This window comes from Stenotrophomonas sp. YJH_SMC_120, assembly GCF_059368675.1.
The window spans coordinates 1-51,845 of the sequence record NZ_JCAFRY010000025.1; the positions used below are offsets into that span (position 1 = coordinate 1).

The window sequence follows — 51,845 nt, forward strand, 5'->3', positions numbered from 1 at the left end:
GCTGGCCTGAAGGCCAAGGGCAAAGCGAGCAAGGTGGCGCTCGTGGCGGTCATGCGCAAAATGCTGGTGATCCTCAACGCCCGTAAGCGAGACGCCGAGGTGGCCCTCGGCTGCCCCTGACAAGACAGTTGCTACTGCAGATCGCAGAATTCTGTCGAAGGCGGGGTGGGTCCGGTTGCGGGAGTGTCCGCGGCATGGATGCCGCGGCCAAGCCCCCAGGGATGGGTTTACGGCGTCTCCCGCAACCGGATCCACCCCGCCATCCCTCAGGACGCCAGCTTTTGCTTCGGCTGTTGCCTTGGCTTGAAGCCTCTGCAGGTGCAGGGCCGCAGGCCCTGCCGAAGCACCCTCACTCCGCAACGTGTTCGACCTGCCGTGGCTCCGGCTTGGTATCGGGCAGCTGCCAGAAGATCATCGTCGAGGTCAGGGTGATCGCGCCCACGCACAGGAACGTGGCATGCAGCGCGGCGGTGGCGCTGTTGCTGTCCAGGTGGTTGCCGAACGCGGCCAGCAGGCTGCCGGCCGCAGCAGCACCAAAGCCGGCGGCGAGCATCATCACCATCGACAGCAGGCTGTTGCCGGAACTGGCGAACTCACGGTCCAGATCGCGCAGGGTCACGGTGTTCATCACGGTGAACTGCAGCGAATTGACCGCGCCGAAGAACGCAAGCTGCAACAGGCGCCAGGCCAGGTGCTGGCCGGGTGTCATCAGGATGAAGCTGGCCATCGCCAGGCCCACCAGCACGGTGTTGACCATCAGCACGCGGCGGTAGCCGTAGCGCTCCACCAGCTTCACCGCCAGTTTCTTTGAGACCATGCCGGCGGCTGCCACCGGCACCATCATCAGGCCGGCGTTCATCGGGCCCAGGCCCAGGCCGACCTGCAGCAGCAACGGGATCAGCATCGGCATGGCGCTGCTGCCGATGCGCGAGAAAAGATTGCCGAGAATGCCGATGCGGTAGCTGGGTACGCGGAACAGCGCCAGCGAGAACAACGGCGCCGTCGAATTGGCAGCGTGCAGCCAGTAACCCACCAGCGCCGCCAGCCCTGCAACGGTCATCAGCATCACCAACGCGTGTGGCGTGCCCAGTCCGGAGATGCCGTCCAGTGCCAGTGACAGCACCACCATCGCGAAGGCCAGCATGATGTAGCCACGCAGGTCGAAACGGGTGCGATGGCTGGCGTAGTGGTCGGGCATGATCTTCATCGCGGCGATGAATCCGATCACGCCGATCGGCAGGTTGATCAGGAACACCCAGTGCCACGAGGCGATCTCCACCAGCCAGCCGCCCAGCGTGGGGCCGATCAGCGGGCCGACCAGGGCCGGGATGGCGATGAAGCTCATCGCGCGCAGGAAATCCTCGCGCGGCACTGATCGCATCACTGCCAGCCGGCCGACCGGCAGCAGCATTGCGCCGCCGATGCCCTGCAGCACGCGCGCACCGACCAGCTGGTGCAGGTGCTGGGCCAGCGCGCAGGCCAGCGAGCCGAGGGTGAACAGAATGATCGCCACCAGGAAGGTGCGACGGGTGCCGTAGCGGTCAGCGATCCAGCCCGAGGCGGGAATGAAGGTGGCCACCGCCAGCGCGTAGCTGAACACCACCGACTGCATCTGCAGCGGGCTTTCGCCCAGGCTGGCCGCCATCGCCGGCAATGCCGTGTTGACGATGGTCGAGTCCAGCATCTGCATGAAGATCGCCAAGGACACCAGCCACAGCAGGGGGCGCTGGCGGTTGTAGGTCGATGGCGATGTGGACATGGGGTGCGGCCGGTGCAGCGTGGGGGATGCCATGATCGCGCACTGTGGGTCACGGCGCGATCAACATCGCGCCGCAACCGTATGCCGAATGCTCAGCGCTGGCTGTGCGCGTGCACCGCGTCGACCAGCACCTGCACGTGGGCCGGGTCCATGTCCGGCGACATGCCGTGGCCGAGGTTGAACACATGGCCCTCGCGCGAACCGCCGTTGCCGGCGGCGTAGGTGCCGAGCACCCGCGCTGCGGCTGCGGCGATCGCATCCGGCGAGGCGTACAGCGTGGTCGGGTCGAGGTTGCCCTGCAGCGCGACGCGGCCACCGGTGCGGCGCATCGCCTCGTCCAGGTCCAGCGTCCAGTCCAGGCCCAGTGCATCGGCGCCGGTCTGCGACAGCGCTTCCAGGTGCAGGCCGGTACCCTTGCCGAACAGGATCAGCGGCGTGCGCTCGCTGCCTTCGCCGCGCTCCAGGCCCTCGGCGATGCGCTGCAGGTAGCGCAGCGAGAACTCGCGGTACATGGCCGGCGACAGCACGCCGCCCCAGGTGTCGAACACCTGCAGCGCCTGCGCACCGGCCGCGCGCTGCGCGCCCAGGTACGCAATCACCGCGTCGGTGGTGACCTCCAGCAGGCGGTGCAGGGCCTGCGGATGGTTCAGCGCCATTGCCTTGATGCGCGCGAAATCCTTGCTGCCGCCGCCTTCCACCATGTAGCAGGCCAGTGTCCAGGGGCTGCCGGAGAAGCCGATCAACGGTACCTGGCCGTCCAGCTCCCGACGGATCAGGCGCACTGCGTCCATCACATAGCCCAGGTCCTGCTCCATGTCCGGTACCGCCAGCCGGGCGATGGCCGCTTCGTCACGCACCGGATGGCGGAACTTCGGGCCTTCGCCTTCAACGAAGTACAGCTCCAGGCCCATCGCATCGGGAATGGTGAGGATGTCCGAGAACAGGATGGCTGCGTCCAACGGGAATCGGCGCAGCGGCTGCAGCGTGACTTCGCAGGCGATCTCCGGGTTCTTGGCCATGGCCAGGAAGCTGCCGGCCTTGGCCCGGGTTGCGCGGTACTCCGGCAGGTAGCGGCCGGCCTGGCGCATCAGCCAGACGGGGGTGCAGTCCACCGGTTCGCGGCGCAGGGCGCGCAGCAGGCGATCGTTGCGGAGAGGGCTGGTCACGATGGGCATTCCTTGGACGAAAGTTGGCAGCGGCGTCAGTCGCCGTGCGAGAGGATCTGGAAGCCGCGATGCAGTTCGGCATCGCGGGCCTTCTCGAAGGCATGACGGGCTTCGTCAGCCTGCAGGAACAGCTCGCGCCGCAGCTGCGAGCGGTTGCCGACGCGGCCGCTCTCGCGCAGCAGCTCCCAGCCGCCGAACAGGTCCGGCTGCAGGCTCAGGCGCAGGAAGCGCGGTGCCTGCGCACCGGCATCGGGATGTTGCAGGTAGACGTGCATGGGCCGATTGTAGCGGGGCCAGGGTGACCCCGGCCGCAACGCGGTCGTGCCGGCGGCTGGCGGGCTTCCTCGTTGCTGACGTTGCCGGCCAGCGGCCGGCACTACCGGGCCGACAGGACCTTCAGCACCGCCGCCTCATCTACGTCCGGCACCACTTCGGCGCGGCCCATGCCGCGCCACAGCACCAGGCGCAGACGGCCGGCCACATTCTTCTTGTCCAGCCGCATGCGGCCGAGCAGGGCCTGCGGGTCCAGCCCGGCCGGGATCGACACCGGCAGGCCGAGCCGTTCCAGCAGCGCCTGCAGGCGTGCGCGATCGGCATCGTCGGCCAGGCCCAGATCGGTGGACAGCTTCGCGGCCAGCACCATGCCCACCGCCACCGCCTCGCCGTGGTTCAGTGCATCGCGGCCCGGGGCCGAGTAGCCCTGCTCGGTCTCGATGGCATGGCCGAAGGTATGGCCGAGGTTGAGCAGGGCGCGCTCGCCCTTCTCGAACGGATCACGCTCGACGATGGCGGCCTTGTGCCGGCAGCTTCGCGCGATGGCTTCGGCCAGTACCGCATCGTCGCCGGCCAGCAGCGCATCGGCATGCTGCTGCAGCCATTCGAAGAACACGGCATCACCCAGCGCGCCGTACTTCACCACTTCGGCCAGGCCGGCACGCAGCTCGCGCGGCGGCAGGGTGGCCAGCACACGGGTATCGGCGATCACCGCGCGCGGCGGATGGAACGCGCCGACCAGGTTCTTGCCGGCCGGGATGTCGACCGCAGTCTTGCCGCCCACCGACGAATCGACCATCGCCAACAGGGTGGTCGGCAGCTGCACGCAGTCCACGCCGCGCATCCAGCAGGCCGCGGCGAAGCCGGCGAGATCACCGACCACGCCGCCGCCGAGGGCGAACACGCAGGCGTCGCGGGTGGCGCCAAGCGCGGCCAGCGCTTCGATCGCACTGCCGAATTCAGCCAGCGTCTTGGAGGCTTCGCCCGCGGCCAGCACATGCTCGCCGACGATCAGGTCGGGGCGTGCGGTCAGAAGGGTCTGCTTCACGGCATCCAGATAGCGCGGGGCCACTTCGCTGTCGCTGAGCAAAAGCACGTGGCGGCCACGCACATGCGAGGCCAGCGCGGTGCCGTCGGCCTGCGCACCGGCGCCGATGGTGATGGAGTAAGGGCGGTCGCCGCCGACGGCGACCTGCAGCAGGGCGGGGGAAGTCATGGGGTCAGGTCCTGGCGCTGCCATTGCGTGGCCAGCTTGACCACCAGGTGGGCGGTCGCGTCGGCAGCGGTGTACGGGTCGGTATCAAGGGTGATGTCGGCCAGTTCGCGGTACAGCGGGTCGCGGTGCGCGGCCAGATCGTGCAGCACCTGCTCACGATCCGGGCGCTGCAGCAGCGGCCTGCCTTTGTCGCGGGCCAGGCGTTCCAGCTGCGCGGTCACGCTGACCCGCAGGTAGACCACGAAGCCGCGCTGGGCGATCAACGCGCGGTTGCCAGGTTCCAGCACCGCGCCGCCACCGGTGGAGACCAGCTGGCCGCGACCTTCCAGCACGCGGGCAAGCGCCTCGCGTTCATGGCTGCGGAAGCCGGCTTCGCCGGAGTGCTCGAAAATGGTCGGGATGCTGGCGCCGGCGGCATCGACGATGGCCTGGTCGACATCGACGAAGTCCAGCGTGAAGCGCTCGGCCAGGCGGCGGCCGATGCAGGTTTTGCCGGCGCCCATCGGGCCGATCAGGATCAGGTTCGGAGCAGGATTCATGCCCTGTGATGCTAACACCTCCGTGCCCTGGCCTTTACGTTCTTCACGTCAGGGTAGGCGTTCCTGCGGGGTCTCCCGCGCCAGCCGGAGTACAGGCCATGACGGTCGCCAAGGTCATCGAAATCACCGCCTCCTCGCCGAAAAGCGTGGAGGACGCCGTGCGCAGCGGTCTGAAGAAGGTCTCCGAGACGGTCAAGGGCATCCAGGGCGCCTGGGTGAACGAGACCAAGGTGGTGACCAATGGCAGCGGCGAAATAACCGAATGGCGGGTCAACCTGCGGGTGACCTTCCTGGTGGAATAGGCGCGCTCAGCGCACGTCCTGCACCTGTCGCTGGCCGTCCAGCACCACTACGTGGTCGGCCATGGCGGGCAGGGCATGCAGCGCCTGGCGGCTGACCCGCTCGTAGTACTGCACGAAGCGCTCCAGCTGTGGCCGGCTCATGCCGTGCCGGCCCGGCTGCGCGGCCTGCAGGTTCTGCTCCTGCTGCCAGCGCCAGCGCGGTACCACCGAGAAATCCGGCGGCTGCAGGAACCACAGGCGGTCGCAGCGCTGCCACAGCGCCGGGTAGTCGCGGGCCAGCGCCTGGTTGCACCAGCGCCGCCAGCGACCATCGGCGTCGGCTTCGCGCTCCAGTGCGTTCAACGGGCTGTCCAGCGCGTCGTCATCCTTCGCGGGGGTGCCCAGGAACCAGCCTTCGAAGACCAGCAGGTCCAGCGGTCGTTGCAGCTGCGGCCAGTGCGCTTCGGGCAGGCGTTCATCGGCCAGCTTGTCGAAGCGAGGCATCGCGAAGGGCTGGCGTGTGGCCACGGCGTCCAGCACTGCATGGGCCAACGGCAGGTCATGGGTGCCCGGCGGGCCTCGGGTGATCAGCAGCGGGTGCACCTGGCGGGCCAGACGCTGCCGCTGTGCGCGGGTCAGGTAGACATCATCGATGGACAGCGTGGCGGCGTTCAGGCCGCGCGACTGGGCGCGCGCCACCACCTGCGCGGCCAGCGTCGATTTGCCGCTCCCCTGCAGGCCGCTGATCGCCAATACTGGAACCGCTGCAGCGTTGCCCAGTGCATCGTCCAGCACCTGTTCGGCCAATGTTTCGGGGAATCCTTTCACCTGGGGCATATACGCAGCAGCGGCCATGCAGCCACAATAGCCCAATCCGTGTGAGAAGAACGCAATCATGAGCGACCTGTACGCCGAAGCCCTGTCCACGTTTGCCGGCCTGTTCGAAGAAGCCAAACAGAGCCGCGAGGTCGAGCCGAACGCGATGACCGTGGCCACTGCCGATACGCACGGCCGTCCCTCGGCACGTACCGTGCTGCTGAAGGCGTTCGACGAGCGTGGTTTCGTGTTCTACACCCACATGGACAGCCACAAGGGCCAGGAACTGCAGGCCAATCCGCAGGCCGCGCTGTTGTTCCTGTGGCGCAGCCTGCGCGAGGCCGGTATCCAGGTGCGCATTGAAGGCCGTGTCGAGCAGGTTGCCGATGCCGAAGCCGATGCCTATTTCGCCAGCCGCCCGCGCATGAGCCAGATCGGCGCGTGGGCCTCGCAGCAGTCGAAGACGCTGGCAACGCGCGAGGAATTCGATGCGCGCGTGGCCGAGGTCGAAGCCCGCTTCGAGGGCAAGGATGTGCCGCGCCCGGAGGGCTGGAGTGGCCTGCGCGTGGTGCCTGACCGCATCGAGTTCTGGTACGGCGCGCAGTTCCGCCTGCACGAACGCTGGTGCTATGAAGCCGGCGCCGAAGGGCGCTGGAGCAAGCGCCTGCTGTACCCGTAAGGCTGCCCGATGCAACGCCTGCCGCTGTACCGCGTGGTGGTGTTCGTGCCGTCGGCAGCACTGGGTGCTGTGAAGCAGGGCATCCTGGCGGTGGATGCGCTGGCGGCCGGCGACTACGAGCACGGCATGTGGTGGTCGGCGCCGGGCTTTGAACAGTTCCGCCCGCGCGTGGGTGCGTCGCCCGTACAGGGTGAGGCGGGGCGCACCGAAGTGGTCGACAGCGTACGCCTGGAATTCTGCTTGCCGCGCGATCCGCAGCGGCTGCAGCGCATCTTCGAACAGGGCATCGTGCCGCATCATCCGTGGCAGGTGCCGGTGGTGCAGGTGGAGGAAATCGAGCTTCTGCTGGCCGACGCACGGCGGTTGTAGAGCCGTGCCATGCTCGGCTGCTGCTCCGACGCATGAGGCAGTCGAGCAGGGCTCGACTCCACAAGAGCAGACTGTCGCAAATGGACCGGCTTGCTTCATCTGCGAGCAGGCCCATAACCGGCACACTCCGATGGATGATCTCGACTTCCGGAGTTGCCATGCCCTCCTGGCGTTGCCTGTTTGCGGTGCCGCCGCCGCGTCACGGCGTGGAAGCGTTCCTGCTGTTGATCGCCCGCATCGTCGCCGGGGTGATGTTCTGCGTGTCCGGCTGGAACAAGGTGTTCACCGATGCGGGCCGCGAACGCATGGTGCATACGCTGGTCGATGCGGGGATCCCGTTCCCGGTGTTCAGTGCGCCGGTGCTCGGCGGCATTGAATGGATTGCGGGCGGCCTGCTGGTGCTGGGCCTGCTCAGCCGGCCTTCGGCCCTGCTGCTGGCGGGGATCTGTGCGGTGGCGGCGCTTACCGATGGCATCGCGCGCATTCCTGCGGGACTGAGCGTGCCGGATTGGTTGAGCTGGTTCTTCTACCTGAGCGAAGTGCCGCTGGGTGTGTTGCTGTTGTGGATTGCCGCAGTGGGGAGTGGACGGTTCGCGATCGAAGCGCGTTGGGCACGCTGAGCGCTCCTCGTCCGCGCGCAGCCAGAACGCATCTGTAGCATTTGGTGTTTGCCGGTAGATCCACGCCATGCGTGGATGAGATGCTTGACGGAAGAGCGGTGCGAACCAAGGTTCGCACCCACCAGGCAACGAGTGGTTACAATCCCGCCGCGCGCAGCCAGCGCCAGAGTGTGGTGCGTGAGACGCCCAGCGCCTGCGCCATCCCCTCGCGGTCATTGCGGTGTTCCTGCAACAGCGTTTCCAACTGCGCACGCGGCGGCCGCTTGCCGTTGCTTTCCACCGGTAGCGCAGCGGCGCCCTCATTCACCAGCTCGGGTGCCAGCTGCAGCAGTCGCGCGGCATCAATCAGCCCTTCACCGGGTTGCCAATGGATGCGCAGCCGATCCACCAGATTGCGCAATTCGCGCACGTTTCCTGGCCACTCGGCGGTGGTCAGCACCGCCAGTGCCTCCGCATCCAGTGGCGCGTCGATACCACGCAGCTGGCGGAAGAAATGCTGCGCCAGCAGCGGGATGTCACCGCGCCGGGCACGCAGTGCGGGCAGGGCGATGCGCAGCGCGGCCAGGCGGTAATACAGGTCGCGGCGGAAGCTGCCGGCCGCCACGCGCTGCTCGAGCGACTGCAGGGTCGCGGCCACCACGCGAAGGTCCACCGGGGTCGGCTCGGTGGCACCGACACGCAGTACCTCGCGTTCTTCCAGCACCCGCAGCAGGCGGGTCTGCAGTGGCAGCGGCAGTTCGCCGATTTCATCCAGGAACAGGGTGCCGCCGTCAGCGGCCTCGACCAGGCCGACGCGGCCGCCACGGCGTGCGCCGGTGAAGGCGCCATCGCTGTAGCCGAACAGCTCCGCTTCCAGCAGCGATTCGCTGATCGCGCCACAGTTCAGTGCGACGAAGCGGCCACGGCGTCCGCTGGCGGCGTGCAGCTGGCGCGCCACCAGTTCCTTGCCGGTGCCGGTTTCGCCGGTGACCAGTACGGTGCTGTCATGCGGGGCGTACAGCGCGATCTGTGCGCGCACCTGTGCCATGGCCTCGCTGTCGCCGAGCAGGTCGTGGGCATCGCTGCGCGGTGCGGCACGGCGGCGCGGCGCGGGCCGGCTGCCGCCGGAGCGGGCCAGGGTCTGGGTCAGTTCCAACGCGTGCTCGAACGCTTGCCGTACCGAATCTGCCGAGTACAGCAGCACGCCGGGCAGTCCGGCCTGTTCGGCGTGGTCGATGGCCATGCCGGTGCCGACGATCACCTCGATGCCGTTGGCGCGCAGGTCGGCGATGCAGTCGCGGGCGTCCTCGCGGGTGACGAAGCGGCGATGCTCGATGTCCAGGCCGAAGCTCTGCTGGAAGTTGCTGAACACCGGCACGTCGCTGGCGTGGGTGACCAGGCCGATACGGCCGGCGATCCGCCGTGCGCGCGCCAAGGCTTCCATCAGGTCGAAGCCGTTGGCCTGGATCGGCACCAGCGGCAGCTCCAGCCGGCTGCGCAGCCAGGCCGCGTTGGAGCCGCCGGCGATGACCACGTCGCAGTGCTCGCGGCGCAGGCGCTGGCCGATCACGTCCACCGCTTCCTCGAAGCCGAGGTTGATCTGCTCGATACGCGCGCGGCGATCGAACTCGGGAATGACGTCGCCGAGAAGACCGGTCAGCCGCGAGACGCTGACGGTCCAGATCACCGGCCGACTGGGGTCGGCATCGGCGTGGCGCAGGGGCGAGCGGGGCAGGTACATGGCGGCGCGCGTTGGACGGGATGTTTCATGATACATCTGTTTCAATGTTTCATATGTTTCGCTGTTGCATGGGCGTCATTCCCGTGAAATCAACGGCTTGCAGCTTGGCATGGTGCTTGCGCTCTCTTTCCCGTACTTCAACCTGGATTGCCGCATGACCGCTTCCACTCCTTTCTCCGCCGGTGCCCGCTTCCGTGAGGCGCTGGCTGCCGAATCGCCGCTGCAGGTGATCGGCGCGATCAACGCCAACCACGCCCTGCTGGCCAAGCGCGCCGGCTTCCGCGCCATCTACCTGTCCGGCGGCGGTGTTGCCGCGGGCTCGCTGGGCCTGCCGGACCTGGGCATCAACACCCTGGAAGACGTGCTGGTGGACGTGCGCCGCATCACCGATGTCTGCGACCTGCCGTTGATGGTCGACATCGACACCGGCTTCGGCCCGAGCGCGTTCAACATCGCGCGCACCGTGAAGTCGCTGATCAAGGCCGGCGCGGCCGCCTGCCACATCGAAGACCAGGTCGGCGCCAAGCGCTGCGGTCACCGCCCGGGCAAGGAAATCGTCTCGCAGGGTGAAATGGTCGACCGCGTGAAGGCGGCTGCCGATGCCAAGACCGATCCGGACTTCTTCCTGATCGCGCGTACCGACGCCATCCAGGTGGACGGCGTGGACAAGGCCATCGAGCGCGCCATCGCCTGTGTCGAGGCCGGTGCCGACGGCATCTTCGCCGAGGCGGCCTACGACCTGGACACCTATCGCCGCTTCGTCGACGCGGTGAAGGTGCCGGTGCTGGCCAACATCACCGAGTTCGGCGCCACCCCGCTGTTCAGCCGCGATGAACTGGCTTCTGCCGGCGTTGCGATCCAGCTGTTCCCGCTGTCGGCCTTCCGCGCCGCCAACAAGGCCGCCGAGAACGTCTACCAGGCGGTGCGCCGCGATGGCCACCAGCGCAATGTGGTGGAGACCATGCAGACCCGCGAAGAACTCTACGACCGCATCGGCTACCACGCCTTCGAGCAGCAGCTCGATGCACTGTTCGCCGCCAAGAAATAAGCAGTACCCTGCACCATCAAGTTTTCGGAGGGAAACATGAACGATACGACCGCAACCCCGACCTTCAAGCCGAAGAAGTCCGTCGCCCTGTCCGGCACCGCCGCCGGCAACACCGCGCTGTGCAGCGTGGGCCGCAGCGGCAACGACCTGCACTACCGCGGCTACGACATCCTGGACCTGGCCAACACCAGCGAGTTCGAGGAAATCGCCTACCTGCTGGTGCACGGCAAGCTGCCGACCCGCGCCGAGCTGGTTTCGTACAAGGCCAAACTGAAGTCGCTGCGTGGCATTCCTGCTGCGGTGAAGGCGGCGCTGGAAGAGCTTCCGCCGTCGGCACACCCGATGGACGTGATGCGTACCGGCGTGTCCGTGCTCGGCTGCGTGGCGCCGGAGAAGGACGACCACAACCATCCGGGCGCGCGTGACATCGCCGACAAGCTGATGGCCTGCCTCGGTTCGATGCTGCTGTACTGGTACCACTGGAGCCACAACGGCCGTGCCATCGACGTGGAAACCGACGATGACTCGATCGGCGGCCACTTCCTGCACCTGCTGCACGGCGAGAAGCCGCAGGAATCGTGGGTGAAGGCGATGCACACCTCGCTGATCCTGTACGCGGAGCACGAGTTCAACGCCTCGACGTTCACCTGCCGCGTCATCGCCGGCACCGGCAGCGACATGTACAGCGCGATCTGCGGTGGCATCGGCGCGCTGCGCGGTCCGAAGCACGGCGGCGCCAACGAAGTGGCGTTCGAAGTGCAGAAGCGCTACGACAGTCCCGATGAGGCCGAGGAAGACATCAAGGCCCGCGTCGAGCGCAAGGAAGTGGTGATCGGTTTCGGCCACCCGGTCTACACCGTCTCTGATCCGCGCAACAAGGTGATCAAGGACGTGGCCCGCGAGCTGTCCGAAGAGCAGTCGAGCATGAAGATGTACAACATCGCCGAGCGCCTGGAATCGGTGATGTGGGACATCAAGAAGATGTTCCCGAACCTGGACTGGTTCAGCGCTGTCAGCTACCACATGATGGGCGTGCCGACCGCGATGTTCACTCCCCTGTTCGTGATCGCCCGCACCGCCGGCTGGAGCGCGCACATCGTCGAGCAGCGTATCGACGGCAAGATCATCCGCCCGAGCGCCAACTACATCGGTCCGGAAGACCGCGACTTCGTCGCCATCGACAAGCGCGTCTGATCCACCTGCCGTACCCATCCGGCCGGCCGCGTGCCGGCCGGGTGCTTTCGCCGCCGCACCGCCGGCACCCGGCCCGCCCCAAGTACTCCGCCAGCCCATGAATACCGATTACCGCAAGAACCTCCCCGGCAGCGCGCTGGATTATTTCGACGCGCGTGCCGCTGTCGATGCGATCCAGCCCGGCGCCTACGCCACCCTGCCGTACACCTCGCGCGTGCTGGCCGAGAACCTGGTGCGTCGCTGCGATCCGGCCACGCTCGGCGATTCGCTGAAGCAGCTGATCGAGCGCCGTCGCGACCTCGATTTCCCGTGGTTCCCGGCGCGCGTGGTCTGCCACGACATCCTCGGCCAGACCGCGCTGGTCGACCTGGCCGGCCTGCGTGATGCGATCGCCGACAAGGGTGGCGACCCGGCCAAGGTCAACCCGGTTGTGCCGGTGCAGCTGATCGTCGATCACTCGCTGGCGGTGGAGTGCGGTGGTTTCGATCCGCAGGCGTTCGAGAAGAACCGCGCGATCGAAGATCGTCGCAATGAAGACCGTTTCCACTTCATCGACTGGACCAAGCAGGCATTCCAGAACGTGGATGTGATTCCGCCGGGCAACGGCATCATGCACCAGATCAACCTGGAGAAGATGTCTCCGGTGATCTACGTGCAGGACGGCGTGGCCTTCCCGGATACCTGCGTGGGCACCGACAGCCACACCCCGCACGTGGATGCGCTGGGTGTGATCGCCATTGGTGTGGGTGGTCTGGAAGCGGAGAACGTGATGCTGGGCCGCGCGTCGTGGATGCGCCTGCCCGACACCGTCGGTGTCGAACTGACTGGCCGCCCGCAGCCGGGCATCACCGCCACCGACGTGGTGCTGGCGCTGACCGAGTTCCTGCGCAAGGAACGCGTGGTCGGCGCGTGGCTTGAATTCTTCGGCGAGGGTGCCGCGGCACTGACCATCGGTGACCGTGCCACCATCTCCAACATGTGCCCCGAATACGGGGCCACCGCCGCGATGTTCTACATCGACGCACAGACCACCGATTACCTGCGCCTGACCGGGCGCGAGGAGTCGCAGGTAGCGCTGGTCGAAAACTACGCACGCACCACCGGTCTGTGGGCCGACGATCTGGCGACCGCGCAGTACGAGCGCGTGCTGCGCTTCGACCTGTCCAGCGTGGTGCGCAACATGGCTGGCCCGTCCAACCCGCACAAGCGCGTGGCCACTGCCGAGCTGGCCGAGCGCGGCATCGCCGACGAGGCCAAGCTGGAAGCGGGCAAGGCCGAGCAGGCGCAGGGCCTGATGCCCGATGGCGCGGTGATCATCGCGGCCATCACCAGCTGCACCAACACCTCCAATCCGCGCAACGTGATCGCCGCCGCACTGCTGGCGCGCAACGCCAACGCGCGTGGCCTGCAGCGCAAGCCGTGGGTCAAGTCGTCGCTGGCGCCGGGTTCCAAGGCCGTCCAGCTGTACCTGGAAGAATCCGGCCTGCTACCCGACCTGGAACAGCTCGGCTTCGGCATCGTCGCCTTCGCGTGCACTACCTGCAATGGCATGAGTGGTGCGCTGGATCCGAAGATCCAGCAGGAAATCATCGACCGTGACCTGTATTCCACGGCCGTGCTGTCGGGTAACCGCAACTTCGATGGCCGCATCCATCCGTACGCCAAGCAGGCCTTCCTGGCCTCGCCGCCGCTGGTGATCGCCTATGCCATCGCCGGCACCGTCCGCTTCGATATCGAGAAGGACGTGCTGGGCGTGGACGCCGACGGCAACGAAGTGCGCCTGAAGGACATCTGGCCCAGCGATGCCGAGATCGACGCGGTGGTGAAGGCCTCGGTGAAGCCCGAGCAGTTCCGCAAGGTCTACAACCCGATGTTCAACGTGCGCGTGGAGCACGGCACCGCGGTCAGCCCGCTGTACGACTGGCGCCCGCAGAGCACCTACATCCGCCGTCCTCCATACTGGGAGGGCGCACTGGCCGGCGAGCGCACGCTGGCAGGCATGCGCGCGCTGGCGGTGCTGCCGGACAACATCACCACCGACCACCTGTCGCCGTCCAACGCGATCCTGGCGTCCAGTGCCGCCGGCGAATACCTGGCGAAGATGGGCCTGCCGGAAGAGGACTTCAATTCCTACGCCACGCATCGCGGTGACCACCTGACCGCGCAGCGCGCCACCTTCGCCAATCCGAAGCTGTTCAACGAAATGGTGCGCAATGACGACGGCAGCGTGAAGCAGGGTTCGCTGGCGCGCGTGGAGCCGGAAGGCAAGGTGATGCGCATGTGGGAGGCGATCGAGACCTACATGGAGCGCAAGCAGCCGCTGATCATCATCGCCGGCGCCGACTACGGCCAGGGCAGCTCGCGTGACTGGGCCGCAAAGGGCGTGCGTCTGGCTGGCGTGGAGGCGATCGTGGCCGAGGGCTTCGAACGCATCCACCGCACCAACCTGATCGGCATGGGCGTGCTGCCGCTGGAGTTCAAGCCGGGCACCACCCGGCTGACCCTGGGGATCGATGGCACCGAGACCTTTGACGTGATCGGCGAGCGTACCCCGCGTGCCGAGCTGACCTTGGTCATCCACCGCCGCGACGGCCAGGACGTGATCGTGCCGGTCACCTGCCGCCTGGACAGCGACGAGGAAGTGGCGATCTACGAGGCCGGCGGCGTGCTGCAGCGCTTCGCTCAGGACTTCCTGGAAGGTGCCAAGGTGGCGTGATAGCCGGCTGAATGCCCGCCCCCGGAGGCCGGGGGCGGGCTTGTCCGACACCAGAGCGGGGCGCACACTGACTTGGCAAAAACTGCCAAAGGAGGGTTTCATGGCCACCATGAACATTTCGCTGACCGATCCGCTCAAGCAGTTCGTGGACGAAGAAGTGCGCGAAGGGGGCTACTCCAGCACCTCGGACTATGTGCGTGACCTGATCCGCCAGCGTCAGCGCAGCAAGGCTGAAGAGCTGCTCAAGCAGCTGATTGCCGAGGGGCTGGCCTCTGGTCATTCGGCGCCTCTGGCGCCGGATCACTTTGACAAGCTGCGTGAGCGTGCACGGAACCGCAAGTGAAGCCCTCGCACTGGTCCCCTGCAGCGGTTCGAGATCTTGACCAGGCAGCAGCTTGGTATGCAGATCAGGGGGGAGAAGTGCTGGAAATCGGCTTCATCGATGCGGTGGAATCCGTTGTAAAGCTGATCGAGGCCCACCCGGGTGCTGGTTCCGCACTGCATGCGGGTCTGTTGCCCTCGCTGCCAGCGCCGTTGCGTTTTCATCCGGTTCGTCGCTTCAACGGCTACCTGATCTACTACGTGGAGCTACCTGCGCACGTTTCCATCGTGCGCATCTGGAATGCTTCGCGGGGCATGGAAGCACTGTTCGAAGACGAGAAGCTCAACCCCGATATTGGTTCGTCGCATCCAGGATACTGATCCATGACCTTCCTCCCGCAACTCCGTATTCCCGCCACCTACATGCGCGGTGGCACCAGCAAGGGCGTGTTCTTCCGCCTGCAGGACCTGCCCGAGGCCGCGCAGGTGCCGGGCGCCGCACGCGATGCGCTGCTGATGCGCGTGATCGGCTCGCCCGATCCGTATGGCAAGCAGACCGATGGCATGGGCGGTGCAACGTCCAGCACCAGCAAATGCGTGATCATCTCCACCGCTTCGGTGCCGGACCACGATGTGGACTACCTGTACGGCCAGGTCTCGATCGATACCGCCTTCGTCGACTGGAGCGGCAATTGCGGCAACCTCAGCACCGCGGTGGGTCCGTTTGCGATCGCCCATGGGCTGATCGATCCGGCCCGGGTGCCGCGCGATGGCCTGTGCACCGTACGCATCTGGCAGGCCAACATCGGCAAGACCATCATCGCCCACGTGCCGATGCGCGATGGCGAAGTGCAGGAGACCGGCGATTTCGAGCTGGATGGCGTGACCTTCCCGGCGGCCGAGATCCAGCTGGAATTCATCGATCCGTCCGATGACGGTGATGCGGGCGCGATGTTCCCGACCGGCAATCTGGTCGATACATTGGACGTGCCCGGCGTGGGCAGCTTCGAGGTGACCATGATCACCGCCGGCATCCCGACCATCTTCCTCAACGCCGCCGACCTCGGCTACACCGGTATCGAGCTGCAACCGGCGATCAACGAGGACAAGGGAGCGCTGGAGCGCTTCGAGAAGATCCGCGCCTACGGCGCCTTGCGCATGGGTCTGATCAAGAACCTGGAGGACGCGGCGACGCGCCAGCACACGCCGAAGGTGGCGTTCGTTGCACCGGCTCAGGACTATGTGTCGTCCAGTGGCAAGGCCATCCCGGCCTCGGCGATCGACCTGCATGCGCGCGCGTTGTCGATGGGCAAGCTGCACCACGCGATGATGGGTACCGCCGCCGTAGCGATCGGTACCGCCGCGGCGATTCCGGGCACGCTGGTCAATCGCGCCGCCGGTGGCGGCGAACGCGAAGCGGTGACGTTCGGCCATCCCTCCGGCACGTTGCGCGTGGGTGTGCAGGCCGGTCTCGTTGACGGCCAGTGGACGGTGACCAAGGCCATCATGAGCCGCAGCGCCCGCGTGCTGATGGAAGGCAAGGTGCGGGTACCGGCCGAGTGATGCGTTGGTAAACGCCAACCAAGGTTGGCGACTACCGGGCCGCAGAGATCGATTGCTTTGGTAGATGCCAACCTTGGTTGGCATGGTGCACGGGCAACCGTGCACCGCAACGAGGAGATCGAAGATGTCCGACAGCCACACCCCATCCAACGAGCGTGCAGCGTGGGATGCGCTGCTGGTGGACATCGTCGATTACGTGCGCGACGCACGCACCGACTCACCGCTGGCGTTCCAGACCGCGCACCACTGCCTGCTCGATACGCTTGGGTGTGGACTGGAGGCACTTTCTTTCCCGGCCTGCAGCAAGCTGCTCGGTCCACTGGTGCCGGGCATCAGCGTGGTCAACGGCGCGCGCGTGCCGGGCACGCACTACGTGCTGGACCCGGTGCAGGCCGCCTTCAATCTCGGCGCAATGGTGCGCTGGCTGGATTTCAACGACACCTGGCTGGCTGCCGAGTGGGGCCATCCTTCCGACAATCTCGGCGGCATCTTGGCTGTTTGCGACTGGCTGGGGCGCAACGCGCAGGCTCTGCGTCGTCCGCCGCCGACCGTGCACGACGTGCTGCTGGCGATGATCAAGGCGCATGAGATCCAGGGCGTGCTGGCGCTGCAGAACTCCTTCAACCGGGTCGGGCTGGACCACGTGGTGCTGGTCAAGGTGGCCACCACTGCCGTGGTCGCCCAACTGCTCGGGCTGGACCGCGAGCGCATGCTCAATGCGCTGTCGCTGGCCTGGGTCGATGGCCAAGCGCTGCGCACCTACCGGCACGCACCCAACACCGGCTCGCGCAAGAGCTGGGCGGCCGGCGATGCGACCAGCCGTGGCGTGCGCCTGGCCTTGATGGCGGCCAGTGGTGAGATGGGCTATCCCAGCGTGCTCAGCGCGCCAACCTGGGGCTTCGAGGCCGTGTCCATGCGCGGTCAGGCACTGACGCTGGGGCGACCGCTGGGCAGCTATGTGATGGAGAACGTGCTGTTCAAGATCAGCTACCCGGCCGAGTTCCACGGCCAGACCGCAGTGGAGGCCGCGGTCATGCTGCACCAGCAGTTGCGTGCGATGGGGCGGCGGGTCGAGGACATCGCGCACATCGCGATCCGGACCCAGGAAGCCTGCATCCGCATCATCGACAAGCAGGGCCCACTGCATAACCCGGCCGACCGCGACCACTGCGTGCAGTACATGGTCGCCATCGCGCTGCTGCACGGGCGGTTGACGGCCGAGGATTACGAGGACGACGTTGCCGCCGACCCGCGCATCGACGCACTGCGCGCGAAGATGGCCTGCCATGAAGACCCGCAGCTCAGCGCCGATTACCTGGACCCGGACAAGCGCAGCATCGCCAACGGCCTGAGCGTGCGCTTCACCGATGGCACCGAGCTGCCCGAGGTACCGGTGGAGTACCCGCTGGGCCACGCGCGCCGTCGCGAGGAAGGCATTCCGCTGCTGATGGACAAGTTCCGCCGGCACCTGGCCCACCGCTTCCCGACCAGCCAGCAGCAGCGCATCCTGGCCGCATCGCTGGACCCGGTGGCGCTGGCGGCAATGCCGGTGACCGACTACGTGGACCTGTACCTGCCGGGCTAGGGCGATCGGTAGTGCCGGCCGCTGGCCGGCAATTCCATCCAACCTGCCATGCCGGTTGCCGGCCAGCGGCCGGCACTACCCACACTTGGGGCAATTGCCGAAATCGCGTCAACACCTTGACGCGGCCTGCCTATAATGGCCGCCTCGATCAAGGAGTGACGACATGAGCGGTCCGGCACGGCGGAAGCGGTGGGGATGGGCGGCGGCGGTACTGGCAGGAGGCCTGTTGCTGGGCCTGGCCGGCTGCCGCAATGACAGCGGGCAGCTGCCCAAGGCCAGCGGTGAAGCCATCACCACCAAGGCCGAGCAGGTGAAGGAATTCACCCTGCTGCGTGCCTACCCGGACCAGAAGAATGACGGCCTGTCGCTGGCGCTGGAGTTCTCGCGCCCGCTGGTCGGTACCCAGGATTTCGACAAGCTGGTGCGCTTCGAAGAGAAGGTCGGCACCGACGACAGCAGCTGGACGCTGTCCGATGACGGCCTGACCCTGCGCTACCCGTTCGTCGAGGCCGGCAAGGAGTTCAGCCTGGTGGTCTCGCCGGACCTGCTGGCCGCCGATGGCAGCCGCCTGGGCAAGGAGCTGAAACAGAAGGTGTTCAGCGGCGAGCTGAAACCGGTGGTCGGCTTCGCCTCGCAGGGCAGCGTGCTGCCGGCCAAGGACAGCCGCGGCCTGCCGGTGGTCTCGGTGAACGTGCCGGAGGTCGATGTCGAGTTCCTGCGCGTGCGCGAGAAGGACCTGCCGACCTTCTTCAGCCAGTACCAGCGCGGCGGCCGCCGTGGCAGCTGGGAGCTGAGCAGCGACTACGAGCGCAGCCCGATCAACAAGCTGGCAGAGCCGGTCTACGTCAACCGCTTCATCCTGGGGGGCAAGAAGAACGAGCGGGTGCTGACCTACCTGCCGACCCAGGACATCAAGGAACTGCAGGAGCCGGGCCTGTACTTCGCCCTGCTCAAGCGCACCGGTGACTACGAAGGCGAGTTCGATACCGCGTTCTTCTCGGTCAGCGACATCGGCCTGCATACCCGCGCCTACAAGGACAAGCTGTTCGTCCATACCGCCGGCCTCAAGGACGGCGCGCCGCTGAAGGGCATCGACCTGCGCGTGCTCGATGCCAAGGGCGAGGTGGTGCTGAAGGGCAGCACCGACGGCAATGGCAACGCGCTGTTGAACTACACCCTTGATGCCACCCACGTGCTGGTCGCCAGCACCGGCAAGGACACCAGCTTCCTGCCGTTCAACCAGCCGGCGCTGGATCTGAGCGAATTCGCCGTGGCCGGCCGTGACAATGCGTGGTTCGACGTCTACGCCTGGTCCGGCCGCGACCTGTACCGCCCGGGCGAGACCGTGCGCCTGTCCGCCCTGCTGCGCGACAACGACGGCAAGCCGGTCAAGGCGCAGCCGGTATTCCTGCGGCTGAAGCAGCCCGACGGCAAGACTTTCCGCGAGACCCGCCTGCAGCCGGGCGACCAGGGCTACATCAACTTCGAGCAGGTCATTCCCGCCGAGGCGCCGACCGGGCGCTGGCAGGTCGAGTTCCGCACCGACCCGGCCAGCAAGGAAGCGATCCAGGGCATGACCCTGCGCATCGAGGAGTTCCTGCCCGAGCGCATGAAGCTGGACCTGGACAGCGCGCAGAAGACGCTGAAGCCGGGTGAGGACCTGCGCCTGCAGGCCAATGGCGCCTATCTGTATGGCGCGCCGGCCGATGGCAACCGCTTCACCGCGCGCATGGCGGTGGCCGCCGAGCAGAAGCCGGTGGAAGGCCTGCCGGGCTATTTCTTCGGTGACCCGACCCTGCAGCTGCCGCGCGAGGCCAAGGACGTGATCGATACCACGCTGCCGGGCAACGGCCAGCTGCGTGAGGACGTCGTGTTGCCGGAAGAGGCAGCCAAGGCCAAGGCGCCGATTGCCGTAGTGCTGTCCGGCAGCCTGTATGAAACCGGTGGCCGCACGGTCACCCGTACCCTGAAGCGGGTGATGTGGCCGGCCAACGCCCTGGTCGGTGTACGCCCGCTGTTCAACCCGGAGGACGGTGCCGATTCCAACGGCAACGCGCGCTTCGAATTGATGCGCGTGGATGCTGCTGGTACGCCGCAGCCGGCCAAGGGGCTGAAGATCACCCTGGTGCGCGAGCTGCGCGACTACCACTGGACTTTCAACGACAACCGCTGGGACTACGATTTCACCCGCCGTTTCGAGAATAAGGAAACCCGCACCGTCGATGCCGGCAGCAGTGCGGTCGCCTTCGATTTCCCGGTGGAGTGGGGCGAGTACCGGGTGGACGTGTTCGACCCGTCCACCGGCCTGACCAGCCGTTACCCGTTCCGCGCCGGCTGGAGCTGGGGTGATGACAACCGCGGCCTGGACGCGCGCCCTGACAAGATCAAGCTGGGCCTGGACAAGACCGGCTACAAGGCAGGCGACACGCTAGAGGTGACGGTGACCCCGCCGCACGCCGGCAAGGGCATCCTGATGGTCGAGACCGACCGCATGCTGTACGTGCAGGACATCGACGCCAAGCCGGGTTCGACCTTCAAGATTCCGGTCACCGCTGACTGGGAGCGCCACGACGTCTACATCACCGCGCTGGTGTTCCGCGGCGGCAGTGCGCCGAGCAAGATCACCCCGGCCCGTGCGGTGGGCGTGGTGCACGTACCGATGGACCGCAAGGGGCGCACCGTGGCCGTCGGCCTGGCAGCGCCCAAGCAGATGCGACCGGAACAGGACCTGCCGGTGACGGTCAGCGCACCGCAGCTGGCCGGCAAAATGGCGCACGTCACGGTCTCGGCGGTGGACGTGGGCATCCTCAACATCACCCGCTTCCCGGTGCCCGATGCCGGTGCGCACTTCTTCGCCCAGCGTCGCCTCGGCATCGATGCCTACGACATCTACAGCCGGGTGATCGAGAGCTTTGACGGCGGTGCCGGCAAGCTGAAGTTCGGTGGCGACATGGCGCTGCAGGCGTTGCCGCAGGCCAAGCGCCCGACCGCGCGCGTGCAGACCGTGGACCTGTTCTCTGGCCCGGTGCAGCTCGATGCCAAGGGCATCGCCCGCATCCGCCTGAAGGTGCCGGACTTCAACGGTACCCTGCGGGTGTCGGCACTGGTCTACAGCGATGACCAGTACGGCAAGCGCGACGTGGAAACCGTGGTGCGCGCGCCGATCCTGGCTGAAGCCAGCATGCCGCGCGTGCTCGCCCCGGGCGACCGCAGCACCGTGACCTTGGATGTGCAGAACTTCACCGGCAAGCCGGGCCAGTTCAACGTGAAGGTGGAAAGCGAGGGCCCGCTGAACCTGGGCGAGGGCAGCCGCAGCGTGCATTTGAATGCCGACGCCAAGACCACGTTGAGCTTCCCGCTTTCGGCACGCGAGGGCCACAGCGTGGCCAAGGTGCGGGTGCGGGTGGACGGCAACGGCTTCAAGGCCGATCGCCGTTACGACCTGCCGGTGCGTGCGGCGTGGCCGCAGGTGCTGCGTTCGCAGGTGCGCACGCTTGATCCGTTGGCCGCGGTCAGCCTCGACAACAGCCTGACCGATGGCCTGATGGCCGAGTCGGTGAATGCGCGCCTGCTGGTCAGCCCGCTGCCGCCGGTCCCGTTCGCCAGTGCGCTGCAGGGCGCATTGAACTACCCGTATGGCTGTGCCGAGCAGACCACCAGCAAGGGCTACGCCGCGCTGATCCTGGACCAGGCGACATCGTCGATGCTCGGTGCCGACGGGCTGGATGCCAAGACCCGTCGCGAGCGCATGGAAGGTGCGTTTGGCCGCCTGGCGTCGATGCAGGTGGCCAATGGCAACTTCTCGATGTGGGGTGACGACGGCTACGTGAACCCGTGGCTGACCCCGTACATCACCGAGTTCCTGCTCGATGCCAAGGACGCCGGCTTCGCCGTGCCCGACAACGTGCTGCAGAAGGCACTCAACCGCCTCAGCGAGGATCTGCTGTCCGGTGGCAACCAGTTCTATGGCCAGGACGACCGCGAGAAGCTGAAGTTCGCCAACCAGGCGTATTCGGGCTACGTGCTGGCCAGGGTCAACCGTGCGCCGCTGGGTACCCTGCGCACGCTGTACGACAACGAGCGCAGCAAGGCGGTCGGCGGCCTGTCGCTGGTCCACCTGGGCGTGGCGCTGTCGCTGCAGGGTGATGCCAAGCGTGGCCAGGCGGCGCTGGCCGCGGCCTTCGCCAAGTCCAGCAGCGAACGCCCGTCGTACTTCGGCGACTACGGCAGTGCGATCCGTGATGACGCGCTGATGATCGCGCTGACCCACGAAAACAAGCTGGCCAAGCCGGCCTGGGATGCACGTGCGGTTGACCTCGGCCGCGGCCTGGATGCGCGCCGCAATGCCGGCTGGATGTGGCTGAGCACGCAGGAACAGGTAGCGATTGCCCGCCTTGGCAAGGCGCTTGCTGCCAACCAGAAGGCGCTGGTGGCCGGTGAACTGGTGATCGGTGGCAACACCGAAGCCATCGGCGAACGCAAGCTGTTCGGCCGCAACTTCAGTGCAAATGAACTCGCCAGCGGCGTGCGCTTCACCCCGCAGGGCCAGCCGCCGATGTTCGCCAGCATCGACGTGGCTGGCATCCCGCGCAGCGCACCGGCACCGGACAACAGCGTGCTGGGCGTCGAGCGCAGCTACTACGGCACCGATGGCAAGCCGTGGTCGCCGCGGCCGCTGAAGGAAGGCGAAGCCCTGATCGTGCGCGTCACCGTCACTGCCGACACCACGATGCCCGATGCACTGCTGACCGACCTGCTGCCGGCCGGCCTGGAGATCGAGAACTTCAACCTGGGCGATGCCAAGCAGTGGGCCGACGTGGTGGTCGATGGCATCACCATCAGCGACCGGGGTGAAGCGGCCGATACCAAGCACGAGGAATTCCGCGACGACCGCTACGTGGCCGCGCTGAAGCTCTCGCGTGGCAGCAAGGCCAACGTCTTCTACCTGGTGCGCGCGGTGACCCCGGGTACCTACTCGGTGCCGCCGCCGCTGGTGGAGGACATGTACCGGCCGCAGCTGCGCGGCGTCGGCCGCAGCAACCCGACCACGATCACGGTGGTACAGCCGTGACCGCGCGGACGGGCCGCGACGGCGCGGCCCGTCCAGCTGGCAAGCTCCAATGCGGCACGCTGCAATGACGAACACGATGACGACCCGGCTGGCGGCCCTGCGCCGCCGGCTGCAGCCGCTGTGGCCGTGGCTGCGCTGGGGTACGGCCGCCACGCTGGCGCTGCTGCTGGTGCTGGACTTCGCTTTCCCGCCGCCACTGCCGAAACAGCGCGATACCAGCACCCTGGTGGTGGCTGCCGACGGCACGCCGCTGCGTGCATTTGCCGATGCCGAGGGCGTGTGGCGCTACCCGGCTTCGATCAACAGCGTCTCGCCGCTGTACCTGCAGGCGTTGCTGACCTACGAAGACCGCTGGTTCTGGCGCCATCCGGGCATCAACCCGCTGGCGATCCTGCGTGCCAGCGGCCAGCTGCTGCGCGGCGGCCGCATCGTTTCCGGTGGCTCGACCCTGACCATGCAGGTCGCCCGCATCCTCGATCCGCATACGCGCACGCCGTGGGGCAAGCTCAAGCAGATGCTGCGCGCGGTGCAGCTGGAAGTGCATCTGAGCAAGCAGCAGATCCTGGCCCTGTATCTGGAGCGCGCGCCCTACGGCGGCACCATCGAGGGGGTGGAAGCGGCCAGCTGGGCCTACCTGGGCAAGCCGGCGGCGCAGCTGTCGCATGCCGAGGCCGCGTTGCTGGCGGTGCTGCCGCAGGCGCCGAGCCGGCTGCGCCCGGACCGTCATCCGGAAGCGGCGCAGAAGGCGCGTGACAAGGTGCTGTCACGCATGAACGAGCTGGGCGTGTGGACGGCGGACGAAGTGGAAGACGCGCGCATCGAGAACGTGGTGGCGCGCTCGCTGCGACCGCCGCTGCACGCCGCACTGCTGGCGCAGCGCCTGCACTCGGCGCATCCGGGCCAGGCACGCATCCAGAGCAGCATCGACATCGGCCTGCAGCGCACGCTGGAAGAACGCGTGGCCAGCTATTTCTCGACGCTGCCCGAGCGCACCTCAGCGGCGCTGCTGGTGGTCGACAACCAGACCCTGCAGGCACGCGCCTATGTCGGCACGCTGGCGTTCGGTGACCGCCAGCGCCTTGGCCACGTGGACATGGTGCAGGCCTGGCGTTCGCCGGGTTCCACGCTCAAGCCGTTCCTGTATGCGATGGCGCTGGACGATGGCCTGATCCATTCGGAAAGCCTGCTGGTCGATGCGCCGCAGAGTTTCGGCAGCTACCGGCCCGGCAACTTCGACATGGCCTTCAACGGGCCGATTGGTGCCTCCAGCGCACTGCGGCTGTCCCTCAACGTGCCCTCGGTGGACCTGCTGCAGCGGGTCGGCGCGGCGCGCTTCGCCGCACGCCTGTCGCACTCCGGCATCCAGCTGCGCTTCCCACCGGGCAGCTCGCCCAACCTGTCGCTGATCCTGGGCGGCACCGGCGCGCGGTTGGAAGACCTGGTTGGTGCGTTCGCTGCGCTCAACCGCAACGGCATCGCCGGCCGCGTGCGTTACACCGACGACGAGCCGATGATCGAGCGGCGTCTGGCCTCGCCAGGTGCCAGCTGGATAGTGCGCGAGATGCTGGAATCGAACCCGCGCCCGGGGTACAGCGTCGGTACGTTCGATGTCGGTGGCCGCCCGCGCGTGGCGTGGAAGACCGGCACCAGTTACGGGTACCGCGATGCGTGGGCCATCGGTAGTACCCGCCACTACACCGTGGGCGTATGGGTGGGCCGGCCGGACGGCACACCATTACCGGGCCAGTACGGCGCGGTCACTGCGCTGCCGCTGATGTTTGAAGTGGTGGACAGCCTGCCGCGCCAGCGTGGTGATTCTGCGGCCGCACCAATGCCGGCCAGTGTCAGCCAGGAGGATGTCTGCTGGCCCACCGGCGAACGTGCCGAAGGGCTGCCGGCGGCACTGTGCCAGCGGCGGATGCCGGCCTATCTGCTGGAGGGCGCGGCACCACCGACCTTCCCCGAGCGCGAGGCGCGGCGCTGGCAACCGGGGCGGCAGCGCTATCTGGCCGACGCGCGGACTGGTCTGCGTGTATCCGCTGATTGCCGTTTGCCGCATGAGGAAGTCGCGCGTGAGATCGCGCGTTGGCCGGCGTTGTTGTCACCGTGGCTGCCCAGGGCCACGCGCGAGGCCTCGCAGCTGCCAGCGCTGTCGCCGGACTGCCGTGATGATGGCCGCGAGGCCAGCGTTGCGCTGCACATCGATGGGCTCAACGATGGCGCCACGCTGGCGCGCGCGCCGAATTCGGAACATGGCGTACGCCTGCAGCTGCGCGCGCTGGGCAGCGAGCAGGCGGTGGACTGGTTGCTCGATGGACGCTGGATCGCACAGACGCGCGGTGCGCAGCTGATGCAGCGCGAGTTCGCCGAGCCGGGCGCGCACACCTTGACCGCGCTGGCGGCAGATGGCGCGTGGACACAGGTAAGGTTCAACGTGCTGCGGTAGGTGCCAACCTTGGTTGGCACGCGATGAATGCGCCCACCAAGGTGGGCATCTGCCAAGGCGTATGCGGGGCCGCTATTCCCCGATCCACCCATCCAGCAGGTCGGCGAACTCGTCGGCGTGCTCTTCTTCCTGCGCCAGGATCTCTTCAAGGATGCGCTTGGTGGTGGTATCGCGGTCACCGATGAAGTTGATCATCTCGCGATAGCTGTCGATGGCGATGCGCTCGGCCACCAGGTTCTCGCGCACCATGTCGCGCAGGTCGCTGCCTTCCTTGTATTCGGCGTGCGAACGCGCGGTCAGCGTATCCGGATTGAGGTCGGGCTCGCCGCCCAGCTGGACGATGCGCTCGGCCAGCTTGCCGGCATGCGCCTGCTCCTGCTGTGCATGCTCGAGGAACTCAGCCTTGACCGCGTCGGCCAGCATGCCCTTGGCCATGAAGTAGTGCCGGAAGTAGCGCAGAACGCAGACGTACTCGGTGGCCAGTGCGTCGTTGAGCAGCTTGATCACCACCTCGCGGTCAGCGCTGTAGCTGTCTCTGATCGCCCCGTCTTCGAGGTTGCGCCGGGCGCGCTCGCGCAGGGTTGCGCGATCGCTGATGCCAGGAACGTTCGCGGCGGGCTTGCTGGCTTTGGCTGGCTTGCTGGACATGGCTGGCCGTTTCCTTCTGCGGTGGGGAATCAGGTGGGGAGATGCTCCAGCACGTACTCGGCCGAAGACACTTCGAACTGGCCGGGCTGTTCAACCCAGGCCTCTCGAACTACGCCGTCGTCGACGTACAGGGCAAAACGACGCGAGCGGATTCCCATGCCCGACGCGCTCGCATCAAGCTCCAGACCCAGGGCGCGGGTCAGCTCGGCATTGCCGTCGGACAGCATCAGAAGGCCGTCGGGCACGCTCTGGTCGGCGGCCCAGGCCTTCATCACGAACGGGTCGTTGACGGCCATGCAGTAGACGTCGATGCCGCGCTGGCGGAAGGCCTCGAACTTTTCGACGTAGCCGGGAAGGTGACGTGCCGAGCAGGTCGGGGTGAACGCGCCGGGCACGGCGAACAGCACCACCTTGCGCGCATCGAACAACGAATGCGTATCAAGCGTTTCAATGCCCTCGCGGATGCGCTTGAGGGTCACTTCCGGAATGCGGTCGCCGACATGGATGGTCATGGGAACTCCTTGCTGGGGGAGGCTAGTGGGCCGGATGGGACAGGGGCGTCAAGACATTGGAAACCCGGTGTGCAGGCCCCATCTTCCGGCGTTGTGGCAGGGGCTTCCAGCCACAGCGTGGCGCACGGGGATGGCAGCCGCATTGCGCAGGATCAGTCGGCCTCACCGGGGCCGCACGAGGGGCGGCGTAGCCTCGCAGGCGCGTAGAATGAACCCGGGGCGGCGCCACCGGCGCGGCCGAAGCGAATCGAGGTAGCTGGATGGAATTCAAGGATTACTACGCCACCCTGGGGGTGGAACCGAGCGCGGGCGAGGCGGAGATCAAGACCGCCTACCGCCGGCTGGCACGCAAGTACCACCCGGACGTCAGCAAGGAGGCTGGGGCCGAAGACAAGTTCAAGGCGGTCAACGAGGCCTACGAGGCGCTGCGTGATCCGGAAAAGCGCGCGGCCTACGACCAGCTGCGCGCGCAGGGCTATCGCCCGGGCGAGGAGTTCAACGTGCCGCCGAACTACGGCGGCGCCGGTGGTTTCAATTTCGAGGAAGTGTTCGGTGGCGGCGGCCCCAACGGCGGCTTCAGCGACTTCTTCGAAAGCCTGTTCGCGCGCCAGCGCGGTGGAGCGGGCGCGGGGGCCGGTCCGGGCTTCAGCAGCCAGGGCCATGCGCCCAACCGCGATACCCGCGCCAAGTTGTCGGTGCCACTGGAAGCGGCCTACAGCGGCGACAGCCTGCGCATCACCGTCAACGGCAAGCAGCTGGACGTGCGCGTGCCCAAGGGCATCCGCCCGGGCCAGGTGATCCGCCTGGCAGGGCAGGGCAACCATGGCGGCAACCTGCTGCTGGAAGTGGAATACGCCGCCCACCCGCAGTTCGAGGTCGATGGCCGCAACATCCTCTATACGCTGCCGCTCACGCCGTGGCAGGCCGCGCTGGGCACCAGCATCAGCGTGCCGACCCTGGGCGGCGCGGTGGAACTGAAGATTCCGGCCGATTCCGATGCCGGTCGCAAGCTGCGCCTGCGCGGGCGCGGCCTGCCGGGCAACCCGGATGGCGACCAGATCGTCGAGATCGAGATCGTGGCCCCGGCTGCGACCGATGAGGCGCAGAAGAAGGCGTACCGCAATCTGGCCAAGGCGTTCGGCGAGACCATTTGAAGGTAGTGCCGGCCGCTGGCCGGCAACTTCATTGCCCTGGACGGTGATGCGTGGTTGCCGGCCAGCGGCCGGCACTACCGCGCGCGTCTCAGCCCTGGCCCGCGAACACGCGCTCCAGCACCTCGGACAGCTCGTCCTCCGAGAACGGCTTGGTGATGTAGGCCTTGGCGCCCTGGCGCATGCCCCACATGCGGTCGGTGTCCTGGTCCTTGGTGGTCACCAGGATCACCGGGATATGCCGGGTCGCCTCGTCGCGGGCGAGGGTACGGGTGGCCTGGAAGCCGTTGAGGTTGGGCATCACCACGTCCATCAGGACCAGGTCGGGCAGCTCGGCCTTGGCGGTTTCGACCCCGGCGGCGCCATCGGTGGCGGTCAGGATCTGGTGCCCGAGCTTCTCGACGATGCGCTGTATCCCCAACAGCTGCGACGGTGAGTCGTCGACGATCAGAATGCGTGCCATGTTGTTCCCCATGTAATGCCCGCAGTGTAGTGCGGGCCCATTACCGGCGGGAGGGCCACGTCTGCCGTCCGTCGCCTGCCTGCGACGTTCAGTCGATCCGCACCACGGTGCGACCCAGCGAACCGCCCGCCAGCATCCGTTCGAACACGGCAGGAAGGCCATCGAGGCCGACTTCGGCGGTGCAGATGCGGTCCAGGTGCTGCGGCTTCCAGTCACTCCCCAGCCGCGACCACACTTCCTCACGCAGTCCGCGTGGCGCATTGGCCGAGGACACGCCCAGCAGCGAGACACCGCGCAGGATGAACGGCATCACCGTCATGTCCAGCGTCGGACTGGCTGCCAGGCCGGCACTGACCACGCTGCCGTAGGGCACGGTCTGCGCCAGCAGGCTGGCCAGCATGTCGCCTCCGGCATTATCGAGGCCACCCCCGAAGCGGGCCGACTGCAGCGCGCCGGTGTCGGCCAGCGCGTCGCGCGGCAGTACCTCGGTGGCGCCGATGCTGCGCAGGAATCCTGCCTGGTCCGGCTTGCCGCTGACCGCGTGCACGCTGTAGCCGGCACGGCTGAAGATGGACAGCGCCAGCGCACCGACACCGCCGCTGGCACCGGTGACCGCCAGCGGGCCGAGTTCCGGGGTCTGGCGGTTGTCCTGCATGCGCAGCAGGGCCAGCGCCGCAGTGAAGCCGGCGGTGCCCAGCACCATCGCCTCGCGTGGGGTCAGCCCGGCCGGCTGGGCGATCACCGCGCGCGATTCCAGCCGCACGTACTGGCTGTAGCCGCCGTCGCGGGTCTCGCTGAGGCCGCAGCCGGTGGCCAGCACCGCGTCGCCTTCACGCCAGTCCGGGTCGGTGCTGGCGACCACGGTGCCGGCCACATCGATGCCGCCCACCAGCGGGAAGCGGCGCAGGATCTTCCCTTTTCCAGTACCGGCCAGCGCGTCCTTGTAGTTGACCGAGGACCAGTGGGCGCGGATCAGCACTTGGCCGGGGTTGAGGTCGTCGACCCCGAGCCGGACCAGGCCGCTGCGGTAGCCGGCGTCGTCGTTTTCGATGCGGAAGGCGGTGAACGGGGTGGTGGGGGCCATCGGCGTTGCCTGACTTCGAGGAAAACGCCACCTTACCCCGTTGCCCCCCTTTCGATCCTGCCGATCCGCCCCATCTTGTATGATCGGTGATGGTTTCACGGCTGGCGGTGCGGGAAGGGCCCGCGCCGCAGCCCAAATCTTGATGGAGCGTGCATGGCCTGGAATACACCCGGCGGCAACAAGGGCGGACAAGGCCCCGAGGACAATCGACGCGGGCCGTTCGGGTCACGCGGCGGTGGCAATGGTGGTGGCTGGGGCGGTTTGCCCGGGCCGCTGAAGGACCTGTTCGACGGCGGCATCGTGCGTTGGGTGGTGGCAGCCGTGGTGCTGCTGGTGCTGTTCTCCAGCTTCCAGCTGATCGGCGAACAGCAGCGTGGCGTGGTGCTGCGCTTCGGCCAGTTCTCGCGCATCCTGCAGCCCGGCCCGAACTTCAAGCTGCCGTGGCCGATCGAATCGGTCAACAAGGTCAACGCCACCGAGATCAAGACGTTCTCGATCCAGGTGCCGGTGCTGACCCGCGACGAGAACATCGTCAACGTCTCGCTGAACGTCCAGTACCGCATCGACGACCCGCAGCAGTACCTGTTCGGCACCGTCGATGCCAACCAGGTGCTGGAGCAGTCGGCGCAGAGCGCCGTACGCGAGGAAGTCGGCCGCGCCGATCTCAACGCCGTGCTGAACAACCGTGGCCCGCTGGCCGTGGCCGCCGAGGAGCGCCTGCAGGCGCTGCTGAAGGCGTTCAAGACCGGCCTGACCGTGACTGGCCTGACCCTGCAGGATGCCCGTCCGCCGGAAGAAGTGAAGCCGGCTTTCGACGAGGTCAACGGTGCCCAGCAGGTCAAGGAACGCCTGATCAACGAAGCCCAGGCCTACGCCGCCAAGGTCGTGCCGGAAGCCCGGGGCCAGGCCTCGCGCGCCCGTACCACCGCTGAAGGCTACAAGCAGGCCGTGGTGTCCAAGGCCGAGGGTGACGCGCAGCGCTTCAGCCTGTTGCAGGCCCAGTACAAGGACGCCCCGGAAGTGACCCGCAAGCGCCTGTGGCTGGAGACCGTGCAGCAGGTACTGAGCGAGAACCGCAAGGTGATCGGTGGCGATGGCCGCCAGCTGATCTACGTGCCGATGACCGGCGATACCCGTCCGAGCACGTCGGCTCCGGCCGCAGTGGCCAACCCGGACGTGGTGATGCCGTCGCTGCCGGGTGCAGCGACGGAAGCTTCCCGTGATCCGGGCCGGCCGGTGGGCCGCCCGACCGGGCGACCGAGCGGCCGTGAGGAGGGCAGCCGATGAAGAGTCCTATCTGGATCGCCGTGATCGTGGCGGTGGTGCTGGGCCTGCTCGGCTCGGTGTACGTGGTCCGTGAGGACCAGACCGCCATGGTGCTGAACCTGGGCAAGGTGGTGCGTTCGGACATCAAGCCGGGCCTGCACTTCAAGGTGCCGGTGGTGGAAACGGTGAAGGTCTTCGACCGCCGCTTCCAGGTGCTCGACACCGCACCGGCGCGCTACTTCACCGCCGAGCAGAAGGACGTCAGCGTCGACTTCTTCGCCATCGGCTACATCTCCAACGTGGGTGACTACTTCCGTGCCACCGGCGGCGATCCGCGCATCGCCAACGCCCGCCTGGCACCGATCATCACCGACTCGCTGCGCAACCAGATCAACTCGCGCACCCTGCAGCAGCTGGTCTCCGGCGACCGCAGCGAGCTGATCGCCGAGCAGCTGAAGGGGATCAACGAGGCGGTGGCCGGCCTGGGCATGCAGATGATCGACCTGCGCATCAAGCAGGTGGACCTGCCGACCGACAGCCAGGTGATCAACGATGTGTACGAGCGCATGCGTGCCCAGCGCAAGCAGGAAGCCGCAAAGCTGCGCGCGGAGGGCGAGGAGCAGTCGCTGACCATCCGCGCCCAGGCCGACCGTGACAGCACCGTGCTGATCGCCGAGGCCGAGCGTGATGCCCAGCGCCTGCGCGGTGAAGGCGATGCCGAGGCGGCCCGCATCTACGGCAAGGCCGGCTCGGCCGATCCGTCGTTCTATGCGTTCTACCGCAGCCTGGAGGCCTACCGTGGCTCCATGACCGACGGCAACGGTGTGATCGTGCTCGACAAGAACGACCCGTTCCTGCAGTACCTGAAGAACGACCGCTGAGGTCGCAGGGCAGTACCCCACGGGGCCCGGCCATATGCCGGGCCCCGTGCTTTTTCCGGAGTCCCCCATGAAAGATCTGTTTGCCGCTGTCTGCCTAGTCGCGGTGCTGGAAGGCCTGTTCCTGTTCGTCGCACCGTTCGCCTGGAAGCGCATGGCCGAACGTCTGCTGGACCTGCCCAGCCCGGCCCTGCGCAGCTTCGGTGGGCTGGTGCTGCTGGCCGGCCTGAGCCTGCTGTGGTGGGTGCGGCACTACCGCCTGCGTTCACATGCATGGCCCGGCTCTGGTGGATGCCAACCTTGGTTGGCGTTGCCGGCCAGCGGCCGGCGCGCCCGGGCGGGGCGGCTGACCGGCCGGTAAAGCTGCCCGTCGGAAAGGTGGCACCCGACCCCGGAAACCCGGATAATGCACAAAAGCCGGACGGGCCTCCCCGTTCGGCTTTTTCCGTGTCTGGGCCTTCCATCGCCGGCCGCTCCCCGTTTGGAGCCGCCTTGCAGGTGCTGGCCAGCCCCGCCACGGTTTACCCGTCCGCGGCCCCGATGGCCGCAACAAATCGAGGAGCCCGTCATGGGTCAGTCTGTCGTAGTGTTGGGTGCCCAGTGGGGCGATGAAGGCAAGGGCAAGATCGTCGATCTGCTCACTGAGGAAATCGGCGCCGTCGTGCGCTTCCAGGGCGGCCACAACGCCGGCCACACCCTGGTCATCAACGGCAAGAAGACCGTCCTGCACCTGATCCCGTCGGGCATCCTGCGTGACGACGCGCTGTGCCTGATCGGCAACGGCGTGGTGATCTCGCCGGCCGCGCTGCAGAAGGAAATCGCCGAGCTGGAAGCCTCCGGCGTGGAGGTGCGGTCGCGCCTGAAGATCTCCCCGGCCGCGCCGCTGATCATGCCGTACCACATCGCCCTGGACCAGGCGCGCGAGCGCGCTGCCGGTGGCAAGGCGATCGGCACCACCGGCCGTGGCATCGGCCCGGCCTACGAAGACAAGGTGGCGCGTCGCGGCATCCGCATCGCCGACCTGCATTACCCGAAGCAGCTGGAAGAACTGCTGCGCACCGCGCTGGATTACCACAACTTCGTGCTGACCAAGTATCTGAACACCGATGCGGTCGACTTCCAGAAGACCTTCGACGAAGCGCTGGCCTTCGGCGAATACGTGCAGCCGATGAAGTCCGACGTGGCCGGCATCCTGCACGACCTGCGCAAGCAGGGTAAGCGCGTGCTGTTCGAAGGCGCGCAGGGCGCGCTGCTGGACATCGACCACGGCACCTACCCGTACGTCACCAGCTCCAACACCACCGTCGGTGGCGCGCTGGCCGGTTCCGGCGTCGGCGCCGATTCGATCGACTACGTGCTGGGCATCGCCAAGGCCTACGCCACCCGCGTCGGCGGTGGCCCGTTCCCGACCGAGCTGGACGACGAAGTCGGCCAGGGCATCCGTGACCGCGGCGCCGAGTACGGTGCGTCGACCGGCCGTCCGCGTCGTTGCGGCTGGATGGACATCGTCGCGCTGAAGCGTGCCGTGGCCATCAACGGCATCAGCGGCCTGTGCATCACCAAGCTGGACGTGCTGGACGGCATGGAAAAGCTGAAGGTCTGCATCGCCTACGAATACAACGGCAAGCGCACCGAGTACGCGCCGCTGGACGCGCAGGGCTGGGAAGAGTGCACGCCGGTGTACCTGGAGTTCCCGGGCTGGAGCGAGAACACCCACGGCATCACCAACTGGGACGACCTGCCGCCGGCTGCGCGCGCCTACCTGCGTTCGCTGGAAGAGCTGGCCGGCTGCCCGATCAGCATCGTCTCCACCGGCCCGGACCGCGACCACACCATGGTCCTGCAGGATCCGTTTGCCTGAGGTAACGCCGGGCGCTGCCCGGCGTAGGTGACAGGAAAAGCCCCGCGCAAGCGGGGCTTTTTCGTTACTGTGTCAGCGGGGTCGGCGAGGAAGCAAAGCGATGACCAGGATGTCAGCGTGAAGGGCGAAACGGTCGTGCGGATCACCCTGTGGGTGTTGTGGGGCCTGTGGGGCATCGCCTGCCTGGTACTGGTGCTGGGCGCGGCCGCCAATACCCTGGCTTCGCGCACGCAGACGGTGCCGTTGGTGCTGAGCCCTGGCGCAACCGCCCAGATCACCGTCTACCGCCTCATCGATGATCAACTGCGGCTGCGCCTGCGCTATGCCGCGGACGGTACGGAGGCTGACCCCGAGGTGCTGCTGCGCATCGAAACTCCGACCGATCATGGAGACTTCCGCGCAGGGGAGCGTTCGGGAGTGGCCGGGCAGGGCATCAATCGTGCGCTGGCTTCGGTTGAGTCCAGCGGCCTCATGGCGTCCTACTTCGGCTATGGCCGTGGCGACGCATTGCCACGCGGCCGCTCATGGGTGCGGGTAACCGTGGTGGAGGTGGACCCGGCGCTGGCCGATCGCGCGGCCACCGTCGAGCTGCAGCCGCCACTGGATCTGTTGAAGCTGACTGACCTGGATTATGTCTGGTTGTGGCCGTTCTTCTTCTGGAAAGTGGCGGCACTGCTCCTGTTGATTCCAGGGGCTGCCTTGGCGGTGTTCACGTTCACCTTGCGGCGCTGGCAGCACCGGGCTTCGAAGCAGGCGGATTCAGCAGTGGGTACGGATTGATCGATTCCCCCTTCCACCACTGCTTCTCCGGTCCCAGCACGTGCACCTCGAAATGCAGGTGCGGGGCCTCAGGGCTGGCGTTGCCGGTACTGCCCACGTAACCGATCACCTCCCCGCGTCTGATCACCTGCTTTTCGGTCAGGCCATCGGCATAGCGCTGCAGGTGCGCGTAGTAGTAGCACCAGCGTCCGCTGGGCTCGAACTGGTAGATCGTCAGGCCACCGCGCTCGCTGTCGAACAGTTTTTCCACCGTGCCATCGGCCACTGCCAGCACCGGCGTACCGGCATCGGCCATGATGTCGATGGCATCGTGCACGCGGCCTTCGCTGCGCGCATCGGTGAACGTGTCGCGCAGCTGGGAGGCCAGGACGCCCTGTACCGGCAGCAGCAGACCGGACGGCGCATCCGCAGCCCGCGCGGCTGACGGTGCGGTGGCGGCGGGGGCAGGGGCCGTGTCGAGCGGCGCTAGGGATCCCTTGGCCGGCGCCACAGCTGCTGCCGGTTGTGCTTCCGGCAGCGAGGCGGCTACCGGCTCGCCTGCATCGCGGCGCAGCCACCAGCCGGCCCCCAGTCCCAGCAGAACGCCCACTACGATCAGCTGCGAAAGACGCATCGGCTCACTCCTGCATCACCACGGGGACGGAGGTATCCACCGCATCGGCCACGCGCAGCGCATCCCAGTTGGTCATGCGCACGCAGCCATGTGACTCGGTCTTGCCGACATGGCCGGGCTCGGGCGTGCCATGCAGGCCGTAGTGTGGCTTCGACAGATCGATCCAGACCCGGCCGACTGGATTGTTCGGGCCCGGCGGCAGTGTCGCCTTCTTTTCGCCCTTGCGCGCATCCCAGAACAGCTTGGGGTTGTAGTGAAACGGCGGGTCGCGATACACGCCCAGGATCTTCCATTCGCCGATCGGCAGCGGATCGTGCTGGCTGCCGGAGGAAACCGGCACCTGAGCGATCACCTTGCCCTGCGCATCCAGCAACTGCAGGCTGGAATCGGACTTGTCGACGACCACCTTGGCCGCCTTCGGTAGCGGCGATGGTGCGATATTGGGCACCTGGATGCGGTTGCCCGCCTTGCTCAGATCCACGCCCGGATTGAGCAGCTTCAACAGCTCAGGGGATGCGTGGAAGCGTTCGCCCAGCGACTCTTCGACGTTGTTGAAGCCCAGCGATTTCAGTTTGGCCTGTGCGGCGGGGCCCTTCGGCACCGCCTGGAACGGCCCGGCGACATCCTCGCTGGTCAGCGTGTAGCTGGCCAAGGAGGTGACCGTATCAGCCTGCAGGGCCTGCCAGGTCGCGTCGTCCAGTTCACCGGTGACGGTCAGGCCGTGCGCCGCCTGGAAACCCGACACCGCGCGCCGCTGGTTGCTGCCCACTTCACCGTCGATCTGGCCGGGCGAGAAATTCGCACGGTCCAGCAGCACCTGGGCATGCAGGGCGGAACGTGCTGCGGTGTCCGGTCCGGCCTTCTCGGCGATGGGGGCGGGCAGTCCAGGGGGCGGTGCCTGCGCGAACGCCGGCGATGCCAGTAGCGAGAGAGCGAGCAGGGTGGATCGGTACACGGGTAATGGCATTGGGAACTCCAGCAGATGACGCCACCACCTTGCCTGCAGGCCGCGCCGAGCCACCGTGAAAGAGATCTGACGTCTGCATGAGCAGTCGGGTCGTTGCGCGACCGTCCCCGCGCGGGTGCCGCCGGCCAAGGGCTCACCAAGGTGAATGGTGCCCCACGCCATTGGCGGTTGGCGATCAAGATTGCCTGGCGGGCCGCCGATAACGCCACATCCCCCCCCGTTTTGGATGTACCGATGAACTACTTGAGGAATGTCAGGGTTGCCTGGCGTCTTGGGCTGGGCTTTGGCCTGTTGCTGCTGTTGGTTGCGGCCGTGGTGGCCACCGGCGCCACCGCCAGTGTCGTGCAGAAGCGCGCGATGCAGCAGGTGGTCGATGTCAGCGTGGCCAAGGTGCGCCTGCTCTCGCAGATGCTCGATGCCAACAACCAGATGATGGTCGTTCGCCGCGAGATGCTGATCCGCCAGGGCGATGACCGTGGCCATGATGAGCAGCGCATCGCCGATCTGGTCAAGCGCTATGAGGCCAGTTGGACGGCCTACCAGGCGCTGCCCAGCGACGCCGAGGGCAAGGCCATTGCCGAGACCATCGCCGCCAAGCGTGCCATCGCGCGTCCGCTCAACAAGCAGACCAGCGAACTGATGGAGCAGGGCGACTACCCGGGCGCCGTGGCGCTGACCCTGGGCCCGGTGCAGGAAGCCGCCAACGGCTGGAACAAGGCGCTGTCCGATGGCGTGGACTTCGAAGAGAAGGAAAGCCGTGAGGCGGCCGCCGAGGCGATCCGCTTGGGCGAGCGCAGCCTGCTGCAGTTGCTGGTGCTGGGCGGCGTTGCACTGCTGGTCGGCATCGCCGCCTCGGTGATGATCGGCCGCAGCCTGACCGGCCCGCTGGCCCGCGCGGTGAACCTGGCCGAGCGCCTGTCCAGGGGCCAGCTGGATCAGGAGTTCCGCCTCGGCGGCCGTGACGAACTGACCCAGTTGGGCGAGGCGATGGCCAGCGTGCGCCAGAGTGTGCAGGCGGCGATCGGCGCGCAGCTGCAGATGGCCGAACAGCACGAGGCGGGTGCGATCCGTTACCGCATGGACGCCAGCGCCTTCCCCGGTGATTTCGGCCGCATGGTGCAGGCCACCAACAGCCTGGTCGAATCGCACGTGCAGGTGGAACTGCTGATGGCCGAAGTGATGCAGCGCTACGCCATCGGTGACCTCAGCCGCGACCTGCCGGACTACCCGGGCGAGAAGGGTACGCTGACCCGCACCCTGGCCGCAGTGAAGCAGAGCCTGATGGCGATCAACGCGCAGATCGATGCACTGGCCCGGGCCGCGCGCGCCGGTGATTTCAGCATGCGTGGCGATGCCGCTGCGTTCCAGTTCCAGTTCAAGGCGATGGTCGAGCATCTCAACGGCATGATGGCCAGTTCGCAGGCCAGCATTGCTGATGTCTCCGATGTGCTGCGTGCGATCTCGCACGGCGACCTGACTGCACGCATGGACGGCGAGTACGACGGTGTGTTCGCCCGCATGCGTGACGACGCCAACACCACCACCGCGCAGCTGACCGGCATCGTGCGTGGCATCCAGGTGGCCGCCGACAGCATCAACAACGCGGCGCAGGAACTGGCCGCCGGCAACAACGACCTGTCGCGCCGCACCGAGCAGCAGGCCGCCAACCTGGAAGAAGCCGCCGCATCGATGGAGGAACTGACCTCGACTGTGCGCCAGAATGCCGAGCTCGCTCGTCAGGCCGACAGTGAAGCGCACGCCGCCGGTGCCGCCGTACGCGAGACCGAGCAGGCGATGGCGCAGATGGCGTCGGTGATGGGTGAGATCGATCAGTCCTCGGCACGCATCTCGGAAATCTCCACCGTGATCGACGGCATCGCGTTCCAGACCAACATCCTGGCGCTGAATGCTGCGGTTGAAGCCGCGCGTGCAGGTGAGCAGGGCCGTGGTTTTGCCGTGGTCGCCAGCGAGGTACGCACGCTCGCACAGCGTGCCGGTGTCGCCGCCAAGGAGATCAAGGAGCTGATCGAAGACGCTGCTGCCAAGGTGAAGAGCGGCCTGGCGGTGACCGTTGAATCGGAAGCCGCGATCGCCCGCGTGGCCCAGGCCAGCTCGCGCACCACGCAGCTGATGAGCGACATCGCAGCGGCCAGCAAGGAACAGGCCGCCGGTATCGAGCAGGTCAACCAGGTGGTGGTGCAGATGGACCAGGTGACCCAGCAGAACGCTGCGCTGGTGGAAGAAGCCACTGCCGCCAGCCGCGCGCTGGAGGAACAGGCGCATGCGCTGACCACGTCGGTGGCGGTGTTCAAGGTGGAGCAGGGCGCGCGCATGCCCATCGTGCCTGCGCAGGCGGCGTAAGCAACCTGCGACTGGATGTTGGATGACGCCCTGCATGCGATGCCCAGCATGCAGGGCACCGCATGCACGCAACCGGTCGGTGCCGCTGGCTAGCGGCCGCGCGCGGCGCGTTCGATCAGCCAGCCGGCTGCGTACAGCAACAGCAGTGTTGGCGGAACCAGTACTGCATACGCGGTCGACCAGGGTTTGCCGTACAGCAGGCTGCCTGCGCCGATGGCATCGAGTGCAGCAGACTGCAGGGTGATGGGGAGCGACATCAGGATATAGGCCCCCTTCGGGTCCGCATCCGACTGCGCGCCGTGAACCAGCCATGCGGTCAACAGCAGGTAGACCACGCAAAGCGCAAGACCGGTCCAGCTCAGTAATCGCCGCATCTTCATCCGCACGCCTCCGTTCAACGGACGTCGAAGTGAGCCTGCAGAGGCAGGCTCACATTCCGCAGCAGATCCCTGACCACCACCTGCGCAGTCCACGTACCTTTCGGATCACTGGCCTCGGCCACGAACTTCAGGTGCAGGTTGGTCATGTACAACAGGGTTGGCGGGCCGGGCAGGGCAGCGGTGAAACAGGGAACATCGCGTTCGTCGATGCTGGTACTGCCGTCCGGGCGCAGCATGCGCAGATCGCAGTGCACCTTGGGCACGCGGTTCTCATCCAGTTGCGGGTTGGACAGGAATGTCAGCAGGAACAATTCACCGCCCGGGTGGACTTCGTCGGCCTGGGTAAAACCGGGAGTGGACTCTGGTGGGGTTTCCCACTTGGCCCGCCAGTCGGCATCGGAGGTGACCAGCAGCGATGCCGCAAAGCCACCGCTGGATTTCATGGCATCGGTCTCCGGCATCGCCTTGCCTGCCCCGTTTATCCAGCCATCGTTGGCGGAACTGTTCAGTGGCAGCATCATGACCATCATGGCCAGCGCGTAGGTCCATCGCATCAGAGGCTCTCCTTGGCAGCCGCGTCCCGCGGCAGAGCGGGCAGTATCGCTCAACCTTGACTGGCAAAGCAGCAGGAGAGCCGGAGCGAAAGTTCCGCTGCCTGCCGATGTGGGCGATGCTTGCCAGCAAAGGAGGTGACATGGGAATCGGGAGCGAGGAAAAGCCGGGCTGTGATTCAGCATCACCCACGCCGCAGCACGTGCTGATGCTGCCCGGGCTGGATGGCTCCGGCAGACTGTCGATCCCGTTTCTGTCAGCACTCCAGGCTCATGGGCTGACGACGCAGGCGATTACGCTGCCTGCGCAGGGAGGGCAGGATCACGCCACGCTGGCCCAACGGCTGTGGTCGCAGCTGCCCGGCCATCCCTTCATCCTGCTTGCCGAGTCCTTCTCGGGCCCGTTGGCGGTTGAACTGGCCACGCGACAGCCCGCCGGGCTGCGCGGACTGGTGCTTGCCGCGACCTTTGCGCGTCGGCCGCTGCCATTGCCGGCAGCCAGCGCAGCCCTGCTGACGCCGGCCTGGCCTTTGCCTCCCGTGGCGTTGCTGGCGCGCCTGCTGCTGGGGCGGTGGCGCACCCGCGACCACGTATCGATGCTGCGCGATGCGCTGGCCCGGATTCCGGCGGCCACATTGCGGCGACGCGCCGCAGCGACCCTGCGCGTCGACGTACGCGCATTGCTGCCGGCAATCGACGTGCCGACGCTGTGCCTGCACGCGTGCCATGACCGCCTGCTGTGGCCGCCCAGCGTGGCAGAACTTCAGGCCTTTTTGCCGGATGCCCGGCATGTTTCGCTGGAAGGGCCGCATCTGCTGCTGCAGGCACGCGCTGACGCATCCGCGGCCGAAGTTGCAGCGTGGATGAGGACGCTGTCGCCCTGATCGAAGGACTCAGCCGCGCGCGCGGGTACGCGCGGCCTTCTTCGCCGCCACCTTGCGCACGGTCTTCTTCGCCGCACGTGTCTTCGCCGCCTTCTTCGCTGCAGCACTGCGCGAGGCGGCTGTACCGGCCTTCTTGGCCGCTGTCTTCTTTGCGGTTTTCTTTGTGGCTGTCTTGCGAGCCGGTGCCTTCTTTGCCGCCGCCTTCCTGGCTGTCGTCTTCTTCGCAGGGGCCTTCTTCGCCGCCGTCGTCTTGGTCGTGGCCTTCTTTGTGCCCGACTTTCTGGCAGGCGCCTTCTTGGCAGCCTTCTTGGTGGTCGCCTTCTTCGTACCCTTGCGCGCGCTGCCGCTACGCTTGCCACCACCATCCTGCTTGTTCACGGTCGCCCAGGCAATGCGCTCGGCCGTGCCTTCGCTGGCACCGCGCTCGCGCTCGCTTTCCTCGATGTGCTCGGCCTGGCGCTTCTGTTTATCGGAGTATGCGGATTTGTCACCACGGGGCATGACAGTTCTCCTGTTGCTGTAGTCAGGCCAGCAGGCGCAGCTTGGGTTCGCGCGCCCACTGGCGGGTGGCGGCCGCCGCCAGGAATGCCTTGGCGTCTTCCGCTTCGACGATGCCGGCGTCGTTGCCGACCCTTGCCGCCTTCAGCAGCGTCTGGCCGCCCGCATCGCTGGCGATGGCCTTCAGGTGCGCCCACGCCTGGCTGACGAATTCGATGGCTGCACTCTCTTTCGACAAGGCCTTCGCCGCTTCCGGGCTGAGCACCACGGCTACTGCATCGAACACGGCCGACGGGGTGCCCGCCAGTTGCCCATCCGCCGCCTGCAGCGCGCCATCGCTGAGCGTGGCGCCACCCACTCTGGGGGCGACCAGCTTCACATCCGCACCTGCTTTCCTGGCTGCCTTGCTCAGGCTGGCAATGATCCGGGCATCAGAACCCTCATCGAACAGGATGCCGATGCAGCGCCCTTGCAGGGTGGGTTTGTTGCGACCGATCACCCGTACTTCGGGGGCGGGGGGCATGTCCCGCACTGGAGTAGCGGTCGGCGCCGGGTCGGGCAGTGCAGGCAACGCCAGACCATCGGCCACGCGCTGCGCCAGTGAGTCATCGATGTTGCGCAGGTGACTGACGGTGCGTACCCGCACCTTCAGCGTTTCCACCTTGGACAACTCGAACACCAGCGCCGATGCCAGGTGCGCCTGCTCCGGCTTTTCGAGGCTGCGGAAAAACATGCGGGCCTGGCTGTAGTGGTCGGCGAAACTCTCCGCGCGGGTGCGACCCTTGCGGCCATCGTCGGCGCTGGCATGGCTGCGGAATCCGGCAGGCGTCTCGCGCGGGGTGTCCTCCTGCAGCGAACTGGGATCGTAGGCCACCCGGCCCTTGGGAACCTGCATCTGCATGTGGCCGTCGCGCTGATGATTGGCAAACGGGCACTTGGGCGCATTCACCGGGATCTGGTGGAAGTTCGGGCCGCCCAGGCGCAGCAGCTGGGTGTCCAGGTAGGAGAACAGGCGCCCCTGCAGCAGCGGGTCGTTGCTGAAGTCGATGCCCGGTGGCACGTTGGCCGGGCAGAAAGCCACCTGCTCGGTCTCGGCGAAGAAGTTGTCCGGCCAGCGGTCCAGCACCATGCGCCCGATGACCTGCAACGGCACCAGCGATTCGGGAATGATCTTGGTCGGGTCCAGATGATCGAACGGGAATGCGTCGGCGTCTTCTTCGGTGAACAACTGCACCGCCAGTTCCCATTCCGGGAAGTCGCCGCGCTGGATGGCCTCGAACAGGTCACGGCGATGGAAGTCATTGTCGGCCGACTGCAGCTTCAGCGCTTCGTCCCAGACCGTGGACTGGATACCCAGCTTGGGCCGCCAGTGGAACTTGACGAACGTTGACTCGCCGGCCTCGTTCAGCAGGCGGAAGCTGTGCACACCGAAGCCTTCGATCATCCGCAGCGAACGCGGTATGGCGCGGTCGCTCATCGCCCACATGATCATGTGCATCGATTCGGGCATCAGCGAAATGAAGTCCCAGAACGTGTCATGGGCCGACGCGGCCTGCGGGAAGGCACGGTCCGGTTCCATCTTCACCGCGTGCACCAGGTCCGGGAATTTCATGGCGTCCTGGATGAAGAACACCGGCATGTTGTTGCCGACCAGGTCCCAGTTGCCCTCCCTGGTATAGAACTTCACCGCGAAGCCGCGCACGTCGCGCGGGGTGTCCACTGAACCTGCGCCACCGGCCACGGTCGAGAAGCGGGTGAACACGGGTGTCTTCACGCCAACCTCGGTCAGGATGCGCGCGCGGGTATGCGCCTTCAGTGATCGGGTCAACTCGAAGTAGCCATGCGCAGCGCTGCCGCGGGCGTGCACGATGCGCTCGGGAATGCGCTCATGGTCGAAGTGGGTGATCTTCTCGCGCAGGATGAAGTCCTCCAGCAGCGTAGGCCCCCGAGGTCCCTGCCGCAGGGAGTTCTGGTTGTCTGCCACCGGGATGCCCTGATCGGTGGTCATCGCCGGATGACTGCCCCCGGCCTGCTGGTGCAGTTCATCGCCGCTGCCGCGGTGGTGGTTCTCGGCGTGGGTGGTTGCGCGCTTGCCGGTCGGCTTGCTGGCGGCCATTGACGTTGGCTCCGGATGCTCAAAGAGAACCACGACACTGGAACCGGGCCCGTTAAACCGAGGTCCGGCAAAGGTGAACGTACAGGCAAAAGCAGGCTCGGGTATGCTTGCTCCATGCGAGTCGAGCCCGCCGACATCGAAGCCCTGTTCGACGCCATCCCGGATGTGCTGTTCTTCATCAAGGACCTTCAGGGGCGTTACACCCACGTCAACCAGACCATGCTGCGGCGGCTGGGCCTGCGCGCCCGCAAGGACGTGATCGGGCGTACCGCGGCGGAGATCTACCCGACCGGGCTGAGCGCCGACTACGTGGACCAGGACGCCCGCGTGCTGGCCGGTGAGGTGATCGAGAACCTGATGGAGCTGCACCTGTTCGCCAACCGCGAACCGGGCTGGTGCCTGACCTGCAAGCGTCCGCTGGTGGTCGATGGGGCCATCGAGGGCCTGATCGGCATTTCCCGCGACCTTGGCCAGAAGGACAGTCTGGGTACCCAGTACGAGCAGCTGCGGCTGGCGCTGGCCCACCTCAACGCGCACTACGCCGAGAACGTGCGCATGCAGACCCTGCTGGACATCACCGGTTTTTCGCTGTCCAAGCTGGAGCGCAGCTTCCGCAAGGTGTTCCAGATGACCCCGCAGCAGGTGCTGACCCGGCTGCGGATCCAGATGGCCATGCACCTGCTGCACGGTGACGAGAGCATCGCCAGCATCGGCCAGGCCTGCGGTTTCAGCGACCAGAGCGCCTTTACCCGCAAGTTCAAGGCTGAAACCGGTTTCTCGCCGCGTGCCTACCGCGCCCGTATTGGTGGCAGTGTCGGAGAGCCGGCACTGGCCTGAGCCGCCTGCTGCGCTGTGCCTATCCCCGCGGGCATGGGACAGGGTAAGGTGTCGCCCCTGTAGCCCGCCGCCAGCCCTGCCGATGCCCAACTCGATTCCGACCGCTTCACCGTCCCGCCTCGGACATTCGCTCAAGCCCCGCCAGCTGATCATGATGGGCCTGGGCAGCGCCATCGGCGCCGGCCTGTTCCTCGGCTCGGGCGTGGGTGTGCAGGCGGCCGGTCCGGCGGTCCTGGTGTCGTATCTGGTCGCCGGCGCGCTGGTGATCATCGTGATGAACGCTCTGGGCGAAATGGCGGCGGCCAAACCGACCAGCGGCGCGTTCTCGGTCTATGCCGCCGATGCCATGGGCGCCACCGCCGGTGCCACCGTCGGCTGGTTGTGGTGGGTGCAGCTTGTGATCGTGATCGCCGCCGAGGCGGTGGGAGCGGCCGGTCTGCTGGCCACCGTCTGGCCAGCAGTACCTGTACCGATGGCGGCGCTGGCCTTCATGCTGTTCTTCACCGCGATCAACCTGCTCGGGGTGAAGAACTTCGGCGAGTTCGAATTCTGGTTCGCCATCCTCAAGGTGGCGGCGATCCTGGCCTTCATCGCCATCGGCGTGGCGCTGCTGATGGGCTGGCTGCCGCAGGTGACCTCGCCGGGCCTGAGCAACTTCACCGAGCATGGTGGCTTCGCGCCGAAGGGCCTGGCCGGTATTGGCGCTGCACTGCTGGTTGTCGTTTTTGCCTTCGGTGGCACCGAGATCGTGGCCGTTGCGGCGGCGGAGACCGAAGATCCGGAACGCAGCATCGCCCGTGCCATCCGCACCGTGGCGTGGCGCATCCTGGTGTTCTATATCGGCTCGCTGAGCGTGATCATCGCCGTCGTACCGTGGACCAGCGAAGCGCTGAAGTCGCCGTTTGCCGCCGTGCTGGATATCGCCCGCATCCCGGGCGCGGGCACCTCCATCACCCTGATCGCGGTGATCGCGCTGCTGTCGGCGCTCAATGCCAACCTCTACGGCGCCTCGCGCATGATGTATTCGCTGGCGCAGCGTCGTGAAGCGCCGGCCGTGCTGGGCTGGACCGATCCGCGCCAGGTGCCGGTGATTGCCGTGCTGGCCAGCGTGCTGTTCGGTTTCGCCGCCACGGTGATGGAGCTGCTGTTCCCGGACCGGGTGCTGCCGGTGCTGCTGAACATCGTCGGTTCCACCTGCCTGCTGGTGTGGACGCTGTCGCTGGTGTCGCAGCTGGTGCTGCGCCGCCGCGCGGATCGCCTGGGTACCCGGCTGCCGTTCCGCATGGCCGGCTTCCCGTGGCTGACCTGCTGCGCGCTGGCGATCCTGGCACTGATCTTCGGCCTGCTGCTGAGCGAGTCGCACACCCGCCTGCAGTTCCTGTCGATGGTGGCGCTGACCGCCACCATCGCCGCCGGCAGCGCCATCGCGCGGCGCATGCGCGAGGCGTGACTGAAGCTGCCGGCCAGCGGCCGGCACTACCACGGAGGCTGCACATCCGCCGTGCCATCCTGATCGTGTGGGCCGTCATCGGCCCGTCGACCGGGAGTACCGCATGCTGCGCAGTCGCCCCTTCCTGATGTTTACCGGCCAGGCCGAGGCCGCCCTGGCCCTGTACGCCGAGGCCTTCGCCGATTTCCGCCTGCTGGCAATGCAGCGCCATCCGGACGGCGCCGGTGCCGGCGTGCCCGGGCAGGTCCGACAGGCCATCTTCCTGCTCGGTGGCACCCACTACCTGTGCTTTGACAGCCTGGACGTGCACGATTTCACCTTCAGCCCGTCGATCTCGCTGTTCGTCGAGTGCTCCGGCGCCGAGCAGTTCGAGCGCGCCGCGCGCGTGCTGGGCGAGGGCGGCCACTGGCTGATGCCGGTGGGCGACTATGACTTCAGCAACCGCTACGGCTGGGTGCAGGATCGCTTCGGCGTGTCGTGGCAGTTGAGCCTGGGGCAGATGCCGGACCCGTGATCGGGATTACCGTGGGTGTGGACCCTGGTCCACCCGCCCTCATGAAAACGGCCCGCTTGCGCGGGCCGTTCTCTTTACCGATGCCGCGAGGAATCAAGCCTCGACTTCATCATCCTTGTAGGCATCGACCGGGATGCAGGCGCACATCACGTTCTTGTCGCCGTACACGTTGTCGACGCGCGCCACCGGCGGCCAGTACTTGCTCTGCTTCAGGCTGGCCAGCGGGAAGGCAGCCAGTTCGCGCGGGTAGGCGTGGGTCCACTCGCTGGCGGTCACCGCGGTGGCGGTGTGCGGCGCGTTCTTCAGCGGGTTGTCCTCGCGGTCCAGGCGGCCGTCTTCGATCGCGGTGATCTCCTCGCGGATCTGGATCATCGCGTCGATGAAGCGGTCCAGCTCGTGCAGCGATTCGCTCTCGGTCGGTTCGACCATCAGCGTGCCGGCCACCGGGAAGCTCAGGGTCGGGGCGTGGAAGCCGAAGTCGATCAGGCGCTTGGCGACGTCCTCGGCGCCGATGCCGCTGGTCTTCTCCAGCGGGCGTACGTCGAGGATGCACTCGTGTGCCACCAGGCCGTTGCGGCCGGTGTACAGGGTCTTGAAGTGCGGGGCCAGGCGCTTGGCGATGTAGTTGGCGTTGAGCTGCGCGACCTGGGTGGCCTTGCGCAGGCCTTCGCGGCCCATCATCGCGATGTACATCCAGCTGATCGGCAGGATCGAGGCGCTGCCGAAGCTGGCGGCGCTGACCATGCCGACCGGGCCGTTGTCACCCAGCTTGCCCGGCAGGAACGGGGCCAGGTGTTCCTTGACCGCGCACGGGCCGACGCCCGGGCCGCCGCCGCCGTGCGGGATGCAGAAGGTCTTGTGCAGGTTCAGGTGCGAAACGTCCGAACCCCACTTGCCGGGCTTGGCCACGCCGACCAGGGCGTTCATGTTGGCGCCGTCGGTGTACACCTGGCCGCCGTGCTGGTGGATGATCTCGCAGATCTCGACCACCTCTTCCTCGAACACGCCGTGCGTGGACGGGTAGGTCATCATGATCGCGGCCAGGCGGTCGCTGTACTTCTCGGCGTTGAGGCGGATGTCTTCCACATCGACGTTGCCGTTGGCATCGGTCTTGGTGACCACCACCTTCATGCCGCACATCTGCGCCGAGGCCGGGTTGGTGCCGTGCGCCGAATCCGGGATCAGGCAGATGTCGCGGTGGCCTTCGCCGCGCGAGCGGTGGTATGCCCGGATCGCCAGCAGGCCGGCGTACTCGCCCTGTGCGCCGGAGTTCGGCTGCAGGCTGACCGCGTCGTAGCCGGTGCATTCGACCAGCATCGCTTCCAGCGTGTCGATCAGTTCCTTGTAGCCCAGCGCCTGGTCGGCCGGCACCAGCGGGTGGATCTGCGAGAACTCCGGCCAGGTCACCGGGATCATCTCGGCGGTGGCGTTGAGCTTCATGGTGCACGAACCCAGCGGGATCATCGTGCGGTCCATCGCCAGGTCCTTGTCGGCCAGCGAACGCAGGTAGCGCAGCAGTTCGTGCTCGCTGTGGTGGGTGTTGAACACCGGGTGGGTCAGGAACGCGGACTGGCGCAGCAGGCCGGCCGGCAGCGCGTCGGCGGTGCTGGCATCCAGTGCGTCGACGTCCAGCGAGGCACCGAACACCGCAGCCACGGCGACGATGTCGGCGCGGGTGGTGGTCTCGTCCAGGCTGATGCCGACCGAGTCGCTGTCGATCGCGCGCAGGTTGTAACCGGCGGCGCGTGCCTTGGCATGGATTTCATCGGCATGCACGCCGGTGACGTGCAGGGTGTCGAAGAAGTCGCCACCGACCTGCACGCCGGCATTGCGCAGCGCTGCGGCCAGGATCGAGGCCAGTCGATGGGTGCGGCGGGCAATGCGGATCAGGCCTTCCGGGCCGTGGTAAACGGCGTACATCGAGGCCATCACCGCCAGCAGCACCTGCGCGGTACAGATGTTGGAGGTGGCCTTCTCGCGGCGGATGTGCTGTTCGCGGGTCTGCAGGGTCAGGCGGTAGGCCGGGTTGCCCTGGGCATCGATCGAAACGCCGATCAGGCGGCCCGGCATCGAGCGCTTGTAGGCGTCACGGCAGGCCATGAAGGCGGCGTGCGGGCCACCGAAACCGAACGGCACGCCGAAACGCTGGCTGTTGCCGACAACGATGTCCGCGCCCCATTCGCCCGGGGCAGCCAGCAGGGTCAGGGCCAGCAGGTCGGTGGCCACGGCCACCAGGCCGCCGCGTGCGTGCACGGCATCGACCAGCGCCTTGTAGTCGCCGACCTGGCCGAAGGTGTCCGGATACTGCAGCAGCAGGCCGAACGCTTCCGCTTCCAGTGCTTCGGCCGGGGTGCCGACGCGCAGCACGATGCCCATGGGCTCGGCGCGGGTACGCAGCAGTTCCAGGGTCTGCGGGTGCACGGCGTCGTGCACGAAGAAGGTGTCCGACTTCGACTTGGCCGAACGCTTGGCCAGGGTCATCGCTTCGGCGGCGGCGGTGGCTTCGTCCAGCAGCGAGGCGTTGGCGATTTCCATGCCGGTCAGGTCGGCGCACAGGGTCTGGAAGTTGATCAGCGCTTCCATGCGGCCCTGCGAGATTTCCGCCTGGTACGGGGTGTAGGCGGTGTACCACGCCGGGTTTTCCAGGATGTTGCGCAGGATCACGTTCGGCGTGTGGGTACCGTAGTAACCCTGGCCGATGAAGCTGCGCAGCACGGTGTTCTTGTCGGCGATCGCACGGATCTTCGCCAGTGCCTGCACTTCGGTCATCGACTCCGGCAGTGCCAGCGGTGCCGGCGACTTGATCTTGGCCGGCACGATGGCGTCGGTCATCGCATCCAGCGACGCGTGGCCGACGACGTCGAGCATCTGCGCGATCTCGGCGTCGTTGGGGCCGATGTGGCGCTCGACGAACGCGTTGTGGTGCTCGAGCTCACGCAGGGAAGGGGTGTTCTGGGACATGGCGAAGGATCCGTCAGGAAAGGGCACACGCACGGGCACAAGCCGCCGGTCGGCGGTCTGCGGGGCGCCCCTCTGTCCTTTTGCCTGAGAGTTTAAAAGCGCGGCGGACCGCAGCTTCGTGCCCCTTCGGCGCCGGATCGAACCGGTCTCTCCAGAGTTGTGTTACGGGTGGTATCGGGCCTGAGCGATTACGGGCGTTGCGCCTTCGGCAGCGGTGTTCCGCTTCTCCCACCGTGTTGCCCGCCGATTATAGCCCGTTGCGGGCGCGGCGGCCGCCTTCGGTCCTGGAGGCCGCGCCTGAATGGCCGATGGCCCGTCCGTGCGTTTTGTGCACTGCTGCATGGCATCAGGTGCAATCCCCACCTATGATGGGCGGATACCCGAATTCATCTGGCGCCGTCCCTGCTGCAGGGGACCTGCGCCCGCCGTGCGTGCCGCGCATGGCCCTGCCGGACGCCTTTCCCATGACCGCCGCTGTTGCTCCCTCCACCCGCCGCATGGCCCTGCTGCTCGCCGGCCTGGCCATGTTCGGTCCGTTCTCGATCGACACCATCTTCCCGGCGTTCCCGCAGCTGGCCCAGCGCCTGGCGGTGGACGAGGTGGCGGTGCAGCAGACCATCAGCGTGTACCTGCTGTTCTACGGCCTGATGAGCCTTGCGCACGGCCCGCTGTCCGATGCCTGGGGCCGCAAGCGGGTGATCCTCGGTGGCCTGATGGTGTTCGTCGGCGCTTCGGTCGGCTGCGCGCTGTCCACCGACCTGACCACGCTGCTGGCGTTCCGTGCGCTGCAGGGCCTGTCAGCAGGCGTCGGCATGATCGTCGGCCGCGCGGTGATCCGCGACCTGTACCACGGACACGACGCGCAGCGTCTGATGAGCCAGGTATCGATGCTGTTCGGCATCGCTCCGGCCATCGCACCGATCATTGGCGGCTGGATCCTGCTCAGTGGCGCCGGCTGGCCACTGATTTTCTGGTTCCTGGTGGTGTTTGCGCTGCTCCTGCTGGCGGCCACTGCACGCTACCTGCCGGAAACCCATCCGGTGGAGGCACGGGTGCCGTTGTCGCCGCGCGTGCTGCTGCGTGATTACGTGCGAATCGGTTTCAACCCGCGGTTTCTGCGCCTGGCGCTGGCCGGCAGCATCGGTTTCGGCGGCATTTTCCTGTACATCTCCTCGGCGCCGGTGTTCGTGATGCAGCACCTGCATCTGGGCGAGGGTGGTTTTGCCTGGCTGTTCATCCCCACCATCGGCGGCATGACCACCGGCTCGTTCCTGTCCGGGCGCATGGCCGGGCACACCACGCCCACCCGCCAGGTGTCCATTGGTTTCGGCCTGTGTGCGCTGTCGGTGCTGCTGAATGTCGGCTACGTGGCGCTGTCGCCACAGTTCGTGCTGCCATGGGCGGTACTGCCGATCTTCCTGGGCGGCATGGGCATGGCATTGATCTTCCCGATCCTGGCGCTGGCGGTGCTGGACATGTACCCGCACCAGCGCGGCCTGGCCTCGTCGCTGCAGGCCTTCGTGCAGCTGATGATCAGCACGGTGGTGGCCGGCGTGGTGTCGCCGCTGCTCAGTGCCAGCCCGCTGCACCTGGCGCTGGGGCAGGCCGCGTTCTTCGCCGCCGGCTTCGTGTTCTGGTACTGGGAACACCAGCGTGAACGCGCGGCACAGGCGGCCTGCACGGGCCATTGAGCAGCGCGCAGGGGTAGGGCCGGCCGCTTTGCCCGCAACGCTTGCGAAGAGGAACGACCGGACTAGGCTGGGCACTCCAGCCAGCCGGTGCGTGGATGCACGACAGCCAGCCAATCCGATGTCGTTGCATGAGGTTCCCCATGGCTGCGCAGCAGACCTACCGCCTGTTCGAGGTGGCGCTGAAGGAGCGCCGCGTTCTTTCCCCTTCCCTTGACCGCATGGTGTTCACCGGTGCCGACGTGGCGCGGATGAAGACCGAAGGCCCTGACCAGCGCATCAAGGTGTTCTTCCCCTTGCCCGGCCAGGAGGTGCCGCAGGTCCCCAGCGGTGAAGACTGGTACCCACGCTACCGGGCCCTGCCGGACGACAAGCGCCCGCCGATGCGTACCTACACCATCCGCCAGTTGCGCGCCGAGCAGGGCGAGGTCGACGTCGATTTCGTCATCCATGGCGAAACCGGCCCCGCCTCGCGCTGGGCCATGCACGCCCGCCCAGGCGACCGTGTGGTGCTGCTGGCCCCGGACGCCGACTGTGCCGAGAGCAGCGAGGGCTGGGAGTGGAAGCCACCGGCCGGTGTCGGCCAGGTGCTGCTGGTGGCCGATGAAACCGCGTTGCCTGCGGTGGCCGGCATCCTCGAGGAACTGGCGGCCATGGTCGACCCACCGCGCACGCTGGCGCTGCTGGAGGTGGCGCAGGCCGGTGATGCGGTGCACCTGAAGGCGCCCTCCAGCGCCGAGCTGGTCTGGCTGCCGCGCGGGCAGGCCGCCTACGGACAGCGGTTGCTGCAGGCGGTCCAGGCGCGGTTGGCAGCGACCTCGGGCGTGGCTGCCGGCGATGCGCTGGAGGAGATCGACGTCGATACGCAGATCCTCTGGGAGCAGGCCGAAACCGGTGTGGCCGGGCCGCTGTATGCCTGGGTGGCGGGCGAGGCGGGGGCGGTGATGGCGATCCGCCGCCACTTGGTGCGTGATTGCGGGCTGGACCGCCGCGCGATCACCTTCATGGGCTACTGGCGGCACGGCAAAGTGCTGGACTGAGGGGTGTGAAGCGGTGCTGCGGGCGGGGTGCGCTATCCTTGCGCCCCCCTTCGCAGCGGTACCGCACCATGTCCACCAGCTCCAAGACCCGCCGCGACCAGCGCCGTCGCCAGGAAAAGCAGGCCGCCAACAAGGCCGCCGCGCAGGCCTCGCCGGTGGAGCCGCATGCGGAACTGCGCGATGCACAGCGCACCCTGCTGGCCGGTGTCGTGCGCCGCGACGGCGAATGGGTGCTGGGCATGGACGGCCGCATCGCGGGCCACAGCGAGAGCGCTGCGCAGGTGCTGGCGCTGATCATGCAGGCCGGTGAACTGCACGAGCGCAACGGCACGCCGGTGCGCCTGATGTACTCCGATGCACTGCGCGATGCCGCACAGGCCGAAGCCAGGGAGAAGGGCCAGACCTTCGAGGAATTCAAGGCCGAGCTTGCCGCAGCGATGGCCGCGAAGAAGAACAGCTGACTGCTGTTTCGGTAGAGCCGGCCACTGGCCGGCTGCCCGTTGGGTCTTCATCGCGTAGTTGCCGGCCAGCGGCCGGCACTACCAGAAAGGGACGGATCCTCGCGGACCCGCCCCTTTTTTCATTTTGCCGCCGGGGCCGCGTTGGCCTGCCAGCCGCACATCTGGCCTTTGACTGCTGTTTCGGTAGAGCCGGCCGCTGGCCGGCTGCCCGTTGGGTCTTCATCGCGGAGTTGCCGGCCAGCGGCCGGCACTACCGGAAAGGGGCGGATCCTTTCGGACCCGCCCCTTTTTTCATTTCGCCGCCGGGGCCGCGTTGGCCTGCCAGCCGCACATCTGGCCTTTGACTGCTGTTGCGGTAGAGCCGGCCGCTGGCCGGCTGCCCGTTGGGTCTTCATCGCGTAGTTGCCGGCCAGCGGCCGGCACTACCAGAAAGGGACGCATCCTCGCGGGCCCGCCCCTTTTTTCATTTCGCTGTCGTGGCCGGGTTGGCGTGCCTTCC

Annotated in this window: 45 protein-coding genes, 1 pseudogene and 1 riboswitch; of the genes and pseudogenes, 28 read left to right on the top strand and 18 right to left on the bottom strand. The window is 67.1% G+C overall.

Annotated features, from left to right (window positions below):
* Positions 1-120, top strand: a pseudogene (locus AC5P60_RS19425) (IS110 family transposase); the annotation flags it as partial.
* Positions 121-349: 229 nt separating this feature from the next.
* Here the strand turns inward: AC5P60_RS19425 and mdtD are convergent.
* The 5 genes from mdtD to AC5P60_RS19450 all read right to left on the bottom strand — a co-directional run bounded on the left by mdtD (position 350) and on the right by AC5P60_RS19450 (position 4,953).
* A complete protein-coding gene (gene mdtD / locus AC5P60_RS19430) occupies positions 350-1,759 on the bottom strand; it encodes a multidrug transporter subunit MdtD (RefSeq protein ID WP_010482759.1) in 1,410 nt (469 codons plus the stop codon).
* 92 nt (positions 1,760-1,851) lie between these two features.
* Positions 1,852-2,934 (bottom strand): uroporphyrinogen decarboxylase, encoded by a 1,083-nt coding sequence (gene hemE, locus AC5P60_RS19435; protein ID WP_483693737.1) that lies wholly within the window; start codon positions 2,932-2,934, stop codon positions 1,852-1,854.
* 26 nt (positions 2,935-2,960) lie between these two features.
* Positions 2,961-3,200, bottom strand: coding sequence for a WGR domain-containing protein (locus AC5P60_RS19440; RefSeq protein WP_005410666.1), 240 nt, complete (start codon positions 3,198-3,200; stop codon positions 2,961-2,963).
* Positions 3,201-3,301: 101 nt separating this feature from the next.
* Positions 3,302-4,414 carry a 3-dehydroquinate synthase gene (gene aroB, locus AC5P60_RS19445; protein ID WP_483693738.1) on the bottom strand — a complete coding sequence of 371 codons (1,113 nt, stop codon included), beginning with the start codon at positions 4,412-4,414 and terminating at the stop codon, positions 3,302-3,304.
* Entirely contained in the window at positions 4,411-4,953 is a 543-nt protein-coding gene (locus tag AC5P60_RS19450; protein ID WP_049431684.1) for a shikimate kinase, read from the bottom strand. The genes aroB and AC5P60_RS19450 overlap by 4 nt, the downstream gene beginning before the upstream one ends.
* Before the next feature lie 98 nt (positions 4,954-5,051).
* Here AC5P60_RS19450 and AC5P60_RS19455 point away from each other — a divergent pair, with 98 nt between their 5' ends.
* Positions 5,052-5,255, top strand: coding sequence for a dodecin family protein (locus tag AC5P60_RS19455; RefSeq protein ID WP_005410663.1), 204 nt, complete (start codon positions 5,052-5,054; stop codon positions 5,253-5,255).
* A gap of 6 nt (positions 5,256-5,261) precedes the next feature.
* Here AC5P60_RS19455 and AC5P60_RS19460 read toward each other — a convergent pair whose 3' ends face one another.
* On the bottom strand, positions 5,262-6,089 hold the full coding sequence (locus AC5P60_RS19460) for a kinase (protein WP_495201806.1): 828 nt from the start codon (positions 6,087-6,089) through the stop codon (positions 5,262-5,264).
* 40 nt (positions 6,090-6,129) lie between these two features.
* Between AC5P60_RS19460 and pdxH the strand changes: the two genes are divergently transcribed.
* The 3 genes from pdxH to AC5P60_RS19475 all read left to right on the top strand — a co-directional run bounded on the left by pdxH (position 6,130) and on the right by AC5P60_RS19475 (position 7,718).
* Positions 6,130-6,729, top strand: coding sequence for a pyridoxamine 5'-phosphate oxidase (gene pdxH, locus AC5P60_RS19465; RefSeq protein WP_033835389.1), 600 nt, complete (start codon positions 6,130-6,132; stop codon positions 6,727-6,729).
* 9 nt (positions 6,730-6,738) lie between these two features.
* Positions 6,739-7,098: a YqfO family protein gene (locus AC5P60_RS19470; protein WP_065183421.1), complete on the top strand. Its 360-nt coding sequence runs from the start codon at positions 6,739-6,741 to the stop codon at positions 7,096-7,098.
* 158 nt (positions 7,099-7,256) lie between these two features.
* Complete coding sequence (locus tag AC5P60_RS19475; protein ID WP_049450979.1) at positions 7,257-7,718, top strand: DoxX family protein; 462 nt, start codon at positions 7,257-7,259, stop codon at positions 7,716-7,718.
* Positions 7,719-7,854: 136 nt separating this feature from the next.
* On the opposite strand, the gene prpR is transcribed toward AC5P60_RS19475, so the two are convergent.
* Complete coding sequence (gene prpR / locus AC5P60_RS19480) at positions 7,855-9,438, bottom strand: propionate catabolism operon regulatory protein PrpR (RefSeq protein ID WP_088436312.1); 1,584 nt, start codon at positions 9,436-9,438, stop codon at positions 7,855-7,857.
* 154 nt (positions 9,439-9,592) lie between these two features.
* On the opposite strand from prpR, the gene prpB reads away from it, so the two are divergent.
* From prpB to pbpC, 9 genes are all read left to right on the top strand, one after another.
* Positions 9,593-10,486 (top strand): methylisocitrate lyase, encoded by an 894-nt coding sequence (gene prpB, locus AC5P60_RS19485; RefSeq protein ID WP_010482769.1) that lies wholly within the window; start codon positions 9,593-9,595, stop codon positions 10,484-10,486.
* Positions 10,487-10,522: 36 nt separating this feature from the next.
* Entirely contained in the window at positions 10,523-11,680 is a 1,158-nt protein-coding gene (gene prpC, locus AC5P60_RS19490; RefSeq protein ID WP_005410655.1) for a bifunctional 2-methylcitrate synthase/citrate synthase, read from the top strand.
* A 97-nt stretch (positions 11,681-11,777) separates the two neighbouring features.
* Entirely contained in the window at positions 11,778-14,396 is a 2,619-nt protein-coding gene (gene acnD / locus AC5P60_RS19495) for a Fe/S-dependent 2-methylisocitrate dehydratase AcnD (protein ID WP_049404542.1), read from the top strand.
* 100 nt (positions 14,397-14,496) lie between these two features.
* Positions 14,497-14,739, top strand: a complete 243-nt coding sequence (locus tag AC5P60_RS19500) for a type II toxin-antitoxin system ParD family antitoxin (protein ID WP_049450973.1) — start codon at positions 14,497-14,499, stop codon at positions 14,737-14,739.
* Positions 14,736-15,098, top strand: a complete 363-nt coding sequence (locus tag AC5P60_RS19505) for a type II toxin-antitoxin system RelE/ParE family toxin (RefSeq protein WP_108270179.1) — start codon at positions 14,736-14,738, stop codon at positions 15,096-15,098. Before AC5P60_RS19500 ends, AC5P60_RS19505 begins: the two co-directional genes overlap by 4 nt.
* A 3-nt stretch (positions 15,099-15,101) precedes the next feature.
* A complete protein-coding gene (gene prpF / locus AC5P60_RS19510; protein WP_495201807.1) occupies positions 15,102-16,280 on the top strand; it encodes a 2-methylaconitate cis-trans isomerase PrpF in 1,179 nt (392 codons plus the stop codon).
* Positions 16,281-16,404: 124 nt separating this feature from the next.
* Positions 16,405-17,865: a bifunctional 2-methylcitrate dehydratase/aconitate hydratase gene (locus AC5P60_RS19515; RefSeq protein ID WP_495201808.1), complete on the top strand. Its 1,461-nt coding sequence runs from the start codon at positions 16,405-16,407 to the stop codon at positions 17,863-17,865.
* A gap of 163 nt (positions 17,866-18,028) precedes the next feature.
* On the top strand, positions 18,029-22,936 hold the full coding sequence (locus tag AC5P60_RS19520; RefSeq protein ID WP_483693743.1) for an alpha-2-macroglobulin family protein: 4,908 nt from the start codon (positions 18,029-18,031) through the stop codon (positions 22,934-22,936).
* Positions 22,937-23,000: 64 nt separating this feature from the next.
* Positions 23,001-25,382 carry a penicillin-binding protein 1C gene (gene pbpC / locus AC5P60_RS19525; protein WP_483693744.1) on the top strand — a complete coding sequence of 794 codons (2,382 nt, stop codon included), beginning with the start codon at positions 23,001-23,003 and terminating at the stop codon, positions 25,380-25,382.
* A 72-nt stretch (positions 25,383-25,454) separates the two neighbouring features.
* Here pbpC and AC5P60_RS19530 read toward each other — a convergent pair whose 3' ends face one another.
* Positions 25,455-26,030 carry a ferritin-like domain-containing protein gene (locus tag AC5P60_RS19530; protein ID WP_495201809.1) on the bottom strand — a complete coding sequence of 192 codons (576 nt, stop codon included), beginning with the start codon at positions 26,028-26,030 and terminating at the stop codon, positions 25,455-25,457.
* Positions 26,031-26,059: 29 nt separating this feature from the next.
* Positions 26,060-26,542 (bottom strand): peroxiredoxin, encoded by a 483-nt coding sequence (locus tag AC5P60_RS19535; protein WP_005410646.1) that lies wholly within the window; start codon positions 26,540-26,542, stop codon positions 26,060-26,062.
* Positions 26,543-26,802: 260 nt separating this feature from the next.
* Here AC5P60_RS19535 and AC5P60_RS19540 point away from each other — a divergent pair, with 260 nt between their 5' ends.
* On the top strand, positions 26,803-27,696 hold the full coding sequence (locus tag AC5P60_RS19540; protein WP_005410645.1) for a DnaJ C-terminal domain-containing protein: 894 nt from the start codon (positions 26,803-26,805) through the stop codon (positions 27,694-27,696).
* 88 nt (positions 27,697-27,784) lie between these two features.
* On the opposite strand, the gene pilH is transcribed toward AC5P60_RS19540, so the two are convergent.
* Both pilH and AC5P60_RS19550 read right to left on the bottom strand, forming a co-directional pair.
* Positions 27,785-28,156 (bottom strand): twitching motility response regulator PilH, encoded by a 372-nt coding sequence (pilH, locus tag AC5P60_RS19545; RefSeq protein ID WP_005410644.1) that lies wholly within the window; start codon positions 28,154-28,156, stop codon positions 27,785-27,787.
* An 88-nt stretch (positions 28,157-28,244) separates the two neighbouring features.
* Complete coding sequence (locus tag AC5P60_RS19550; protein WP_005410643.1) at positions 28,245-29,240, bottom strand: YhdH/YhfP family quinone oxidoreductase; 996 nt, start codon at positions 29,238-29,240, stop codon at positions 28,245-28,247.
* Positions 29,241-29,393: 153 nt separating this feature from the next.
* Between AC5P60_RS19550 and hflK the strand changes: the two genes are divergently transcribed.
* From hflK to AC5P60_RS19575, 5 genes are all read left to right on the top strand, one after another.
* Positions 29,394-30,527: an FtsH protease activity modulator HflK gene (hflK, locus tag AC5P60_RS19555; protein ID WP_483693746.1), complete on the top strand. Its 1,134-nt coding sequence runs from the start codon at positions 29,394-29,396 to the stop codon at positions 30,525-30,527.
* Positions 30,524-31,387, top strand: coding sequence for a protease modulator HflC (hflC, locus tag AC5P60_RS19560; RefSeq protein ID WP_005414169.1), 864 nt, complete (start codon positions 30,524-30,526; stop codon positions 31,385-31,387). Before hflK ends, hflC begins: the two co-directional genes overlap by 4 nt.
* A gap of 67 nt (positions 31,388-31,454) precedes the next feature.
* On the top strand, positions 31,455-31,745 hold the full coding sequence (locus AC5P60_RS19565; protein ID WP_425524536.1) for a DUF2065 domain-containing protein: 291 nt from the start codon (positions 31,455-31,457) through the stop codon (positions 31,743-31,745).
* A 207-nt stretch (positions 31,746-31,952) separates the two neighbouring features.
* The gene (locus AC5P60_RS19570) at positions 31,953-33,245 is read left to right on the top strand and encodes an adenylosuccinate synthase (RefSeq protein WP_005410639.1); all 1,293 of its coding nucleotides are present in this window, start codon (positions 31,953-31,955) and stop codon (positions 33,243-33,245) included.
* A 117-nt stretch (positions 33,246-33,362) separates the two neighbouring features.
* Entirely contained in the window at positions 33,363-34,025 is a 663-nt protein-coding gene (locus tag AC5P60_RS19575) for a hypothetical protein (RefSeq protein ID WP_483693747.1), read from the top strand.
* Here the strand turns inward: AC5P60_RS19575 and AC5P60_RS19580 are convergent.
* A complete protein-coding gene (locus AC5P60_RS19580; RefSeq protein ID WP_049404551.1) occupies positions 33,961-34,638 on the bottom strand; it encodes a M23 family metallopeptidase in 678 nt (225 codons plus the stop codon). The two genes, AC5P60_RS19575 and AC5P60_RS19580, sit on opposite strands and share 65 nt — an antisense overlap.
* A gap of 4 nt (positions 34,639-34,642) precedes the next feature.
* Positions 34,643-35,605: a L,D-transpeptidase family protein gene (locus AC5P60_RS19585; protein WP_483693748.1), complete on the bottom strand. Its 963-nt coding sequence runs from the start codon at positions 35,603-35,605 to the stop codon at positions 34,643-34,645.
* 234 nt (positions 35,606-35,839) lie between these two features.
* On the opposite strand from AC5P60_RS19585, the gene AC5P60_RS19590 reads away from it, so the two are divergent.
* On the top strand, positions 35,840-37,966 hold the full coding sequence (locus AC5P60_RS19590) for a methyl-accepting chemotaxis protein (protein WP_005410635.1): 2,127 nt from the start codon (positions 35,840-35,842) through the stop codon (positions 37,964-37,966).
* A gap of 89 nt (positions 37,967-38,055) precedes the next feature.
* On the opposite strand, the gene AC5P60_RS19595 is transcribed toward AC5P60_RS19590, so the two are convergent.
* Together AC5P60_RS19595 and AC5P60_RS19600 are read right to left on the bottom strand one after the other, a co-directional pair.
* Positions 38,056-38,346 (bottom strand): hypothetical protein, encoded by a 291-nt coding sequence (locus AC5P60_RS19595; RefSeq protein WP_005410634.1) that lies wholly within the window; start codon positions 38,344-38,346, stop codon positions 38,056-38,058.
* A gap of 14 nt (positions 38,347-38,360) precedes the next feature.
* Complete coding sequence (locus tag AC5P60_RS19600) at positions 38,361-38,954, bottom strand: hypothetical protein (RefSeq protein ID WP_239667782.1); 594 nt, start codon at positions 38,952-38,954, stop codon at positions 38,361-38,363.
* An 86-nt stretch (positions 38,955-39,040) separates the two neighbouring features.
* Here AC5P60_RS19600 and AC5P60_RS19605 point away from each other — a divergent pair, with 86 nt between their 5' ends.
* The gene (locus tag AC5P60_RS19605) at positions 39,041-39,781 is read left to right on the top strand and encodes an alpha/beta fold hydrolase (RefSeq protein ID WP_049452371.1); all 741 of its coding nucleotides are present in this window, start codon (positions 39,041-39,043) and stop codon (positions 39,779-39,781) included.
* Between the two features lie 9 nt (positions 39,782-39,790).
* Here AC5P60_RS19605 and AC5P60_RS19610 read toward each other — a convergent pair whose 3' ends face one another.
* Together AC5P60_RS19610 and AC5P60_RS19615 are read right to left on the bottom strand one after the other, a co-directional pair.
* Entirely contained in the window at positions 39,791-40,282 is a 492-nt protein-coding gene (locus AC5P60_RS19610) for a hypothetical protein (RefSeq protein ID WP_049404556.1), read from the bottom strand.
* A gap of 22 nt (positions 40,283-40,304) precedes the next feature.
* Positions 40,305-42,395 (bottom strand): catalase, encoded by a 2,091-nt coding sequence (locus AC5P60_RS19615; protein WP_049404557.1) that lies wholly within the window; start codon positions 42,393-42,395, stop codon positions 40,305-40,307.
* Positions 42,396-42,509: 114 nt separating this feature from the next.
* Here AC5P60_RS19615 and AC5P60_RS19620 point away from each other — a divergent pair, with 114 nt between their 5' ends.
* From AC5P60_RS19620 to AC5P60_RS19630, 3 genes are all read left to right on the top strand, one after another.
* Positions 42,510-43,232 (top strand): helix-turn-helix transcriptional regulator, encoded by a 723-nt coding sequence (locus tag AC5P60_RS19620; protein WP_005410629.1) that lies wholly within the window; start codon positions 42,510-42,512, stop codon positions 43,230-43,232.
* Between the two features lie 82 nt (positions 43,233-43,314).
* Positions 43,315-44,682 (top strand): amino acid permease, encoded by a 1,368-nt coding sequence (locus tag AC5P60_RS19625; protein WP_483693750.1) that lies wholly within the window; start codon positions 43,315-43,317, stop codon positions 44,680-44,682.
* A gap of 103 nt (positions 44,683-44,785) precedes the next feature.
* Entirely contained in the window at positions 44,786-45,196 is a 411-nt protein-coding gene (locus AC5P60_RS19630; protein ID WP_005410627.1) for a VOC family protein, read from the top strand.
* 93 nt (positions 45,197-45,289) lie between these two features.
* On the opposite strand, the gene gcvP is transcribed toward AC5P60_RS19630, so the two are convergent.
* Entirely contained in the window at positions 45,290-48,157 is a 2,868-nt protein-coding gene (gcvP, locus tag AC5P60_RS19635; protein WP_483693751.1) for an aminomethyl-transferring glycine dehydrogenase, read from the bottom strand.
* 62 nt (positions 48,158-48,219) lie between these two features.
* A riboswitch (glycine riboswitch) is annotated at positions 48,220-48,322 on the bottom strand.
* A gap of 299 nt (positions 48,323-48,621) precedes the next feature.
* Here gcvP and AC5P60_RS19640 point away from each other — a divergent pair.
* The 3 genes from AC5P60_RS19640 to AC5P60_RS19650 all read left to right on the top strand — a co-directional run bounded on the left by AC5P60_RS19640 (position 48,622) and on the right by AC5P60_RS19650 (position 51,346).
* Positions 48,622-49,848: a multidrug effflux MFS transporter gene (locus AC5P60_RS19640; protein ID WP_033835396.1), complete on the top strand. Its 1,227-nt coding sequence runs from the start codon at positions 48,622-48,624 to the stop codon at positions 49,846-49,848.
* A 140-nt stretch (positions 49,849-49,988) separates the two neighbouring features.
* On the top strand, positions 49,989-50,885 hold the full coding sequence (locus AC5P60_RS19645; protein WP_049430600.1) for a siderophore-interacting protein: 897 nt from the start codon (positions 49,989-49,991) through the stop codon (positions 50,883-50,885).
* 68 nt (positions 50,886-50,953) lie between these two features.
* Entirely contained in the window at positions 50,954-51,346 is a 393-nt protein-coding gene (locus AC5P60_RS19650) for a hypothetical protein (RefSeq protein WP_005410623.1), read from the top strand.
* The last annotated feature ends 499 nt before the right edge of the window (positions 51,347-51,845 follow it).

What these genes read in the sequence shown, in the direction of transcription:
- mdtD (WP_010482759.1), bottom strand. Translation starts at nt 1,759, where the DNA reads ATGTCCACATCGCCATCGACCTACAACCGCCAGCGCCCCCTGCTGTGG.
- hemE (WP_483693737.1), bottom strand. Translation starts at nt 2,934, where the DNA reads ATGCCCATCGTGACCAGCCCTCTCCGCAACGATCGCCTGCTGCGCGCC.
- AC5P60_RS19440 (WP_005410666.1), bottom strand. Translation starts at nt 3,200, where the DNA reads ATGCACGTCTACCTGCAACATCCCGATGCCGGTGCGCAGGCACCGCGC.
- aroB (WP_483693738.1), bottom strand. Translation starts at nt 4,414, where the DNA reads ATGACTTCCCCCGCCCTGCTGCAGGTCGCCGTCGGCGGCGACCGCCCT.
- AC5P60_RS19450 (WP_049431684.1), bottom strand. Translation starts at nt 4,953, where the DNA reads ATGAATCCTGCTCCGAACCTGATCCTGATCGGCCCGATGGGCGCCGGC.
- AC5P60_RS19455 (WP_005410663.1), top strand. Translation starts at nt 5,052, where the DNA reads ATGACGGTCGCCAAGGTCATCGAAATCACCGCCTCCTCGCCGAAAAGC.
- AC5P60_RS19460 (WP_495201806.1), bottom strand. Translation starts at nt 6,089, where the DNA reads ATGGCCGCTGCTGCGTATATGCCCCAGGTGAAAGGATTCCCCGAAACA.
- pdxH (WP_033835389.1), top strand. Translation starts at nt 6,130, where the DNA reads ATGAGCGACCTGTACGCCGAAGCCCTGTCCACGTTTGCCGGCCTGTTC.
- AC5P60_RS19470 (WP_065183421.1), top strand. Translation starts at nt 6,739, where the DNA reads ATGCAACGCCTGCCGCTGTACCGCGTGGTGGTGTTCGTGCCGTCGGCA.
- AC5P60_RS19475 (WP_049450979.1), top strand. Translation starts at nt 7,257, where the DNA reads ATGCCCTCCTGGCGTTGCCTGTTTGCGGTGCCGCCGCCGCGTCACGGC.
- prpR (WP_088436312.1), bottom strand. Translation starts at nt 9,438, where the DNA reads ATGTACCTGCCCCGCTCGCCCCTGCGCCACGCCGATGCCGACCCCAGT.
- prpB (WP_010482769.1), top strand. Translation starts at nt 9,593, where the DNA reads ATGACCGCTTCCACTCCTTTCTCCGCCGGTGCCCGCTTCCGTGAGGCG.
- prpC (WP_005410655.1), top strand. Translation starts at nt 10,523, where the DNA reads ATGAACGATACGACCGCAACCCCGACCTTCAAGCCGAAGAAGTCCGTC.
- acnD (WP_049404542.1), top strand. Translation starts at nt 11,778, where the DNA reads ATGAATACCGATTACCGCAAGAACCTCCCCGGCAGCGCGCTGGATTAT.
- AC5P60_RS19500 (WP_049450973.1), top strand. Translation starts at nt 14,497, where the DNA reads ATGGCCACCATGAACATTTCGCTGACCGATCCGCTCAAGCAGTTCGTG.
- prpF (WP_495201807.1), top strand. Translation starts at nt 15,102, where the DNA reads ATGACCTTCCTCCCGCAACTCCGTATTCCCGCCACCTACATGCGCGGT.
- AC5P60_RS19515 (WP_495201808.1), top strand. Translation starts at nt 16,405, where the DNA reads ATGTCCGACAGCCACACCCCATCCAACGAGCGTGCAGCGTGGGATGCG.
- AC5P60_RS19520 (WP_483693743.1), top strand. Translation starts at nt 18,029, where the DNA reads ATGAGCGGTCCGGCACGGCGGAAGCGGTGGGGATGGGCGGCGGCGGTA.
- pbpC (WP_483693744.1), top strand. Translation starts at nt 23,001, where the DNA reads ATGACGAACACGATGACGACCCGGCTGGCGGCCCTGCGCCGCCGGCTG.
- AC5P60_RS19530 (WP_495201809.1), bottom strand. Translation starts at nt 26,030, where the DNA reads ATGTCCAGCAAGCCAGCCAAAGCCAGCAAGCCCGCCGCGAACGTTCCT.
- AC5P60_RS19535 (WP_005410646.1), bottom strand. Translation starts at nt 26,542, where the DNA reads ATGACCATCCATGTCGGCGACCGCATTCCGGAAGTGACCCTCAAGCGC.
- AC5P60_RS19540 (WP_005410645.1), top strand. Translation starts at nt 26,803, where the DNA reads ATGGAATTCAAGGATTACTACGCCACCCTGGGGGTGGAACCGAGCGCG.
- pilH (WP_005410644.1), bottom strand. Translation starts at nt 28,156, where the DNA reads ATGGCACGCATTCTGATCGTCGACGACTCACCGTCGCAGCTGTTGGGG.
- AC5P60_RS19550 (WP_005410643.1), bottom strand. Translation starts at nt 29,240, where the DNA reads ATGGCCCCCACCACCCCGTTCACCGCCTTCCGCATCGAAAACGACGAC.
- hflK (WP_483693746.1), top strand. Translation starts at nt 29,394, where the DNA reads ATGGCCTGGAATACACCCGGCGGCAACAAGGGCGGACAAGGCCCCGAG.
- hflC (WP_005414169.1), top strand. Translation starts at nt 30,524, where the DNA reads ATGAAGAGTCCTATCTGGATCGCCGTGATCGTGGCGGTGGTGCTGGGC.
- AC5P60_RS19565 (WP_425524536.1), top strand. Translation starts at nt 31,455, where the DNA reads ATGAAAGATCTGTTTGCCGCTGTCTGCCTAGTCGCGGTGCTGGAAGGC.
- AC5P60_RS19570 (WP_005410639.1), top strand. Translation starts at nt 31,953, where the DNA reads ATGGGTCAGTCTGTCGTAGTGTTGGGTGCCCAGTGGGGCGATGAAGGC.
- AC5P60_RS19580 (WP_049404551.1), bottom strand. Translation starts at nt 34,638, where the DNA reads ATGCGTCTTTCGCAGCTGATCGTAGTGGGCGTTCTGCTGGGACTGGGG.
- AC5P60_RS19585 (WP_483693748.1), bottom strand. Translation starts at nt 35,605, where the DNA reads ATGCCATTACCCGTGTACCGATCCACCCTGCTCGCTCTCTCGCTACTG.
- AC5P60_RS19590 (WP_005410635.1), top strand. Translation starts at nt 35,840, where the DNA reads ATGAACTACTTGAGGAATGTCAGGGTTGCCTGGCGTCTTGGGCTGGGC.
- AC5P60_RS19595 (WP_005410634.1), bottom strand. Translation starts at nt 38,346, where the DNA reads ATGAAGATGCGGCGATTACTGAGCTGGACCGGTCTTGCGCTTTGCGTG.
- AC5P60_RS19605 (WP_049452371.1), top strand. Translation starts at nt 39,041, where the DNA reads ATGGGAATCGGGAGCGAGGAAAAGCCGGGCTGTGATTCAGCATCACCC.
- AC5P60_RS19610 (WP_049404556.1), bottom strand. Translation starts at nt 40,282, where the DNA reads ATGCCCCGTGGTGACAAATCCGCATACTCCGATAAACAGAAGCGCCAG.
- AC5P60_RS19615 (WP_049404557.1), bottom strand. Translation starts at nt 42,395, where the DNA reads ATGGCCGCCAGCAAGCCGACCGGCAAGCGCGCAACCACCCACGCCGAG.
- AC5P60_RS19620 (WP_005410629.1), top strand. Translation starts at nt 42,510, where the DNA reads ATGCGAGTCGAGCCCGCCGACATCGAAGCCCTGTTCGACGCCATCCCG.
- AC5P60_RS19625 (WP_483693750.1), top strand. Translation starts at nt 43,315, where the DNA reads ATGCCCAACTCGATTCCGACCGCTTCACCGTCCCGCCTCGGACATTCG.
- AC5P60_RS19630 (WP_005410627.1), top strand. Translation starts at nt 44,786, where the DNA reads ATGCTGCGCAGTCGCCCCTTCCTGATGTTTACCGGCCAGGCCGAGGCC.
- gcvP (WP_483693751.1), bottom strand. Translation starts at nt 48,157, where the DNA reads ATGTCCCAGAACACCCCTTCCCTGCGTGAGCTCGAGCACCACAACGCG.
- AC5P60_RS19640 (WP_033835396.1), top strand. Translation starts at nt 48,622, where the DNA reads ATGACCGCCGCTGTTGCTCCCTCCACCCGCCGCATGGCCCTGCTGCTC.
- AC5P60_RS19645 (WP_049430600.1), top strand. Translation starts at nt 49,989, where the DNA reads ATGGCTGCGCAGCAGACCTACCGCCTGTTCGAGGTGGCGCTGAAGGAG.
- AC5P60_RS19650 (WP_005410623.1), top strand. Translation starts at nt 50,954, where the DNA reads ATGTCCACCAGCTCCAAGACCCGCCGCGACCAGCGCCGTCGCCAGGAA.